Source organism: Methylobacterium jeotgali (assembly GCF_022179345.1).
In the GTDB taxonomy this organism is placed as follows: domain Bacteria; phylum Pseudomonadota; class Alphaproteobacteria; order Rhizobiales; family Beijerinckiaceae; genus Methylobacterium; species Methylobacterium jeotgali.
This window is the reverse complement of sequence record NZ_BPQR01000031.1, coordinates 1-55,193: the sequence shown is the minus strand read 5'-3', so window position 1 is coordinate 55,193 and position 55,193 is coordinate 1. Positions and strand designations below refer to the sequence as shown.

Annotated in this window: 55 protein-coding genes and 2 tRNA genes (1 of these 57 running past the window's edge); 46 read left to right on the top strand and 11 right to left on the bottom strand. The window is 70.8% G+C overall.

Annotation, left to right across the window (positions count from 1 at the left end; all coding sequences use genetic code 11):
• Both MFF04_RS09665 and epmA read right to left on the bottom strand, forming a co-directional pair.
• A protein-coding gene (locus MFF04_RS09665; protein WP_238275377.1) for a lysine-2,3-aminomutase-like protein crosses the window boundary here: on the bottom strand, positions 1 to 395 show its 5' end (the start). Its footprint begins 655 nt before the window's first position; 395 of the gene's 1,050 nt are visible here — the first part of the coding sequence; it begins with the start codon at positions 393 to 395; its stop codon lies beyond the left edge, outside the window.
• Positions 392 to 1,444, bottom strand: coding sequence for an EF-P lysine aminoacylase EpmA (gene epmA / locus MFF04_RS09660; RefSeq protein ID WP_238275376.1), 1,053 nt, complete (start codon positions 1,442 to 1,444; stop codon positions 392 to 394). Before epmA ends, MFF04_RS09665 begins: the two co-directional genes overlap by 4 nt.
• A gap of 189 nt (positions 1,445 to 1,633) precedes the next feature.
• Between epmA and efp the strand changes: the two genes are divergently transcribed.
• Positions 1,634 to 2,200 carry an elongation factor P gene (gene efp / locus MFF04_RS09655; RefSeq protein WP_238275374.1) on the top strand — a complete coding sequence of 189 codons (567 nt, stop codon included), beginning with the start codon at positions 1,634 to 1,636 and terminating at the stop codon, positions 2,198 to 2,200.
• A 6-nt stretch (positions 2,201 to 2,206) separates the two neighbouring features.
• On the opposite strand, the gene MFF04_RS09650 is transcribed toward efp, so the two are convergent.
• Positions 2,207 to 3,232: a heparan-alpha-glucosaminide N-acetyltransferase gene (locus MFF04_RS09650; RefSeq protein ID WP_238275372.1), complete on the bottom strand. Its 1,026-nt coding sequence runs from the start codon at positions 3,230 to 3,232 to the stop codon at positions 2,207 to 2,209.
• 243 nt (positions 3,233 to 3,475) lie between these two features.
• On the opposite strand from MFF04_RS09650, the gene MFF04_RS09645 reads away from it, so the two are divergent.
• From MFF04_RS09645 to MFF04_RS09620, 6 genes are all read left to right on the top strand, one after another.
• A complete protein-coding gene (locus tag MFF04_RS09645; protein ID WP_238275370.1) occupies positions 3,476 to 4,084 on the top strand; it encodes a cold-shock protein in 609 nt (202 codons plus the stop codon).
• Positions 4,084 to 4,569, top strand: coding sequence for a DUF192 domain-containing protein (locus tag MFF04_RS09640; RefSeq protein ID WP_373319998.1), 486 nt, complete (start codon positions 4,084 to 4,086; stop codon positions 4,567 to 4,569). Before MFF04_RS09645 ends, MFF04_RS09640 begins: the two co-directional genes overlap by 1 nt.
• Positions 4,570 to 4,698: 129 nt before the next feature.
• Positions 4,699 to 5,127: a hypothetical protein gene (locus MFF04_RS09635; RefSeq protein ID WP_238275365.1), complete on the top strand. Its 429-nt coding sequence runs from the start codon at positions 4,699 to 4,701 to the stop codon at positions 5,125 to 5,127.
• Positions 5,128 to 5,418: 291 nt separating this feature from the next.
• Positions 5,419 to 5,850, top strand: coding sequence for a response regulator (locus MFF04_RS09630; RefSeq protein WP_238275364.1), 432 nt, complete (start codon positions 5,419 to 5,421; stop codon positions 5,848 to 5,850).
• 98 nt (positions 5,851 to 5,948) lie between these two features.
• A complete protein-coding gene (locus MFF04_RS09625; protein WP_238275362.1) occupies positions 5,949 to 7,142 on the top strand; it encodes an alpha/beta hydrolase fold domain-containing protein in 1,194 nt (397 codons plus the stop codon).
• A gap of 89 nt (positions 7,143 to 7,231) precedes the next feature.
• Positions 7,232 to 7,432: a hypothetical protein gene (locus MFF04_RS09620; RefSeq protein ID WP_238275361.1), complete on the top strand. Its 201-nt coding sequence runs from the start codon at positions 7,232 to 7,234 to the stop codon at positions 7,430 to 7,432.
• A 44-nt stretch (positions 7,433 to 7,476) separates the two neighbouring features.
• On the opposite strand, the gene MFF04_RS09615 is transcribed toward MFF04_RS09620, so the two are convergent.
• The gene (locus MFF04_RS09615) at positions 7,477 to 8,430 is read right to left on the bottom strand and encodes a DUF1775 domain-containing protein (RefSeq protein ID WP_238275360.1); all 954 of its coding nucleotides are present in this window, start codon (positions 8,428 to 8,430) and stop codon (positions 7,477 to 7,479) included.
• A 73-nt stretch (positions 8,431 to 8,503) separates the two neighbouring features.
• Entirely contained in the window at positions 8,504 to 8,866 is a 363-nt protein-coding gene (locus MFF04_RS09610) for a hypothetical protein (RefSeq protein WP_238275359.1), read from the bottom strand.
• Between the two features lie 231 nt (positions 8,867 to 9,097).
• Between MFF04_RS09610 and MFF04_RS09605 the strand changes: the two genes are divergently transcribed.
• The 19 genes from MFF04_RS09605 (at position 9,098) to MFF04_RS09515 (ending at position 29,787) form a co-directional block, all read left to right on the top strand.
• Entirely contained in the window at positions 9,098 to 10,408 is a 1,311-nt protein-coding gene (locus tag MFF04_RS09605; protein WP_238275358.1) for a L,D-transpeptidase family protein, read from the top strand.
• 264 nt (positions 10,409 to 10,672) lie between these two features.
• Entirely contained in the window at positions 10,673 to 11,977 is a 1,305-nt protein-coding gene (gene glyA, locus MFF04_RS09600; RefSeq protein ID WP_238275357.1) for a serine hydroxymethyltransferase, read from the top strand.
• 127 nt (positions 11,978 to 12,104) lie between these two features.
• Positions 12,105 to 12,620, top strand: coding sequence for a transcriptional regulator NrdR (gene nrdR, locus MFF04_RS09595; RefSeq protein ID WP_306308047.1), 516 nt, complete (start codon positions 12,105 to 12,107; stop codon positions 12,618 to 12,620).
• A gap of 20 nt (positions 12,621 to 12,640) precedes the next feature.
• Entirely contained in the window at positions 12,641 to 13,723 is a 1,083-nt protein-coding gene (gene ribD, locus MFF04_RS09590; RefSeq protein WP_238275507.1) for a bifunctional diaminohydroxyphosphoribosylaminopyrimidine deaminase/5-amino-6-(5-phosphoribosylamino)uracil reductase RibD, read from the top strand.
• The gene (locus MFF04_RS09585) at positions 13,723 to 14,355 is read left to right on the top strand and encodes a riboflavin synthase (RefSeq protein WP_238275356.1); all 633 of its coding nucleotides are present in this window, start codon (positions 13,723 to 13,725) and stop codon (positions 14,353 to 14,355) included. Before ribD ends, MFF04_RS09585 begins: the two co-directional genes overlap by 1 nt.
• Positions 14,356 to 14,426: 71 nt before the next feature.
• Positions 14,427 to 14,975 carry a 6,7-dimethyl-8-ribityllumazine synthase gene (gene ribH / locus MFF04_RS09580; RefSeq protein ID WP_238275354.1) on the top strand — a complete coding sequence of 183 codons (549 nt, stop codon included), beginning with the start codon at positions 14,427 to 14,429 and terminating at the stop codon, positions 14,973 to 14,975.
• A 5-nt stretch (positions 14,976 to 14,980) separates the two neighbouring features.
• Positions 14,981 to 15,460 (top strand): transcription antitermination factor NusB, encoded by a 480-nt coding sequence (gene nusB / locus MFF04_RS09575; RefSeq protein ID WP_238275352.1) that lies wholly within the window; start codon positions 14,981 to 14,983, stop codon positions 15,458 to 15,460.
• Positions 15,457 to 16,452: a thiamine-phosphate kinase gene (thiL, locus tag MFF04_RS09570; RefSeq protein ID WP_238275350.1), complete on the top strand. Its 996-nt coding sequence runs from the start codon at positions 15,457 to 15,459 to the stop codon at positions 16,450 to 16,452. The genes nusB and thiL overlap by 4 nt, the downstream gene beginning before the upstream one ends.
• A 177-nt stretch (positions 16,453 to 16,629) precedes the next feature.
• Positions 16,630 to 16,953, top strand: a complete 324-nt coding sequence (locus MFF04_RS09565) for a PilZ domain-containing protein (RefSeq protein WP_238275349.1) — start codon at positions 16,630 to 16,632, stop codon at positions 16,951 to 16,953.
• A 216-nt stretch (positions 16,954 to 17,169) separates the two neighbouring features.
• On the top strand, positions 17,170 to 19,317 hold the full coding sequence (locus tag MFF04_RS09560; RefSeq protein WP_238275348.1) for a sodium-translocating pyrophosphatase: 2,148 nt from the start codon (positions 17,170 to 17,172) through the stop codon (positions 19,315 to 19,317).
• A 335-nt stretch (positions 19,318 to 19,652) separates the two neighbouring features.
• Positions 19,653 to 19,742, top strand: coding sequence for a K(+)-transporting ATPase subunit F (locus MFF04_RS09555; protein WP_238275347.1), 90 nt, complete (start codon positions 19,653 to 19,655; stop codon positions 19,740 to 19,742).
• A 24-nt stretch (positions 19,743 to 19,766) separates the two neighbouring features.
• Positions 19,767 to 21,482, top strand: a complete 1,716-nt coding sequence (gene kdpA, locus MFF04_RS09550; RefSeq protein WP_238275346.1) for a potassium-transporting ATPase subunit KdpA — start codon at positions 19,767 to 19,769, stop codon at positions 21,480 to 21,482.
• Position 21,483: 1 nt separating this feature from the next.
• Positions 21,484 to 21,669, top strand: a complete 186-nt coding sequence (locus tag MFF04_RS09545; protein WP_238275345.1) for a hypothetical protein — start codon at positions 21,484 to 21,486, stop codon at positions 21,667 to 21,669.
• Between the two features lie 60 nt (positions 21,670 to 21,729).
• Positions 21,730 to 23,820, top strand: a complete 2,091-nt coding sequence (gene kdpB / locus MFF04_RS09540; protein WP_238275344.1) for a potassium-transporting ATPase subunit KdpB — start codon at positions 21,730 to 21,732, stop codon at positions 23,818 to 23,820.
• Between the two features lie 24 nt (positions 23,821 to 23,844).
• The gene (locus tag MFF04_RS09535) at positions 23,845 to 24,450 is read left to right on the top strand and encodes a K(+)-transporting ATPase subunit C (RefSeq protein WP_238275342.1); all 606 of its coding nucleotides are present in this window, start codon (positions 23,845 to 23,847) and stop codon (positions 24,448 to 24,450) included.
• A 16-nt stretch (positions 24,451 to 24,466) separates the two neighbouring features.
• Positions 24,467 to 27,184: an ATP-binding protein gene (locus tag MFF04_RS09530; RefSeq protein ID WP_238275340.1), complete on the top strand. Its 2,718-nt coding sequence runs from the start codon at positions 24,467 to 24,469 to the stop codon at positions 27,182 to 27,184.
• Positions 27,181 to 27,900: a response regulator gene (locus MFF04_RS09525; RefSeq protein ID WP_238275339.1), complete on the top strand. Its 720-nt coding sequence runs from the start codon at positions 27,181 to 27,183 to the stop codon at positions 27,898 to 27,900. The genes MFF04_RS09530 and MFF04_RS09525 overlap by 4 nt, the downstream gene beginning before the upstream one ends.
• A 139-nt stretch (positions 27,901 to 28,039) precedes the next feature.
• Complete coding sequence (locus MFF04_RS09520) at positions 28,040 to 29,128, top strand: alkene reductase (protein ID WP_238275338.1); 1,089 nt, start codon at positions 28,040 to 28,042, stop codon at positions 29,126 to 29,128.
• Positions 29,065 to 29,787: an HAD hydrolase-like protein gene (locus MFF04_RS09515; RefSeq protein WP_373319996.1), complete on the top strand. Its 723-nt coding sequence runs from the start codon at positions 29,065 to 29,067 to the stop codon at positions 29,785 to 29,787. Before MFF04_RS09520 ends, MFF04_RS09515 begins: the two co-directional genes overlap by 64 nt.
• A 77-nt stretch (positions 29,788 to 29,864) precedes the next feature.
• Here MFF04_RS09515 and MFF04_RS09510 read toward each other — a convergent pair whose 3' ends face one another.
• Entirely contained in the window at positions 29,865 to 30,362 is a 498-nt protein-coding gene (locus MFF04_RS09510; RefSeq protein WP_238275337.1) for an outer membrane protein assembly factor BamE, read from the bottom strand.
• A 157-nt stretch (positions 30,363 to 30,519) separates the two neighbouring features.
• On the opposite strand from MFF04_RS09510, the gene MFF04_RS09505 reads away from it, so the two are divergent.
• The 7 genes from MFF04_RS09505 (at position 30,520) to MFF04_RS09475 (ending at position 35,190) form a co-directional block, all read left to right on the top strand.
• Positions 30,520 to 31,065: a ubiquinol-cytochrome C chaperone family protein gene (locus MFF04_RS09505; RefSeq protein WP_238275336.1), complete on the top strand. Its 546-nt coding sequence runs from the start codon at positions 30,520 to 30,522 to the stop codon at positions 31,063 to 31,065.
• Positions 31,062 to 31,580, top strand: coding sequence for a YceD family protein (locus MFF04_RS09500; RefSeq protein WP_238275335.1), 519 nt, complete (start codon positions 31,062 to 31,064; stop codon positions 31,578 to 31,580). Before MFF04_RS09505 ends, MFF04_RS09500 begins: the two co-directional genes overlap by 4 nt.
• Positions 31,581 to 31,701: 121 nt before the next feature.
• Positions 31,702 to 32,736 (top strand): phosphate acyltransferase PlsX, encoded by a 1,035-nt coding sequence (gene plsX, locus MFF04_RS09495; protein WP_238275334.1) that lies wholly within the window; start codon positions 31,702 to 31,704, stop codon positions 32,734 to 32,736.
• Between the two features lie 22 nt (positions 32,737 to 32,758).
• Positions 32,759 to 33,736 (top strand): beta-ketoacyl-ACP synthase III, encoded by a 978-nt coding sequence (locus tag MFF04_RS09490; RefSeq protein ID WP_238275332.1) that lies wholly within the window; start codon positions 32,759 to 32,761, stop codon positions 33,734 to 33,736.
• A gap of 105 nt (positions 33,737 to 33,841) precedes the next feature.
• On the top strand, positions 33,842 to 34,162 hold the full coding sequence (locus tag MFF04_RS09485; protein WP_238275331.1) for an integration host factor subunit alpha: 321 nt from the start codon (positions 33,842 to 33,844) through the stop codon (positions 34,160 to 34,162).
• A gap of 43 nt (positions 34,163 to 34,205) precedes the next feature.
• Entirely contained in the window at positions 34,206 to 34,694 is a 489-nt protein-coding gene (locus tag MFF04_RS09480) for a MerR family transcriptional regulator (protein WP_238275330.1), read from the top strand.
• Between the two features lie 76 nt (positions 34,695 to 34,770).
• The gene (locus tag MFF04_RS09475; protein WP_238275329.1) at positions 34,771 to 35,190 is read left to right on the top strand and encodes a hypothetical protein; all 420 of its coding nucleotides are present in this window, start codon (positions 34,771 to 34,773) and stop codon (positions 35,188 to 35,190) included.
• Positions 35,191 to 35,202: 12 nt separating this feature from the next.
• On the opposite strand, the gene MFF04_RS09470 is transcribed toward MFF04_RS09475, so the two are convergent.
• A complete protein-coding gene (locus tag MFF04_RS09470) occupies positions 35,203 to 36,372 on the bottom strand; it encodes an HPP family protein (protein WP_238275328.1) in 1,170 nt (389 codons plus the stop codon).
• Positions 36,373 to 36,627: 255 nt separating this feature from the next.
• Between MFF04_RS09470 and MFF04_RS09465 the strand changes: the two genes are divergently transcribed.
• The 4 genes from MFF04_RS09465 to MFF04_RS09450 all read left to right on the top strand — a co-directional run bounded on the left by MFF04_RS09465 (position 36,628) and on the right by MFF04_RS09450 (position 42,372).
• On the top strand, positions 36,628 to 37,074 hold the full coding sequence (locus tag MFF04_RS09465; protein WP_238275327.1) for a 4-aminobutyrate aminotransferase: 447 nt from the start codon (positions 36,628 to 36,630) through the stop codon (positions 37,072 to 37,074).
• Between the two features lie 154 nt (positions 37,075 to 37,228).
• The gene (locus MFF04_RS09460; protein ID WP_238275326.1) at positions 37,229 to 39,181 is read left to right on the top strand and encodes a PrkA family serine protein kinase; all 1,953 of its coding nucleotides are present in this window, start codon (positions 37,229 to 37,231) and stop codon (positions 39,179 to 39,181) included.
• 130 nt (positions 39,182 to 39,311) lie between these two features.
• Entirely contained in the window at positions 39,312 to 40,610 is a 1,299-nt protein-coding gene (locus tag MFF04_RS09455; RefSeq protein WP_238275325.1) for a YeaH/YhbH family protein, read from the top strand.
• A 202-nt stretch (positions 40,611 to 40,812) separates the two neighbouring features.
• Entirely contained in the window at positions 40,813 to 42,372 is a 1,560-nt protein-coding gene (locus MFF04_RS09450) for a SpoVR family protein (protein WP_238275324.1), read from the top strand.
• 1 nt (position 42,373) lies between these two features.
• Here the strand turns inward: MFF04_RS09450 and MFF04_RS09445 are convergent, their stop codons facing one another.
• Positions 42,374 to 42,820, bottom strand: a complete 447-nt coding sequence (locus tag MFF04_RS09445; protein ID WP_238275323.1) for a DMT family transporter — start codon at positions 42,818 to 42,820, stop codon at positions 42,374 to 42,376.
• A gap of 259 nt (positions 42,821 to 43,079) precedes the next feature.
• On the opposite strand from MFF04_RS09445, the gene MFF04_RS09440 reads away from it, so the two are divergent.
• Positions 43,080 to 44,252 carry a zinc-dependent alcohol dehydrogenase gene (locus tag MFF04_RS09440; protein ID WP_238275321.1) on the top strand — a complete coding sequence of 391 codons (1,173 nt, stop codon included), beginning with the start codon at positions 43,080 to 43,082 and terminating at the stop codon, positions 44,250 to 44,252.
• A gap of 200 nt (positions 44,253 to 44,452) precedes the next feature.
• On the opposite strand, the gene MFF04_RS09435 is transcribed toward MFF04_RS09440, so the two are convergent.
• Positions 44,453 to 44,530 (bottom strand) — tRNA-Pro (locus MFF04_RS09435).
• A gap of 153 nt (positions 44,531 to 44,683) precedes the next feature.
• On the opposite strand from MFF04_RS09435, the gene MFF04_RS09430 reads away from it, so the two are divergent.
• The 6 genes from MFF04_RS09430 (at position 44,684) to MFF04_RS09405 (ending at position 53,106) form a co-directional block, all read left to right on the top strand.
• On the top strand, positions 44,684 to 45,967 hold the full coding sequence (locus MFF04_RS09430) for a glycosyltransferase family 4 protein (RefSeq protein WP_238275319.1): 1,284 nt from the start codon (positions 44,684 to 44,686) through the stop codon (positions 45,965 to 45,967).
• A gap of 150 nt (positions 45,968 to 46,117) precedes the next feature.
• Positions 46,118 to 46,441, top strand: a complete 324-nt coding sequence (locus MFF04_RS09425; RefSeq protein WP_238275317.1) for a rhodanese-like domain-containing protein — start codon at positions 46,118 to 46,120, stop codon at positions 46,439 to 46,441.
• 119 nt (positions 46,442 to 46,560) lie between these two features.
• A complete protein-coding gene (locus MFF04_RS09420) occupies positions 46,561 to 47,697 on the top strand; it encodes an efflux RND transporter periplasmic adaptor subunit (protein ID WP_238275315.1) in 1,137 nt (378 codons plus the stop codon).
• Positions 47,698 to 47,857: 160 nt separating this feature from the next.
• Entirely contained in the window at positions 47,858 to 51,064 is a 3,207-nt protein-coding gene (locus MFF04_RS09415) for an efflux RND transporter permease subunit (protein ID WP_238275314.1), read from the top strand.
• A gap of 83 nt (positions 51,065 to 51,147) precedes the next feature.
• Positions 51,148 to 52,158, top strand: coding sequence for an SDR family oxidoreductase (locus MFF04_RS09410; protein ID WP_238275312.1), 1,011 nt, complete (start codon positions 51,148 to 51,150; stop codon positions 52,156 to 52,158).
• An 81-nt stretch (positions 52,159 to 52,239) separates the two neighbouring features.
• Positions 52,240 to 53,106: an MBL fold metallo-hydrolase gene (locus tag MFF04_RS09405; RefSeq protein WP_238275310.1), complete on the top strand. Its 867-nt coding sequence runs from the start codon at positions 52,240 to 52,242 to the stop codon at positions 53,104 to 53,106.
• Positions 53,107 to 53,110: 4 nt separating this feature from the next.
• Here the strand turns inward: MFF04_RS09405 and MFF04_RS09400 are convergent, their stop codons facing one another.
• Complete coding sequence (locus tag MFF04_RS09400) at positions 53,111 to 53,818, bottom strand: glutathione binding-like protein (protein ID WP_238275308.1); 708 nt, start codon at positions 53,816 to 53,818, stop codon at positions 53,111 to 53,113.
• 134 nt (positions 53,819 to 53,952) lie between these two features.
• Between MFF04_RS09400 and MFF04_RS09395 the strand changes: the two genes are divergently transcribed.
• Positions 53,953 to 54,029 (top strand) — tRNA-Pro (locus MFF04_RS09395).
• 49 nt (positions 54,030 to 54,078) lie between these two features.
• A complete protein-coding gene (locus MFF04_RS09390; RefSeq protein WP_238275306.1) occupies positions 54,079 to 54,390 on the top strand; it encodes an ETC complex I subunit in 312 nt (103 codons plus the stop codon).
• A 2-nt stretch (positions 54,391 to 54,392) separates the two neighbouring features.
• On the opposite strand, the gene MFF04_RS09385 is transcribed toward MFF04_RS09390, so the two are convergent.
• Positions 54,393 to 55,154, bottom strand: a complete 762-nt coding sequence (locus MFF04_RS09385; protein ID WP_238275304.1) for a hypothetical protein — start codon at positions 55,152 to 55,154, stop codon at positions 54,393 to 54,395.
• Positions 55,155 to 55,193 lie beyond the last annotated feature (39 nt).

Genomic DNA, 55,193 nt, shown 5'->3' with positions numbered 1-55,193 from the left:
AGCGCCGCTTCCATCTCGGTGTCGCTCAGCGTGCCGAGTCCGGAGGGTCCCACGACCTCCCGCCGGAAGCAGAAGCGGCAGTAGACCGGGCAGACGTGGAGCGGCTTCAGCAGCACCCGGTCGGGATAGCGGTGGACGATGCCGGGAAGCGGCGCGTGCGCGTCGTCGCCGATCGGGTCGGCGCGCTCGACGGGCGCGGTCTCCAGCTCCTCGGCCCGGGGAAGGAACTGGCGGCCCATCGGGTCGGCGGGGTCGGCCGCATCGATCAGCTCGGCGAGGTCCTGCGTCAGCGACAGCGCGTAGCGGGCGCTCACCGCCTCCAGCATCGGCAGATCGTCCGCCGAGGCGAGGCCCGCCGCCACGAGGTCCCGCGCCGTGCGCAGCGGCCGGCTCACGCGACGGTCTCCGCGACCGGGGTCCAGAGCACGTCCTCGATGTGGCGGGCGCCGGTCGCGAGCATCACCAGCCGGTCGAGCCCCAGCGCGACGCCGCTCGCCTCCGGCATGATCGCCAGCGCGGCCAGAAAATCCTCGTCGATCGGGTAGGTCTCGCCGTAGACCCGCAGCTTCTCGGCCATCTCCGCCTCGAAGCGGCGGCGCTGCTCTTCCGGGTCGGTCAGCTCGCCGAAGCCGTTGGCGAGCTCGACCCCGCAGGCGTAGAGCTCGAAGCGCTCGGAGACGCGCCGGTCGCCGTCCTTGCGCCGGGCGAGCGCGGCCTCGCAGGCCGGGTACTCGCACAGGATCGTCGGGCGGCCGAGGCCGAGCTGCGGCTCGACCCGCGCCACGAGCACGCGGCTGAACAGGTCCGCCCAGGTGTCGTCGTCGGCAACGCGCAGGCCCGCCGTCGAGACCTGCTCCGCCAGAGCCTCGCGGTCGGGCTCGCCATCGGCTCCGAGCGTCGCGAGGAGATCGATGCCGGCGTGGCGCGAAAAAGCCTCCGCGACGGTGATCCGCTCCGGCGCGGCGAAGGGGTCGGCCTCGCGACCCCGCCAAGTCAGGCGGTCTGTACCGGCCGTCTCGGCGGCGAGCGCCAGCATCGCGGCGCAGTCGGCCATGATGCGCGCGTAGGGCTCCCCCGCGCGGTACCATTCGAGCATCGTGAACTCGGGATGATGCAGCGGTCCGCGCTCGCGGTCGCGGAACACCCGCGAGAGGCTGAACAGGCGCTCCTCGCCCGCCGCGAGCAGCTTCTTGCAGGCGAACTCCGGCGAGGTGTGCAGGTACAGCGGATGCCGGCTGCCGTCCGGCGCCGTCGCCGCGGTGGCGAAGGCCGAGAGATGCGCCTCGTTGCCCGGCGAGACCTGGAGCGCAGCCGCCTCGACCTCGACGAAGCCCTGGCCGCCGAGATGCGCCCGCAGCGCCGCGGTGATCCGGTTGCGGGTCAGCAGCCGGCCGCGGCGGTCCGCGTGGCGCGCCGGAGTCCACCAGGGCGAGGGGGCGCTCATCCGGCGGACCGGCTCGGCGAACGGGGGCGAATCGGCGGCACGGCGGGTTCCAAAGTCGGCTCGATGGTCGGCTCTCTGCGGCTGGCAACCGCCTCGCGGATAGGATAGTGGCGGAACAACACGCCCTCGGCCCGCGGATCGCCGCGCTGCCGAGCGCCTCCGGATTCCATCAAAGCAGGACCTGACCCCGTGAAGGTGATCGCCTCAACGCTCCGCAAGGGCAACGTCGTCGAGAAGGACGGCAAGCTCTACGTGATCCTGTTCGCCGAGAACATCCATCCCGGCAAGGGCACTCCGGTGACGCAGCTCGACATGCGCCGCATCACCGACGGCGTGAAGGTCTCCGAGCGCTACCGCACCACCGAGCAGGTCGAGCGCGCCTTCGTCGAGGACCGGGAGCACACCTTCCTCTACAGCGACGCCGAGGGTTTCCACTTCATGAACCCCGAGAGCTACGAGCAGGTCGCCGTGCCGGAGGACGTGGTCGGCGATGCCGCCCCCTACCTCCAGGAGGGCATGGCCGTGATGCTCTCGATCCACAACGACACGCCGCTCACCATCGAGCTGCCGCAGCGCGTCACCCTCGAGGTGGTCGAGACCGAGCCGGTGCTCAAGGGCCAGACCGCTTCCTCCTCCTATAAGCCGGCGGTGCTCTCGAACGGCGTGCGCACCTCCGTGCCTCCGCATATCGGCACCGGCACCCGCGTCGTGATCATGACGGCGGACGGCGCCTACGTGGAGCGCGCCAAGGACTGATCGGCGTCACGGCGGCGGGGCCGAGCCCTCCGCCGCCGCGTAGCAGTCGCCCGAGAGGCGCTGCGCCCGCAGCCGCTCCGGCGTCGTGAAGCTGCGCTCGCCCCGCGACCACAACCCCTCCGCCCGCAGCGCCTCGGCCGTGCAGCGGGCCGCGATGCGGCAGGCCTCGGCCGAGCCGCCGGTGCGGGTGCAGATCGCCACGTAGTCCCGCCGGAACTCGGGCCAGCCGGCCCGGGGATGCGGGCCGGTCAGCGCCGCGAGCCCAGAGAGCAGAGCCAGCAGCACCGGCTGGTGGATCAGGTAGACGATCAGGCTGTGCCGGCCGGCGAAGGCGGCGGCCCGTCCGGGCCAGCCGCGCGGCTGCCAGGAGCCGGCGCGCGAGGCGGCGAGGATCGGCAGCCCCAGCTTCGCCAGCGCCATCCCGAGCAGCACCGGACCGAACCAGGGAAACAGCGGCACGAAGTCGTTGGTGCGCGGCACCGCCTGCCCGAGCCCGAGGAAGGCCAGCGCCGGAGCATCGAGGAGCGGATGCGCGACGACGAACGGCGCCGCGATCACCGCGAGCCCGGCCGGCGCCAGCATCCAGGCCGGCCAGCGTAGGAAGGCCAGCGCCATCAGGCTCGATACGGCGATACAGTGCAGGATGCCGAAGAAGACGTAGGTCTCGGGGAAGGCGAGATAGGTGCCGGCGGTGACGAGGAGCGCGCCCGTGCCGATGCGGAGCAGGCGCTGCAGGGTCGCGCGCCAGTGGATGCCGGCCCCGTTCATCAGTACCACGCCGACGCCGACGAGCAGGAGGAAGCTGCCGGCGATGGCATGGGCCGCCGCCCGGCCGCCCCCGGTGAGGGCGTAGTTCTCCGGCGTCAGCCGCAGGAAGCCGAGATCCCAGAGCGTGTGATAGGCGGCCATCGCCGCGAGGCAGAGGCCGCGCGCGGCGTCGACGACCGGCAGGCGCCGCTGCGTGACGACGGCCTCGTGCGCGGCCGCGCGGTCGGTCGGGTGCGGCGCGTCGGTCGGATCCGGATCGGACATGCTCCGCCCCTAGCATTCCCGCACCGGGCGGTCGAAGCGCTCACGGGATCGTGAGTGAGGGCGGAGGGCGTCCGAAATGCAGCGCGGCGCGCCCCTGAGGGCGCTCTGTGGCGGCGGGGACGATTGCCGGAAAAATACGCAGATGCTGCCGAGCCGCGCCGGTGGAACGGGCTTCCGCCGAGTCTAGACTTTGTTAATCTCGTTTCTGACGCCGCAGCGTGTGATTCGGGTTGGGTTGCTTACATGTCCGACGAAGCGGGATCGGGGGTCGCCGAGAAGGCGCCAGGGACCACGACCCTGGCCGGGGGCGGCCTCGACGAGGAGTCGCGGGCCGATCTGCGGCTCGAGGAGGTTGCCGGCCGGATCAAGTGGTTCGACGTCTCGAAGGGCTTCGGCTTCATCGTGCCCGACGACGGCCGCCCGGACATCCTCCTGCACATCACCTGCCTGCGGCGGGACGGGCATCAGGCCGCCAGCGAGGGCGCGCGCATCGTCGTGGAGGCGGTGGAGCGGGCGCGCGGCTGGCAGACCTTCCGGGTCGTCTCCCTCGACCAGTCGGCGGCCCTGCATCCGGCGGAGCTGCCGGTGGCGCGCACCCATGTCAGCGTGACGCCGACGAGCGGGCTCGAGACGGCGGTGGTGAAGTGGTTCAACCGCCTGCGCGGCTTCGGCTTCCTCAGCCGGGGGGAGGGCACGCCGGACATCTTCGTCCACATGGAGACCCTGCGCCGCTACGGTATCGCCGAGCTGAAGCCTGGCGACACTGTCCTCGTCCGTTACGGCGACGGCTCCAAGGGCGTGATGGCCGCCGAGGTCCGCCTCGTCGACGGGGCGCTCCCGGCCTCGCACTGATGAGACCCATGCCCAGGCTCCCGCTCCTCGCCCTGGCGCTCGGCCTCGGCTGCGCGCTGCCCTCCGCCGCCGTGAACGCCGCCCCGCCCGGCGCCGAGACCACCCTCGGCGAGGCGCTGGCGATCGTCACGCGCTCGGGCACCCACGTCTTCAACGTCGAGGTGATGCGCGACGACGCTTCCCGCGCCCGCGGGCTGATGTTCCGACGCAGCATGGCGCCCGATCAGGGCATGCTGTTCGACTTCGAGCGGGTGCAGCCCGTCGCGATGTGGATGAAGAACACCTACCTGCCCCTCGACATGCTCTTCATCCGGCAGGACGGCACCATCGCACGCATCGCCGCCGACGCCGAGCCGCTCTCGACCCAGGTCATCCCCTCGAACGAGCCGGTGCTGTCGGTGCTGGAGCTCAACGCCGGCACCGCCGCGCGGCTCGGCATCAGACCCGGCGACCGCATCGATCACCCGCTGTTCCGCACGCGCTGACGATCGCTGCCTTCGTCGGAAAAACGAACGCATCGTGAACGGTGCTGTTGACGCCCGCATCGATTCGGCACAGTGTTCCTCAAACGTTCTATCCGGCGCGTCGGCGCCGCGATCGACCGGGAGGAGCCAGTGCTCGACGTTCTCGACCTCGACTTCGATCTCGCCGCCGCGATCCTCTTCCGCAACGCGGAGTGGGTGGTGACCGCGGACGGTCTGGAGCATCGCGACACCGGCTACGACATCCCGAGGGAGGCCATCGACCGCCGCCGGGGGCCGGAGCTCTGGGACTGGCCGCTCCACATGGCTGAGAAGGGCTGGTGCACGCCGAGCCTGTTCCGCGAAGCCTTCCTCGTCGCCCTCGAGCGCTACGGCATCGCGCGGGACGCGGCTCTGGCCGAGAGCTTCGCCCTCGGCTTCGGCATCCGCGCGAGCCGCAGCGAGGGCGAGGCCGCCTTCGCCCGCCTCGGCGAGATCCTACGGCCGCGCACCCGGGCTCGCGAACGGGTCGCGGTTGCGCCGACGCGGCGTCTCGCCGCACAGGTCGCCGCGCGCGTCTGATCCGAAGGTCCGGTGGGCCGCCGGGCCGCCGGGCCCCCTGCCGTCGACGTCCGCGCGAAGCCTCGCGTGACCCCTGCTCGCGGACGCCTGAAGGCGGCTGCGGGCGCAGCGGTCACGAGGTCGTGTCTCTCGCTGCGCCGCACGCTCCGTTCTTGGCTGTGCTCTCGAGGACACGGCTGTTCTCGCCCTCCTGTGCCACTGTGCCTGCTGGCCCCGCGTTTCCCGGCGCGGGCGGAGCACACAGAACCTCGCGACGGGTCCGCCGTTACGCCGAGAGCGAGTACGCCGACCATGAGCGACGCGAACGCCCCGGACCGGAAGCCCGTCATCCTCGTCGTCGAGGACGAGCCGGACGAGCGCTTTCTCGCGGCCTCGCTGCTGGAGGAGACGGGCTTCGCCGTGATCGAGGCCGAGACCGCCGACCACGCCCTGGCGATCCTCAACGACCGCGCCGACGAGGTCAGCGTCGTGTTCTCGGACGTGCGCACGCCGGGGCCGATCGGCGGCTTCGAGCTCGCCCGGATCATCGGCGTCACCTGGCCGCGCGTGCGCGTCCTCCTCACCTCGGGCGACGCGGGCGATCAGCCGAGCGACCTGCGGGTCTCCGCGACCTTCATCCCCAAGCCCTGGCGGGCGCAAGACATCCTGGCCTGGGTCCAGGAGGCGGCGGGCCTGCCCCCCGGCGGCGGCCCCTCCGTGATCGGCGAGCGCCGCGGCGACTGAGCCTGCCGGCCCGGCGTTCCTCCGTTGCGCGGATGCCATCGCCACGGGGGCGCGATCTGGTATTGACGCTGATACGTTCCGAGAGCGCCGAGCCGACCATGCGTCCCACCCGTTCCCTCGTTCGCGCCGCCGCGGTGCTGGCCTGCCTCGGGACGCCGGCGGGGTCCGCCTACGCGGCCGCACCGCCGCCCCAGCCCGTCGAGGGGCCCGGCGGCATGGGCGACAAGGCTGCCACGATCGCCAAGAAGGCGGTCGGTCCGGCGAGCGCCTCGACCTACGTCTTCCACAAGGCCGGTGCGGCGCCTGCCGAGGGACGGCCCGTCGTCGTGTTTCTGCACGCCTGGGGCGCCACGAACCCGCAGGCCTACGGGACCTGGATCGACCACCTCGCCCGGCAGGGCCATCTCGTGCTGTTCCCGCGCTTCCAGGAGGTGAACCGCTCCAAGCCTTCCGATGCCACGGCCAAGGCCGAGGACCTCGTGAAGGCGGCCCTCTCCGAGCTGTCCGGCGACGCGGAGGCCAAGCCCGACCCGAAGCGTCTCGCCGTCATCGGACACCTCGCCGGGGCCCCCATCGCTGCGAACATCGCCGCGGAAGCCGCGGGCAAAGGCCTACCGGCTCCGAAACTCGTCTACGCGATCATGCCCGGCGGCATCGCCAGCACCCCGAAGTCGCGGGGCGTGCCGCTCGCCGATCTCTCGACCATCCCCGCCGGCACCATGATCGTCGCCGTGATCGGCGACCGGGACGCCCGCGCCGCCGACATCGCCGCGCGCCGCATCCTGCGGGAGGCGAGCGCCGTGCCGAGCGAGCGCAAGCTTCTCGTGCGGGCGCTCTCCGACGATCACGGCTTCCCGGCGCTCACGGCGACCCTCGCGGCGCCGGCCGGCACCGATTCGGCCTATGACGGCGGTGCCATCAAGCTGGCGCCCGAGCCCAAGGACGGCCCGAAGCCGCCGCCGTTCAAGTGGTCAGCGGAGATGGCGCTCAGCGGCGAGCAGCAGACCCTCGTGGCGCAGATCAACAACGCCCGCACGGACACGCTCGACTATCTGGCCTTCTGGAAGACCTTCGACATGGCGGCGACCGCCGCCTTCGCCAGCTCCGAGGCCACCGTGCTCAAGAACGATCCTCGCTTCGGGGACATGCAGCGCTGGGCGGATGGCTGGCCCGTGAAGCGCCTCGCCGTCGAGACGCCGAAGCCGCCGGCTCCGCACGCGACGCCGGTCGCCGCGCCTGCGACACAGCCCGCGAAGGGCCCGGCGCAGAAGCAGCCCGTCCGCCGTCCCTGATCCCGTCTGCCGCCCCTGATCCCTTCGGCGGCTACGCTCTGGCGCGGCCCTTGCTAAGCTTGTTCCGTCGATTGGACGGGATTCGCGCCATGCCCGATTTCGTTGCCGCTCTCTTCGCCGCCGCCGCCTTCTGCATGGGCGTCATCGCCTTCAACGCGCTGACCCGCGCCGTCGTCCAGATGCAGATCGCCCCGAGCGATCTCGGCGAGAACGGGCTGGCGCAGTTCGGCGGCGCGCTGCTCCTGGCCCGGGTCGCCTATCGCTATCCGCGGGCGCGCCGGGACGCCTGAGCGTCGGGACGTCCTCCCCGCGAACTTGGAGGACGTCCGCGTCCTCAGTGCTGGTGGCCGCCGGACGCGGCGGCCGGCGCCGTGCCGCGCACCTCGAACACTACCGGCACCGTGCCGGCGCGCTCGAAGGTGACGCTGCCCTTCACGCTCTCGCCGGCCTTGGGCGGACGCTTCAGGTCCTCGAGCATCAGGTGATACCCGCCGGGCTTCAGCTCCGCGGCCTCGCCGCTCTTGATGGCCAAGCCGTTCTCGACGGGCGCCATGCGCATCACCCCGTTCTCGATGCTCATGGAATGGATCGAGACGCGGCCGGCGATCTCGGCTGTGGCCGAGAGGAGCTTGTCCGGCTCCCGTCCGCTGTTCGACGCGGTGAAGTATCCGCCGGCGACCTTGGCGCCGGCCGGCGTTGCCCGGATCCAGGGCGCCGTCACGGTAACGGTGCCGGCCTTCGCGGGCGCCTGAGCGGTCTTTCCCTCGGCGGCGACCACGCGGACGGCGGGAGCGGGCGATTTCAATTCCCGCGGGTCCTGGCCCGCCGCCGGAACCTCCGTCCAGCGATAGCTGCCCTTCTCGCAATCCTGCTCGATGGGGAAATGAATCGTGGCACCCGGCGCGAAGGCGTCGCTGACGCGGGCGAAGAAGGTGAACTCGTCGATCTGATCGTCCGGGAGGCTGCCGCCGCTCCAGATAATGGTCTTCACGCCCTCCGACACCGTGCCGTGGAAGCTCTGATAGGGCCGGGCGTAGGCGCCCCTCGTGACGGCGACCTGCCAGCCCGGCTTCGGCATCGGCTTGGCGCCGACCACGCCCTCGGGAATCGTGACGGTGACGCGGGTCGTCGGCGTGCCCTCGCAGCCATGCATGATCTGGACGACGCCGCGATAGGCGCTGTCGGGGTTCGCCTCCTTGCGTTCGAGGTTGGCGTGGGCCCGGGCGAGGCCAGGGGCGGCGGCGAGGGCGAGCGCCGCGAGGAGGGCGGCCGGGGATCGGGTGGGCATGGAACGGTCCTGAAGCTGAGCGAGCGGACGAGGCCGCCGGGCCGAGGGCCCGTCGTGCCGGCTGTCGAATCGGTCAGGCGAGGGGCGGTCCCCGAGGGCGGCCGGTCGGACCGGCGGGCTCGCGACCGGCCTCTCGCGGCGGGGAGATCGAGACCGTTCGGTCCGCCGCTCGCGGGACGCGGAGGGCGGCCGCCGCCGGAGCCGGCAGGTCGCACGCGTGACCGGCGTGATGCAGGAGGCAGCAGGCGGGATGCGGCTCCGGCCGGTCCGGACCACCCCGATCCTGTGCCGCCACGCCCGGAGCGCAGATCGCCGCCGTCTCGGTGGCGGGCGCAGGCGACAGGCTCCCGGCCAGGGCCTGGAGCACGAGCGCGTAGAGCGCGATCACCGAGATGATCGCGCGCAGGCGCAGCCGTGCCGTCGCGGCGTGAAGCATGGCCGCCAGCCATAGGGGATCGCCGCCGGCCGCGCCAGACGGGGGCCGATCCGGCGGACGGATCGCGTCGCCGCGGCGGCCAATCGAGCCGCCATGTGCGCCGCCGCACGAGGGCGCCATATTCTGGCCCGGAGGACATGGGTTCTTAACGCTACCGCGACACCCTCGGGCCGTCCGGTTCTGCGTGAGGTCTCGCGGTTCCGGCGTCCCGACATCTGACAGAGCCCGTAGATGCTGACCCTGGCACCGACCCTTCGCGCGAACCTTGGCGCCCTCGGCCTTGCGCTGCTCGCCTCGGCCGCCTTCGCCGTCCCCGCCGGCGCCCGCGAGGCCGGCTTCGCGCAGGCGGAGTGGGCCCAGGACTACGCCGCCCCCACCGGCATGCAGGTGCAGCGCTCGCTGACGCCGATCCTGTCGCCGCAGACCGTGGCGGCCACCGAGCAGATGGCCGAGCGCTACAAGGACATCGTCGCCCGCGGCGGCTGGCGGCAGGTCTCTGGCGCCGACCGCCTGCGCGTCGGCTCCCGCGGCCCGGCGGTCGACGCCGTGCGCCAGCGCCTGATCGTGACCGGCGATCTCGACCCTGTGGCCGGTTCCTCCGGCGTCTACGATTCCTACGTCGCCGCCGCGGTGAAGCGCTTCCAGGCCCGCCACGGCCTCGGCCAGACCGGCGCCATGAGCGCCGCCACCCAGCAGGCCATGAATGTGCCCGCCGACGTGCGGCTGCGCCAGCTCGAGATCAACGTGGTGCGCCTGCGCTCCTACTCGGGCAACCTCGGCAACCGCTTCGTCATCACCAACATCCCCGCGGCCCTGGTCCAGACCGTCGAGAACGGTCAGGTCGTGACCCTGCACGCGGCCGGCGTTGGCAAGATCGACCGCCAGTCGCCGATCATGAATACCAAGGCGACGCAGATCAACTTCAACCCGACCTGGACGGTCCCCGCTTCCATCGTGAAGAAGGACCTCATCCCCAAGATGCAGAAGGACCCGAACTACCTCACCGACAACAAGATCCGCATCCTCTCGGGTGCCGGCGAGGTCTCGCCGAAGTCGGTGAACTGGTTCTCGGACGAGGGCACCCGCTACACCTACCGGCAGGACTCGGGCGCCGACTTCAACTCCATGGGCATCGTGCGCATCAACATCCCCAACCCGCACGGGGTGTTCATGCACGACACCAACACCAAGGGCGTGTTCGGCGACGACTTCCGCTTCATCTCCTCGGGCTGCGTCCGCGTGCAGAACGTGCGCGAGTACATCACCTGGCTGCTCAAGGACACGCCCGGCTGGGGCCGTCAGCAGGTCGAGGAGGCGATCGAGAGCGGCAAGCGCGTCGACGCCAACATCAGCACCCCGGTGCCGGTCTACTGGACCTACATCACCGCCTGGTCGACCCCGGACGGCCTCGTGCAGTTCCGCGACGACATCTACAAGCGCGACGGCGTGAACGTGCCCTCGACCATCTCGGCGCCGACTCCCGTCGCCAGCGCCCAGTCCACGATGCCCGAGGTCTACGAGCCCGGCGACGAGGGCAACTGAGCCTTCCTCACCGCGTCCCGGCGATACGAGGCCGCCGTCCCGCCCGGGACGGCGGCCTTCGTCGTTTCGCAGGGCGCTCGCGGCCTGCCGGCAAGGTGACGCGAAACGTCGGAAAGCACCGCGCTGCCGAATTTTTTTCAACGGGACGGCAAATTCTGCAACGCTTGGCCTCGCAGGCGGCCGCGTGTAGTAATCCCGGCTTCAACGCCCACCCGTGAACGCCAACGGACGACGGGCCGAGCCCGTACCAGAATAGAGGCCACCATGAGCGCCGGTACCGCTGCCGACCATTCCGTGCAGGACACCTTCTTCAAGGCGTCCGTCGCGCAGACCGATCCTGAACTCGCCCGCGCCATCGAGCAGGAGCTCGGCCGGCAGCAGCACGAGATCGAGCTGATCGCCTCCGAGAACATCGTCTCCCGCGCGGTGCTCGAGGCCCAGGGCTCGGTGCTGACCAACAAGTACGCCGAGGGCTATCCGGGCCGGCGCTACTACGGCGGCTGCCAGTTCGTGGACGTGGCCGAGAACCTCGCCATCGAGCGCGCCAAGCGCCTGTTCAACTGCGGCTTCGCCAACGTCCAGCCGAACTCCGGCTCGCAGGCGAACCAGGGCGTGTTCATGGCCCTGATGCAGCCCGGCGACACCTTCATGGGTCTCGACCTCGCTGCCGGCGGCCACCTCACCCACGGCGCGCCCCCGAACGTCTCGGGCAAGTGGTTCAAGCCCGTCTCCTACACCGTGCGCCGGGACGATCAGCGCATCGACATGGAGCAGGTCGAGCGCCTGGCCCACGAGCACAAGCCCAAGGTCATCATCGCCGGCGGCTCGGGCTACCCGCGCCACTGGGACTTCGCGAAGTTCCGTGAGATCGCCGATGCGGTCGGCGCCTACTTCTTCGTCGACATGGCCCACTTCGCCGGCCTCGTTGCGGCGGGCGTGCATCCCTCGCCGTTCCCGCACGCGCACGTCGCCACCACGACGACCCACAAGACGCTCCGCGGCCCCCGCGGCGGCATGATCCTCACGAACGACGAGGCGCTCGCCAAGAAGTTCAACTCCGCGATCTTCCCCGGCCTTCAGGGCGGCCCGCTCATGCATGTCATCGCCGGCAAGGCGGTGGCCTTCGGCGAGGCCCTGAAGCCCGAGTTCAAGATCTACGCCAAGCAGGTCATCGAGAACGCCAAGGCGCTCGCCGACACCCTGATCTCCGGCGGCTACGACATCACCTCCGGCGGCACCGACAACCACCTGATGCTGGTCGACCTTCAGAAGAAGGGCCTCACCGGCAAGGCGGCCGAGGCGGCCCTCTCGCGGGCGGACATCACCTGCAACAAGAACGGCGTGCCCTTCGACCCGCAGAAGCCGACCGTCACCTCGGGCATCCGCCTCGGCACCCCGGCCGGCACCACCCGCGGCTTCGGCGTCGCCGAGTTCAAGCAGATCGGCGGCTTCATCGTCGAGGTGCTGGACGGCGTCGCCGCCAAGGGTGAGGAGGGTGACTCCGCCGTCGAGGCGAGCGTCAAGCAGCGCGTCCACGCGCTGACCGAGCGCTTCCCGATCTACGGCTGACATCCCGGCGAGGGTGTGGGGGAGGCGGCTTCCGCTGGCCTCCCCGAGACGCTACAGAACGGCCGCGGGCAACCTGCTCCGCGGCCGTTCTCTTTTCAGCGGTACGAATCAGGAGCGCGTCCGCCCCATGCGGTGCCCCTTCTGCGGCGGCTCGGACACGCAGGTGAAGGATTCCCGTCCGAGCGAGGACGGAAGCTCGATCCGCCGCCGCCGCGTCTGCCCGGACTGCGCGGGACGCTTCACGACCTTCGAGCGGGTGCAGCTGCGCGAGCTCGCGGTGCTCAAGCGCTCCGGCAAGCGCGTGCCCTTCGACCGCGACAAGCTCCAACGCTCCATCGACGTGGCCCTGCGCAAGCGCCCGGTCGACCCGGAGCGGGTGGAGCGGCTCGTGAGCGGCATCACCCGGCAGCTCGAGAGCAGCGGCGAGGCCGAGATCGCCTCGGAGGCGATCGGCGAGCTGGTGATGGAAGGGCTCAAGGCCGTCGACGACGTGGCCTATGTCCGCTTCGCCTCCGTCTACAAGAACTTCCGCGAGGCCAAGGACTTCGAGACGCTGCTCGGCACCCTCGGCGAGACTCAGCGCGCTGCCCCCGAAGAGGGCGGCCCCGCGGAACTCGCGCGCGCGGCCAAGGGCTCCCGGTGAGCGTCCTAGACCGCCGCTTCATGCGCCTCGCGCTGGCGGCAGGGCGGCGCAACCTCGGCCGCACCTGGCCGAACCCCTCCGTCGGCGCGGTCGTGGTCGCGGGCGGGCCCGGTGCCGAGCGGATCGTCGGGCTCGCCGCGACCGAGATCGGCGGCCGGCCGCATGCGGAGACGCTGGCGCTTGCCATGGCCGGCGAGGCGGCGCGCGGCGCCACCCTCTACGTCACCCTCGAGCCCTGCTCGCACCAGGGCCGCACGCCGCCCTGCACGGACGCCATCGTCCGCGCCGGCATTGCGCGCGTGGTGAGCGCGGTGGGCGATCCCGATCCGCGGGTCTCCGGCCGCGGCCACGCCCTGCTCGAAGCGGCGGGAATCGCCGTCGAGACGGGGCTGCTGGCGCAGGAGGCTGCCCGCGACCATCTCGGCCACATCACCCGCGTCACTAAGGGGCGCCCGGCGCTCTGGCTGAAGCTCGCGCGGACGCGGGACGGGTTTGCCGCCGGCGCGCCCGGCGAGCGGCTGCGCATCACCGGCCCCCTCGCGGACGGGCGCGTGCATCTCTGGCGCGCCCATGCCGACGCGATCCTGATCGGCGTCGGCACGGCGCGGGCCGACAATCCGGCCCTGACCGTTCGGCTGCCGGGACTGGAGCCGCGCTCGCCCCTGCGGATCGTGCTGGATTCCGAGCTGCGGCTCAGCCCGGCGAGCACCCTGGCGCGCACCGCGCACGATGTCCCGACCCTCGTTCTGACGACGCGCCGCGCCCCCGTCCATGCCCGCCGGGCGCTCGCGGCCCTCGGCGTCGAGGTCGAGATCGTGGCCACCGCTCCGGATGGCCGCGTCGACCTGCCGGCCGCGCTCGCCCATCTCGGAGAACGGGGGCTGACGCGCCTCTGCAGCGAAGGCGGGCCCTGCCTCGCCGAGGCTCTGGCCGGGGCCGATCTCGTCGACCGCTGCACGCTGATCACCGGGCCCGGCACGCTGGCCGAGCCCGGCCTTCCGGCGGTAGGGCCGGCCCTGGCGGCGCGGCTCGCGGGCTTCCATGTCTGCGACGACGAGACCCTCGGCCCCGACCGGGCCGCCACCTACGAGAGAGCGTCCTGATGTTCACCGGCCTCGTCTCCGATGTCGGCACCGTGCTGTCCGTGGAGGGCGACGCGCGTCTGCGGCGCATCGCCATCCGCTGCGGCTACGATCCCGCCGGCATCCTGCTCGGCGCCTCCATCGCCTGCTCCGGGCCCTGCCTCACCGCCGTCTCCGTCGAGCCCGCCGAGGGGGGCTGCGTCTTCGCGGTCGATGCGGCCGCCGAGACGCTGGCGCGCACCAACGTCGGGGCCTGGCAGGCGGGGCGGCGGGTCAACCTGGAGCGCTCGCTGCGCATCGGCGACGAACTCGGCGGCCATCTCGTCACCGGCCATGTCGACGGGCTCGCCGAGATCGTCGCCCGCGAGCCCGTCACCGAGCGGGAGAACGACTGGGGCCCGAGCGAGCGCTTCGTGCTGCGCGCCCCCCGCGACCTCGCCGCCTTCATCGCCGAGAAGGGCTCGGTCTGCCTCGACGGCACCTCGCTCACGGTGAACGGCGTTGAGGACGACCTCTTCAGCGTGCTCCTCATCCCTCACACGCTCGCCGTCACCACTTGGGGCGAGCGCCGGACGGGCGACCGGCTCAACATCGAGGTCGATCTCATCGCCCGCTACGCGGCCCGGCTGACCGACGCGCGGGCGGGTGCTTGAGGTAGGCTCCGCTTCGGTCTAGTGCTCGCCGCCCACCGCGCCGCAGCATCGGCGGAGGCTGAAGGCAGGCCATGGTCTCGACCGCACCCACCCCCCGCCGCGACAAGGCTGTCGGGCCCTCCCTGAAGGGCGCCCGCGTGCTCGTCGTCGAGGCCCGCTTCTACGACGACCTCGCCGACGAGCTGCTCGCCGGCGCGCAGGGCGCCATCGACGCCGCCGGAGCGAAGGCCTTCACGGTCTCGGTGCCCGGTGCCCTCGAGATCCCGGCGACCATCGCCATCCTGGTCGAGGCCGCCGAGCGGGCCGGCGAGCCCTACGACGCCGCCGTGGCGCTGGGCTGCGTCATCCGCGGCGAGACCGGGCATTACGACATCGTGGCCGGGGAGAGCTCGCGGGCGCTGATGGACCTGTCGGTGGCCCTGCGCCTGCCGCTCGGCAACGGCATCCTCACCGTGGAGAACGAGGCGCAGGCACATGCCCGCGCCCGCGTGGCGGAGATGAACAAGGGCGGCGGTGCGGCTGAGGCGGCGCTCTCCGTGCTCGCGCTGAAGCGCGCGGCGGAAGCCGCGGTCGCGGCCGTCGCCTCGAGCCGCGACGGCAGCCAGAGCGTCGAGGTCTGAAGGCGATGACGAAGCTCGACGAACGCGCCGGAGCCCGCCTCGCGGTGGTCCAGGCGCTCTACGAGATGGAGATCTCCGGCAAGGGCGTCCTCGACGCGCTGGCCGAGTTCGAGGCCTTCTGGATCGGCCAGGAGGTCGAGGGCATCCTCCATCCGCCGGCCGAGGGGGCCTTCTTCCGCGACCTGCTCCGGGGCGTGGTCGAGGAGCAGCGGGCGATCGACGTGACGGTCGACGGCGCGCTCGCCCAGGGCTGGCCCCTGCGGCGTATCGAGTCGGTGCTGCGCGCGATTATGCGGGCGGGCACCTACGAGCTGATGTTCCGCCGCGACGTGCCGGCGCGCTCGGCGATCTCCGCCTATGTCGACGTCGCCCATTCCTTCTACGATGGCGATGAGCCGGGCCTTATCAACGCGGTTCTCGACAAGGTCGCCCGCGGCACCCGCGCCGCCGAGCTCGCCCTTCCGGAACGGTCGAAGCAGGGGTGAGCGGGCCGGGGCGTCCGGGCGAGGAAGCGCTCATCGCCCGCTACTTCGCGCCGCTCGCGGGGGAGGGCGCCGAGGGCCTGCGCGACGACGCCGCCAGCCTGGCGCCGACGCCGGGCCACGACCTCGTGGTGACGACGGACGCGATCGTCGCCGGCATGCACTTCTTTCCCGATGATCCCCCGGCCTCCATCGCCCGCAAGGCGCTCGGCGTGAACCTCTCGGACATCGCCGCCAAGGGTGCCGACCCGCGCGGCTTCCTGCTGACCCTCGCACTGCCCTCCGATTGGACCGAGGCCTGGCTGGCCGGTTTCGCCGAGGGGCTCGGAGAGGCGAGCCGCGCGCTCGGTTGCCCGCTTCTCGGCGGCGACACCGTGCGCACGGACGGCCCGTTGCTCATCGGCGTCACCGCCTTCGGTGAGGTGCCGTCGGGCGGCATCGTGCGCCGCCAGACCGCGCGGCCGGGCGACCTGATCTGCGTGAGCGGCACCATCGGCGACGCGGCCCTGGGGCTCGCCCTGCGCCTCGATCCCGGCGCCGCCTGGGCAACCGCGCTGTCCGACGGCGAGCGGGCGCATCTCGCCGACCGCTACCTGCATCCGCGCCCGCGCACGGCGCTGGCCGGGCTCCTGCGCCGCCACGCCACCGCCGCGATGGACGTCTCGGACGGGCTCGTCGGCGATCTCGGCAAGATGCTGGGTGGCGGGACGACGGCGCGCGTGGACGCGCGTCGCATCCCGCATTCTTCCGCAGCGCGACATGCGGTCATGGTTAATGAAGGGTTGATCGAGACGATTCTCTGCGGCGGCGACGATTACGAGCTGATTTTCTGTATCCCGGAGGCGGATTGGCCGGCCATCGAAGCCGAGGCCTGTGTCCTCGGCGTCGATATCACAATGATCGGACAGGTTGCAGACGGACAGGTGGCCCCCGAATTCATCGATCTATCCGGAAACGCGCGCGGCTTCGCCCGCAGGGCCTTCGAACACTTCTGATTGTTCGTAAGGCTCGGCCTCCGGAAATCCCGAGCCGCCGCTGGGCGCAAGGGGTGCAGCATCCGCGAAAGCCGTCGCCCTGCGGCCGCAGCGTCATCGGATCGCATTTTATGGATTTCGCTGGTGCAGCCGCAAGGTCCGGGCTGCAACTCTCCGCGGGGGCGAAGAGCGGCCGCGATGATCGAGAAACGCAAGAGTCAACGCTACCGGATCATCCTCCCGGCCCTGTGCTGGGGCCGGGACCGCAGCGACTTCTACGCTGTGACCGAGGACATCTCCGTAGACGGCATCCGGCTGCGTTCGGCCACCACTCCGGAACTCGGCGAGGAGCTCGTGGTCAGCATCCCCCAGATCGGCAGTGTCGAGGCTCTGGTGATCCGCTCCACGCCTCAGGACTTCGTCGTCACCGTGCTCGGCCGCAGCCGTCCCACGCAATGGGTCGCGCAGGAACTGATCCGCCTGTCGCTTCGGCAGGAGGGGCCGGCGCTGGCCGCCGGCTGAGCGGGATCGTTCGCGCTCGACGATGCCCGATCGTCATCGGAAGAGATACGAACCGTATTATTTCCATCCTGCTTTTGGCTGTTTGCTTAAGGCGGTGAAGTTTGGCACCAAAGGCAGGCATATCCAGGGAGGAATGCTGAATCGGGGACAACGCCATAAGACCGGCCCGACCGGCCCCCGATCCATGCCCCAAGCCACACAGCCAAGGACGGTAGAATGACCGCATTGCTGCTGATCATCCTGGGCGGGCTCTGCGCCGTCGCCTACGGAATCGTCACGATCAACGACGTGATGAGACGCGACGCCGGGACACAGCGCATGCAGGAGATCGCCGGGGCGATCGCCGAGGGCGCGCAGGCCTATCTCCGCCGGCAATACGCCACCATCGCCGTCGTCGGCGTGATCCTGTTCGTGGCGCTGGCCTACTTCCTCGGTCTCAAGGTCGCGGTCGGCTTCCTGATCGGCGCGGTGCTCTCGGGCGTCGCGGGCTTCATCGGCATGAACGTCTCGGTGCGCGCCAACGTCCGCACGGCGCAGGCCGCGGCGAGCTCGCTCGGCGGCGGCCTCGACGTGGCCTTCAAGTCCGGCGCCGTCACCGGCATGCTGGTCGCCGGCCTCGCGCTCCTCGGGGTCGCGATCTACTACGCCTACCTCACCCGCTTCGCCGGCCTCTCGCCCGCGAGCCGCGAGGTCATCGACGCCCTGGTGGCGCTGGGCTTCGGCGCCTCGCTGATCTCGATCTTCGCCCGCCTCGGCGGCGGCATCTTCACCAAGGGCGCCGATGTCGGCGGCGACCTCGTCGGCAAGGTCGAGGCCGGCATCCCGGAGGACGATCCGCGCAACCCCGCCACCATCGCCGACAACGTGGGCGACAACGTCGGCGACTGCGCCGGCATGGCCGCCGACCTCTTCGAGACCTACGCCGTCACCGTCGTCGCCACCATGGTGCTCGCGGCGATCTTCTTCGCCGGGCAGACCGACGTCGGCGGCCGCAACGTCCTCGAGTCGCTGATGCTCTACCCCCTCGCCATCGGCGCGGCCTGCATCCTCACCTCGATCGCCGGCACCTTCGCGGTGCGGCTCGGGGAGAACCAGTCGATCATGGGCGCGCTCTACAAGGGGCTGATCGCGGCCGGCGTCCTCTCGGTCGCGGCCATCGCCGTCATCAACCTGACGCTGCTCGGCGGCTTCTCGACCACCTTCCAGACCAGCACCGGAGCGAGCTTCACCTCCGGCGGCCTGTTCGGCTGCGCGGTGATCGGGCTCGCCATCACCGCGCTCATCGTCGTCATCACCGAGTACTACACCGGCACCAACTTCCGCCCGGTGAAGTCGATCGCCACGGCCTCGGTGACGGGCCACGGCACCAACGTCATCCAGGGTCTGGCGATCTCGCTGGAATCCACGGCGCTGCCGGCGATCGTCATCGTCGGCGGCATCATCGCGACCTACGCGCTCGCCGGCCTGTTCGGCATCGCGGTGGCGGTGACCGCCATGCTGGCGCTGGCGGGCTTCATCGTGGCGCTCGACGCCTTCGGCCCCGTCACCGACAATGCCGGCGGCATCGCCGAGATGTCCGGCCTGCCCTCCGACGTGCGCAAGTCGACGGACGCGCTCGACGCCGTCGGCAACACCACCAAGGCGGTGACGAAGGGCTACGCGATCGGCTCCGCCGGCCTCGGCGCCCTGGTGCTGTTCGCCGCCTACACCTCGGACCTGAACTACTTCATCGCCAATGCCAGCCCGACGCAGTACCGCTTCTTCCAGGGCGTCAGCGTCGATTTCTCGCTCTCGAACCCCTACGTCGTCGTCGGCCTCCTGCTCGGCGGCCTGATCCCGTTCCTGTTCGCGGGCATCGCCATGACGGCGGTCGGCCGCGCGGCGGGCGCGGTGGTCGAGGAGGTCCGCCGGCAGTTCCGCGAGAAGCCCGGCATCATGCAGGGCACCGACCGGCCGGATTACGGCCGGGCCGTCGACATGCTGACCCGGGCGGCGATCAAGGAGATGATCGTTCCCTCGCTCCTGCCGGTGCTGTCGCCGATCGTGCTGTTCTTCGTGATCCAGGCGATCGCGGGCAAGAGCCAGGCCTTCGCGACGGTCGGCGCCAGCCTTCTCGGCGTCATCCTCACCGGCCTCTACGTCGCGATCTCGATGACCTCCGGCGGCGGCGCCTGGGACAACGCCAAGAAGTACATCGAGGACGGTCACCACGGCGGCAAGGGCTCGGACGCCCACAAGGCGGCCGTCACCGGCGACACCGTCGGCGACCCCTACAAAGACACCGCCGGCCCCGCCGTGAACCCGGCGATCAAGATCACCAACATCATCGCCCTGCTGCTGCTGGCGGTGCTGGCGCACCTCTGAGCGCGCAGCGCTTCCCGCATCCTCGCGCCTGAACGGGGCCGTCGCTTTCGAGCGGCGGCCCCGTCGCCGTTTCGGGGCCCGCCCGCTGGCCGCCCCTTCCGGCTCGATCCTCATGCGATCCTTATGGGATCGCCGTCCTCTCCCTCTCGAACCCTAACGCGGTTCGGGCCCAGATTCCGGGCTGGCCGAGGCCGGTCGCGGAGCGTCCGCGTCCGGCCGGCCGAACGGATACGGACGACCATGCTCGACATCGTGTTCCTCGCCGGAGGGCTCGCCTTCTTCGCTCTCGCCGCCGGCTACGGGCCGCTCTGCGAGCGTCTCTGAGGGAGGCCGTCATGACCTTCGACCTCGTTCTCGGCGCCCTCGTGACTGCCGGCCTCCTCGTCTACCTCACCTACGCCCTCGTCCGCCCCGAGCGGTTCTGAGCGGCCCTGACGGACCCTCCTCCCATGACTCCCAACGGCTGGATCCAGATCGCGCTCTACTGCGCGGTCGTGCTGGCGCTCGTGAAGCCCCTCGGGGCCTACATGACCCGCGTCTTCGAGGGCGAGCGCACCCTCCTCACGCCCGTGCTCGGCCCCTTCGAGCGCGGCCTCTACCGCATCGCCGGCATCGACGCCCGCCAGGAGCAGACCTGGCTCGGCTACGCCGGAGCGATGGTGCTGTTCAACGCGGCGGGCTTCGTCCTGCTCTACGCGATCCTGCGCCTGCAGGCGGGGCTGCCACTGAACCCGGCCGAGCAGGCCGCGGTGGCGCCAGACCTTGCCTTCAACACCTCCACGAGCTTCGTCACCAACACGAACTGGCAGTCCTACGGCGGCGAGACCACGCTCTCCTACCTCTCGCAGATGCTCGGGCTGACCCACCAGAACTTCGTGTCGGCGGCCTCCGGCATAGCGGTCGCCGTGGCGCTGATCCGGGGCTTTTCCCGCGCCTCGACGCGGACGCTCGGCTCGTTCTGGGTCGATACGACCCGCGCCACCCTCTACGTGCTGCTGCCGCTCTGCGTCGTCCTCGCCCTGTTCTACGTCTCGCAAGGCATGCCGCAGACGCTCGCGCCCTCCATCGAGGCGACGACGCTGGAGGGGGGCAAGCAGACCATCGCGGTCGGGCCCGTGGCGAGCCAGGTCGCCATCAAGATGCTCGGCACCAACGGCGGCGGCTTCTTCAACGCCAACGCCGCCCATCCCTTCGAGAACCCCACGGCGCTGGCGAACTTCGTGCAGATGGTCACGATCTTCGCGATCGGAGCGGCCTTCACCAACGTCTTCGGCCGCATGGTCGGCGACGAGCGTCAGGGATGGGCGATCCTCGCCGCGATGGGCGTGCTGTTCCTGGTCGGCGTCGCCGTCACCTACTGGGCCGAGGCCAGCGCCGGCGGCGTGCTCTCGAATCTCGGCCTCTCCGGCGGCAACATGGAGGGCAAGGAGACCCGCTTCGGCATCGCGGCGTCCGCGCTCTTCGCCGTCGTCACCACCGCCGCCTCCTGCGGCGCGGTGAACGCCATGCACGACTCCTTCACGGCGCTGGGCGGGCTGGTGCCGCTCGTCAACATGCAGCTCGGCGAGGTCATCGTCGGCGGCGTCGGCGCCGGCCTCTACGGGATGCTGATCTTCGTCATCGTGGCGATCTTCGTGGCCGGCCTGATGGTCGGGCGCACGCCCGAGTATCTCGGCAAGAAGATCGAGGCGAAGGAGGTGAAGATGGCCATGCTCGGCATCCTCTGCCTGCCGCTGGCGATGCTGGGCTTCACGGCGCTCGCCACCGTGCTGCCCGCGGGGCTCGCCGGCCCCGCCAATGCCGGACCGCACGGCTTCTCGGAGATCCTCTACGCCTACACCTCGGCGGCGGCCAACAACGGCTCGGCCTTCGGCGGGCTGACGGCCAACACGCTCTTCTACAACACGACGCTCGCGGTCGCGATGCTGGTGGGGCGCTTCTTCATCAAGATCCCGGCGCTGGCCATCGCCGGCTCGCTCGCCGCCAAGAAGACGGTCCCCGCCTCCTCGGGCACCTTCCCGACCCATGGCGGCCTGTTCGTCGGCCTCCTCGTCGGCGTGGTGCTGATCATCGGCGGCCTGACCTTCTTCCCCTCGCTGGCGCTGGGCCCGATCGTCGAGCACTTCGCCGCGGTGGCGGGCCAGACCTTCGCGACCGGAGGCTGAGATGGCCCGGGCGAACCTCTACCGGCGCGTGCCGCGCCACCACCTCGCCTTCCATCGGCCGCCGCAGCGGCGGGACCGGGCCGAGCCGCCGCCGCCGCGGGGCTCCGACCTCGTGCTGGCGATCCTTGCCGTCGCCCTGCTCGGCGGCCTCGCCCTCGCGGCGGCCGTCGCGACGGTCGCCCCCTGAACCGGACCGGCCCGGCGCACGGCGCCGGGCTTCCCCGCCTCCCTTCGGACGCAACCACCCATGTCCCGTCAGAACCAGTCCCTGTTCAGCGCGGCCCTCGTCGGCCCCGCCTTCCTCGGCGCCTTCAGGAAGCTCGATCCCCGCGCGATGATCCGGAACCCGGTCATGTTCGTGGTCGAGGTCGTGGCGGTGCTGACCACCATCCTCTTCGCCCGCGACGCGCTCGCCGGCGGCACCGACCTGCTCTTCTCCGGCCAGATCATCCTCTGGCTCTGGTTCACCCTCCTCTTCGCGAACTTCGCCGAGGCGCTCGCCGAAGGGCGCGGCAAGGCCCAGGCCGAGAGCCTGCGCCGCACCCGCACCGAGATGACGGCCAAGCGCCTCACCGGTCCCGGACGGGACTACGAGACGGTGCCGGGCACGAGCCTCAAGGTCGGCGACCTCGTGCTGGTCGAGGCCGGCGACCTCATCCCCTCCGACGGCGAGGTCGTCGAGGGGGTCGCCTCGGTCAACGAGGCCGCCATCACCGGCGAGTCGGCGCCCGTCATCCGCGAGTCCGGCGGCGACCGCTCGGCGGTCACGGGCGGCACGCAGGTCCTCTCGGACGCGATCAAGGTCCGCATCACCGCGGCGGCCGGCTCGACCTTCGTCGACCGCATGATCGCCCTCGTGGAGGGCGCCGCGCGCCAGAAGACGCCCAACGAGATCGCGCTGAACATCCTGCTCGCCGGGCTGACCCTCGTGTTCGTGTTCGCCGTGGCCTCGATCCCGAGCTTCGCGAGCTATGCTGGCGGCGCGATCCCGGTGATCGTGCTGGTGGCGCTGTTCGTGACGCTGATCCCCACGACCATCGGCGCGCTGCTCTCCGCCATCGGCATCGCCGGCATGGACCGTCTGGTGCGCTTCAACGTGCTCGCCATGTCCGGACGCGCCGTCGAGGCGGCGGGCGACGTCGACACGCTGCTCCTCGACAAGACCGGCACCATCACGCTGGGCAACCGCCAGGCGACCGAGTTCCGGCCGGTGCGCGGCGTCTCCGAGCAGGAGCTCGCCGATGCCGCGCAGCTCGCCTCCCTCGCCGACGAGACCCCGGAAGGCCGCTCCATCGTGGTGCTGGCCAAGGAGCGCTACGGGATCCGCGCCCGCGACATGGCCGGGCTCGACGCCACCTTCGTGCCCTTCACCGCGCAGTCGCGGATGTCGGGCGTCGATCTCGACGGCGCCTCCATCCGCAAGGGCGCCGTGGAGGCGGTGATCGCCGCCGTGTCCGCGCAGCCGATGGCGCAGCGCGGATCGAGCGCCGCTCTGGCCTATCACCCGGCCGCGGAGACCGAGGTCGTGGACCAGGTCCGCGCGATCGCGGAGGAGACCGCCAAGGCCGGCGGCACCCCGCTGGCGGTGGCCCGCGACGGGCGCCTCCTCGGCGTCGTGCATCTCAAGGACATCGTGAAGGGCGGTATCCGCGAGCGCTTCGCGGAGCTGCGCCGCATGGGCATTCGCACGGTGATGATCACCGGCGACAACCCCGTCACCGCGGCCGCCATCGCGGCGGAGGCCGGCGTCGACGACTTCCTCGCCCAGGCCACCCCCGAGGACAAGCTCGCCCTGATCCGCAGGGAGCAGGCGGAGGGCAAGCTCGTCGCCATGTGCGGCGACGGCACCAACGACGCGCCGGCCCTGGCTCAGGCCGACGTGGGCGTGGCCATGAACACCGGCACGGTCGCCGCCCGCGAGGCCGGCAACATGGTCGACCTCGATTCCGACCCGACCAAGCTCATCGAGATCGTCGGCATCGGCAAGCAGCTTCTGATGACGCGCGGGGCGCTGACCACCTTCTCCATCGCCAACGACGTGGCGAAGTACTTCGCGATTCTTCCGGCGATGTTCCTGACGCTCTACCCGCAGCTTCAGGCGCTCAACGTCATGGGGCTGGCCTCGCCGCAGAGCGCGATCCTCTCGGCGATCATCTTCAACGCCCTGATCATCGTGGCGCTGATCCCGCTGGCGCTGCGCGGCGTGACCTACCGGGCGGTCGGCGCCGCCGCGCTGCTGCGCCGGAACCTGCTCGTCTACGGCCTCGGCGGCGTCCTGGTGCCCTTCGTGGGCATCAAGGCGATCGACATGGCCGTCAGCGCGCTCCACCTCGCCTGAACGAAGGTCCGAAGGAGACCTCTCATGCTCAACCAGCTTCGTCCCGCCCTGGTCCTGCTCGTCGCCCTGACGGCGATCACCGGGCTCGCCTATCCCCTGGCCGTCACCGGCCTCGCCGGGGCGATCTTTCCGGGGAAGGCCGCCGGGAGCCCCGTCGAGCGCGACGGCAGGATCGTCGGCTCGGCCCTGATCGGGCAGTCCTTCACTGGCGAGGGCAGCTTTCACGGCCGCCCCTCGGCGACGACGGCGGCCGACCCGGCGGACGCCTCGAAGACTGTGCCGTCCCCCTACAACGCCTCGAACTCCGCCGGCTCCAACCTCGGCCCGACCAGCGCGGCCTTGGCCGAGCGGGTGAAGGGCGACCTCGATGCCCTCAAGGCTGAGCGGCCCGGCGTGCCGGTGCCGGTCGACCTCGTCACGGCGAGCGGCTCGGGCCTTGACCCCGACATCTCGCCGGAGGCTGCCCTGTTCCAGGTGCCGCGAGTTGCCAAGGCGCGGAATCTGCCGGAGGACAGGGTGCGCGCGCTGGTGACGTCCCGGATCGAAGGGCGCACCCTGGGCCTGATCGGCGAGCCCCGCGTCAACGTCCTGGCGCTCAACCTCGCCCTGGACGAGATCGCCCGCCGCTGAGCGTCGAGGAGCGCCATTGCCCGAGACCGGCCGCGACCCCAGCCGACCGTCGCCCGAGGCGCTGCTGGATGCGGCGCGCCGGGAGGAGCGGAGGCGCGGCCGTCTCAAGGTTTTCCTCGGCGCCGCGCCGGGGGTCGGCAAGACCTACGAGATGCTCACCATCGGCCGCGCCCGGCTGAAGGCCGGCACCGACGCGGTGGTCGGCGTGGTCGAGACGCACGGTCGCGCCGAGACCGAGGCGCTGCTCGACGGCTTCGAGGTGATCCCGCGCCGGCCGGTGGCCTACGGGGGGACTGTCCTCCAGGAGATGGATCTCGACGCGCTGCTCGCCCGCCGCCCCGCCCTGGCGCTGGTGGACGAGCTCGCCCACACCAACGCCCCGGGCTCGCGCCACGCGAAGCGCTACCAGGACGTCGAGGAACTGCTCGACGCCGGCATCGACGTCCTGACGACGCTGAACATCCAGCACGTCGAGAGCCTCAACGACGTCGTCGCCTCCATCACCCGCATCCGCGTGCGCGAGACGGTGCCGGACGGGGTGCTCGACCGGGCCGACGACATCGAGGTGGTCGATCTCAACCCGGACGACCTGATCGAGCGCCTGAAGGCCGGCAAGGTCTACGTTCCGGAGAACGCCGAGCGGGCGCTGCGCCACTACTTCTCCCGCGGCAACCTCACGGCCCTGCGCGAGCTCGCCCTGCGGCGGACCGCCGACCGGGTCGACGACGAGCTGCTCAGCCACATGCGGGCGAACGCCATTGCCGGCCCCTGGGCGGCCGGCGAGCGGGTGCTGGTCTGCGTGGACGAGAATCCGCGCTCGGCTGGTCTCGTCCGCTACGCCAAGCGCCTCGCGGACCGCCTGCACGCGCCCTGGACGGCGCTGACCATCGAGGGCCCGCGCAGCGCTGCGCTGAGCGAGGCGCAGCGGGACCGCATCGCGGAGGCCCTGCGCCTCGCCGACCGGCTCGGCGGCGACGCCGTCACCCATCCCGGCGGGCGGCACATCGCCGACGACGTCCTGGCCTATGCCCGCTCGGCCAACGTGAACCACATCGTCGTTGGCAAGGCGACGCGCTCCTGGGCCTTCGAGCTCGTCAACGGCTCGGTGGTGCACGATCTCGTCCGGCGCAGCGGCAACATCGGCGTCCACGTGGTGCCGGGCGAGGCGGAGCCCGCCGCAGCGAGCGCGCGGCGGTCGGTCGTCACGGCGCCGCCCCGCGCCTCCATCGGCCTGCGCCCATACGGGCTCGCGGGGCTGGCGACGGCGGCGGCCCTGGGGCTCGCCCTGCTGCTCGAACCCCATGCCGGCGTCGAGAACGCCGACCTCGTCCTGCTCACCGCGGTGGTGGCGGTGGCGGTCCGCTACGGGCTCGGGCCGTCGCTCCTCGCGGTGGTGCTGGCCTCGCTCGCCTACAACTTCTTCTTCCTGCCGCCGATCTATACCTTCACCATCGCCGACCCGACCAACGTCGCGGCCTTCCTGCTCTTCACCCTCGTCGCCGTGCTGGTCTCGAACCTCGCCGCCCGGTCGCGGGCGGTGGCCGTCGTCGCCCAGGACCGCGCCCGGTCCACGGAGCGGCTCTACGGGTTCTCGCGGAAGCTCGCCGCCTGCGCCACGCTCGACGACGTGCTCTGGGCGACCTCCGCGCAGGTCGCGGCGATGCTGAAGGTCCGCGTCGTCGTCCTTCTGCCGGGGGAGGGGGGCATCGTCGTCCGCGCGGGCTATCCGCCCGAGGACAGGCTCGACCAGGCCGACCTAGCCGCCGCCCAATGGGCCTTCGACAACGACCGCCCGGCCGGGCGAGGGGCCGACACCCTGCCCGGCGCCCCGCGCCTGTTCCTGCCGATGCGCACCGGCCGGGGGACGATCGGGGTGATCGGGCTCGACGCGGACGGGACCGGCCCGATCCTGACGCCGGAAGGCCGGCGCCTCCTCGACGCGCTCGCCGACATGGGCGCGCTCGCCGTCGAGCGGTTCCGCCTCGTCGAGGATCTCGACAGGGCCGAACGGGCGGCCGAGACCGACCGCCTGCGGCAGGCGCTCCTCACCTCGATCAGCCACGACCTGCGCACTCCGCTCGCCGCCGTGCTCGGGGCGGCGAGCACCCTGCGCGACCTCGACGCCATGCTCCCGCCCGACGCGAAGGCGGACCTGCTGGCGACGATCATCGAGGAATCGGAGCGGCTGAACCGCTTCATCGCCAACCTCCTCGACATGACCCGCCTGGAGGCGGGCGCCGTCGCGCCGAACCTCGCCGGCCAGGACGTCTCCGAGATCGTCGACACGGCGCTGCGCCGGGTCGACAAGGTGCTCGCCGGCCACCGCGCCCGGGTCGAGGTCGAGCCGGACCTGCCGGTGCTGCGGCTCGATCCGGTCCTGTTCGAGCAGGTGCTCGTCAACCTCCTCGACAACGCCGCCAAGTACGCTCCCGAAGGCTCGACCGTGACCGTGCGGGCGCGTCGCGACGGGCGGCAGGTGCGCCTCGAGGTCCTGGACGAGGGCGACGGCATCGCGGAGGAGGATGCCGAGCGGCTGTTCGACAAGTTCTACCGAGCCCGTAAAGGGGACCGGGTCCGCGCCGGCACCGGCCTCGGCCTCGCCATCGCCCGCGGCTTCGTCGAGGCGATGGGGGGCACCGTCACCGCCGGCAACCGGACCGACCGGCAAGGGGCGCGCTTCGTGATCACCCTGCCGGTTCCCGCCGGAAGCCCGCCGCGAGACATCGCCGCATGAGCCCGACCGTCCTGATCATCGATGACGAGCCGCCGATCCGCAGGCTCCTGCGGACGGGGCTCTCCACGCAGGGCTACGCGATCCTCGAGGCACCCGACGGCCGAACGGCCGTCCAGCTCCTCGGGCGCCAGAAGGCCGATCTCGTCATCCTCGATCTCGGCCTGCCCGACATGCGCGGCCACGACCTGCTCCGGGCGATCCGCGCGCGCCATCCCGCCCTGCCGGTGGTGGTGCTGTCGAGCCGGGACGACGAGTCCGGCAAGGTCGAGGCGCTCGATCTCGGGGCGGACGACTACGTCACCAAGCCGTTCGGCATGGCCGAGCTTCTCGCCAGGCTGCGCGCCGCGCTCCGGCATCAGCTCGCGGTGAAGGGCGAGCGGCCGGTCTTCCGCGTCGACGGGCTCAGCGTCGATCTCGTCCGCCGGATCGTGCGGGTCGACGGAACGGACGTGAAGCTGACGCCGCGGGAGTACGACTTCCTGAAGGCTCTGGTGCTCCACGCCGGCAAGGTGCTGACCCACGCACAGCTCATGCACGAGGTCTCGACCTCGTCCGACCCGCAATACCTGCGCGTCTACATGCGCCAGCTCCGGCAGAAGCTGGAGGTCGATCCCGAGCGGCCGCGCATCCTGCTCACGGAGACCGGGGTCGGCTACCGCCTGCGGGCGCCCGACGACGAGCCGGCCCCGCCGCCCCGGCCCGCCGGTTCGCCCTAGGTCCGATGCCGGCGTGTGCGTCCGCGCACATGCGCGAGCCGGGCGGGTTCTAAACCTCTGGCGACGGCGCGGCGCCGGCCCACCTGAAGGCCACTCCCGGCGGCCCCGGCGCCGCCTCTCATCAGACACGAGACCGACGATGCCGTCACTCTTCGACCCGATCCGCCTCGGTGCCATCGAGGCGCCGAACCGCATCCTCATGGCCCCCCTGACCCGCGGCCGCGCCACAAGCGAGCACGTGCCGGCGCCGATCATGGCCGAGTACTACGCGCAGCGCGCCGGGGCCGGCCTGATCCTCAGCGAGGCCACCGGCATCACGCAGGAGGGCCTCGGCTGGCCCTACGCGCCGGGTCTGTGGTCGGACCGGCAGGTCGATGCGTGGCGGCCCGTGGTGAAGGCGGTGCACGACGCGGGAGGACGCATCTTCGCGCAGCTCTGGCACATGGGCCGGGTGGTCCATCCGGACTTCCTCGGCGGCGCCAAGCCCGTCTCCTCCTCGGCCACCACGGCCCCGGACGCCGCGCACACCTACAAGGGCAAGCAGCCCTACGCCGAGGCGCGTGCCCTGGAGCTCGACGAGATCCCGCGGCTTCTCGCCGATTACGAGCGCGCCGCCGGCAACGCCCGCGCGGCCGGCTTCGACGGCGTCCAGATCCACGCCGCGAACGGCTACCTGATCGACCAGTTCCTGCGTGACGGCGTCAACCACCGCACCGACCGCTACGGCGGCTCCATCGAGAACCGGGTGCGGCTGCTCGACGAGGTGACGCGGGCGGTGGCGGGCGTGGTCGGCAAGGACCGTACGGCGGTGCGGCTCTCGCCGAACGGCGCGATCCAGGGCGTCGATGATTCCGATCCCGACGCGCTGTTCGGCGCCGCCGCCGCGAAGCTCTCCGAGATCGGCATCGCCTTCCTCGAGATGCGCGAGCCCGGCCCTGACGGCACCTTCGGCAAGCCGAACCATCCGCCGGTGGCGCCCGTGGTGAAGCGTGCCTTCGCCGGCCCGCTGGTGCTGAACTCCGACTACGACGGCGCCAGCGCCCAGGCGGTGCTCGACGAGGGCAAGGCCGACGCCGTCGCCTTCGGCCGCACCTTCATCGCCAACCCGGACCTGCCGCAGCGTCTGCGCGAGGGCGCGCCGCTCAACAAGGACGTGCAGGCGACGTGGTACAGCCAGGGCCCCGAAGGCTACGTCGACTATCCGGCCCTGACGGACAGGGCCGCCTGACCCGGGCGAACGCCGAGGACGGCTCGGGCATCCGCCTCGTCGTCCTCGACTTCGACGGCACGCTGGCCGATTCCTATCCGTGGTTCCGCGGCGTCCTCAACGGCGTCGCGGACCGCTACGGCTTCCGCCGGGTCGAGGCCGGCGAGGAGGACGGGCTCCGGCGGCTGTCCGCCCGCGAGATCGTCGCGCATCTCGGCATCCCGACCTGGAAGCTGCCCCTCGTTGCCCGGCACATGCGCTGGCTCGCCGCCCGCGACGCGGCTTCGATCCCGCTCTTTTCGGGCGTCGGCGCGATGCTGAAGGCGCTGGACGAGCGCGGCATCCGCCTGTTCGTCCTCAGCTCGAACGCCGAGGCGACGGTGCGCGCGGTTCTCGGCCCCAACGCCGCCCGCATCGAGCGCTTCGCCTGCGGCACGTCGCTGTCCGGGAAGGCGGGCCGGCTCCGCCGGTTGATCCGCGCGAGCGGACTGCCCGCGGATCGTGTCCTCGCGGTCGGCGACGAGACGCGCGATCATGACGCGGCGCGACGGGCCGGCTGCGCGTTCGGGGCGGCGGTGTGGGGCTACACGCGCCGGGAGGCGCTCGCCGCCTTGGCGCCCGACCACCTGTTCGAGCGCCCGGACGACATCGCCGGGGCGCTCGTTCCGGTGCCGGGCTAGAGCATTGGCCCGACCACGTCGGGCCAATGCTCTGCTTTCCTGCGACGGAACCGGTGTCCGCTTCGTCGGAAAGCGCTCTAGAGGCCGCGCTGGGCGCCGGGCACCACGCTGGTGCCGCTGCCGCTGCCGAAGGGCTCGTAGCGGGTGAGACCCCGGAAGAGCTGGCTGAGGAAGGCGCGATCCTGGCCGCTCGTCGGGGTGGTGCGCTCGATGAAGTCGAACACGCGCCCGTCCTGCAGCCCATAGAGGGCCACGCGCTCCACCTTGAAGCCGGGGGTGAAGTAGACGGCGACGACCTTCTGGTCCTCGACGCTCTCGCCCATGAACATCACCGTGCGGCGGGTGTTCTGCGAGATGTAGTACCAGCTCTTGTTGCCGACCGTGGAGACGGTGGAGGGCGTGCCGAGCGTCTGGAGCACCTGCTCCGGGCTCATGCCCGGCTTCACGGCGGCGAGCGCCGCCTGATCGATCTGGTAGCCGTGGCGGAGATCCTCGCCGATGCAGCCGGAGACGGCGCCGCCGAGAAGGCCGATGATGGCCGCGCGAGCGAGCGACGAGACGAGACGGCGCGACATCGGCCCCCCTTGATCTTGTTGCGAAATCAGCCGCGTGTGCACTGCCGGCCGGGACGACCGGAAGCCACTTGCACCTTGACCGTTGGGTGCCGTACCGCGGGGTTATGGCTTTGACAAGGCAAGCGCGGCCACACCTCCAGCGCAACCGGTGGACGGGATGCTAGGCGCCTTCTTCCGACGCAACGGCGATCGCCGCCGGGTGATCGAGGCGCTGCACCTGCGCCTCAGCGAGGCCTCCCGCCAGCCCGGCCTCTACACGGCGCTCGGGGTGCCGGACACCGTGGAGGGCCGCTTCGAGTCGCTGACGCTCCACGCGATCCTGCTGCTGCGGCGGCTCAACACCCTGCCGTCGCCTGGGCCGGACATCGCCCAGGACCTCGTGAACTCGGTCTTCCTCCAGTTCGACGCCTCGCTGCGGGAGCTCGGCGTCGGCGACGTCGGCGTGCCCAAGCGCATGAAGAAGCTCGGCGCCGCCTTCTACGGGCGCGCCTCCGGCTATCAGGGAGCGATCGAGGCCGGCGACACGCCCGCCCTGGCGCTCGCCCTCGCGCGCAACGTGCTCGGCCGCGAGGAGGACGGTGCGGAGGCGCTCGCGGCCTACGTCCTCGCCGCCGCCGCCGGCCTTGCCCGGATCGATCTCGACGGCATCCTCGGCGGCGCCGCCCTCTTTCCCGATCCGGCCCAGTACGGGAGACCCGCATGAGCGCCGACAGAACCTTTCCTCCCGGCTCCTCCCCGCTGTCCCGCAGCGTGCCCGTCGACCGCCTCCGCCAGGGGCCGGACGGCTACACCGTCGAGGCGACGCCGGAGGAATGCGCCGCCCTCGCCGCCGATTTCGGCCTGCCTGCGATCCACGCGCTCAGCGGCCATTTCCGGGCGGACGGCCCCACCACGCGCCTCGTCGTGACGGGGACGGTCGAGGCCCGGATCACGCAGACCTGCTCGGTGACGCTCGAGCCCTTCGAGACGGAGGTCTCCGAGCCGGTCGAGGTCGCCTTCACCGATACCGACCGGCTCGCTGGAACGGACGCCGAGGACGAGGACGTGCCGGACCCGATCGTTGGCGGCCGCATCGACCTCGGCGCGCTCACCGCCGAGTTCCTGGCGCTCGGCCTCGACCCCTATCCCCGCAAGCCCGGCGTCGCCTTCGAGCCGCACGAGGAGGCGGCGGAGAAGCCCCTCGCAGCGCTGCACCGGCTGAAGGGCCGGGAAGGCTGAATCCCGAATTCGTTTGCCCGGCGGGCGCGGATCGCTATTTTCCGCCCCGCCGGCAGGGCCGGACCCTCCGGGCCGCTCCGTCAGGCCCTTCCTCCGCCTTAGGCTTTCGGCTCGGTCTCTCATGTCCCAACGGGTGCGCATCTCGCTCGACGCCATGGGCGGCGACCACGGTCCGTCCGTGGTCGTGCCGGGGGCGGCCATCGCCCGCGAGCGGCATCCGGACCTGACCTTCCTGATGTTCGGCGACGAGGCGGTGATCGCGCCGCTCGTGGCGGCCGAGCCCCGCCTCAAGGACGCCGTCGAGATCCGCCACACCACGGTGGCCGTCGCCATGGACGACAAGCCGAGCCAGGCGGTGCGCCAGGGGCGCGGCAAGTCCTCGATGTGGCAGGCGATCCAGGCGGTGCGCGACGGCCAGGCGGAGGCCGCGGTCTCGGCCGGCAACACCGGCGCGCTGATGGCGATGTCGAAGATCTGCCTCAAGACCATGACCGGCATCGAGCGCCCGGCCATCGCCTGCCTGTGGCCGACGGTGCGTGGCGAGAGCGTGGTGCTCGACGTCGGCGCGACCATCGGCACCGACGCGGAGCATCTCGTGGAGATGGCGGTGATGGGCGCGGCCATGGCCCGCATCGTCTTCGACATCGAGCGCCCGACCGTGGGGCTCCTCAATGTCGGCACCGAGGAGATGAAGGGCAACGAGGCCGTGAAGGAGGCTGCGCGCCTGCTGCGCGAGAGCGAGCCCGGCAACCTCGCCTATCACGGCTTCGTCGAGGGCAACGACCTCGGCCGGGGCACGGTGGACGTCGTGGTGACCGAGGGCTTCACCGGCAACATCGCCCTGAAGACCGCCGAGGGGACCGCCAAGCAGATCGGGAGCTACCTGCGCTCGGCGATGAGCCGCACGCTGATGGCCAAGATCGGCTACCTCTTCGCCCGGCAGGCCTTCCAGGCGCTGCGGGACAAGATGAACCCCAGCCGGGCCAATGGCGGCGTTTTCCTCGGGCTCGAGGGCATCGTCATCAAGAGCCACGGCTCCGAGAATGCGCAGGGCTTCGCGGCCGCCGTCGACCTTGCCTACGACATGGCCCGGCACGACCTGATGCGCACGATCCGCGACATGCTGGACCAGTCGCCCACGTCGGTCACGGCCTGAGCGGCAGCGGGAGGAGGCACCCATGGCAGCCCTGCGTTCCGTCGTCGTCGGCTGCGGCTCGGCTCTCCCGGCCAAGGTCGTCACCAACGCCGAGTTGGCCGAGCGGGTCGACACGTCCGACGAGTGGATCGTCCAGCGCACCGGCATCACCCGCCGCCATATCGCCGCCCCCGACGAGACCACCTCGACGCTCGGCGCTAAGGCGGCGCGGGCGGCGCTCGACGACGCCGGCTTGTCGGGTGCCGACATCGACCTCGTGATCTGCGCGACCTCGACGCCGGACCACACCTTCCCCTCGACGGCGACGCAGATCCAGGCGGCGCTCGGCATCGAGCAGGGCGCGGCCTTCGACCTCCAGGCGGTTTGCGCCGGCTTCGTCTTCGCGGTCTCGACCGCCGACCGATTCCTGACCACGGGCGGCGCCCGCCGGGCCCTCGTGATCGGCGCCGAGACCTTCTCGCGCATCCTCGACTGGGAGGACCGCACCACCTGCGTGCTGTTCGGCGACGGGGCCGGCGCCATCGTGCTCGAGGCCCGCGAGGGCACGGGCACGAGCGACGACCGGGGCGTGCTCTCGGCGAGCCTGCGCTCGGACGGGCGCCACCGCGACAAGCTCTACGTCGACGGCGGTCCCGGCTCGACGGGCACCACCGGCCACCTGCGCATGCAGGGCAAGGAGGTCTTCCGCTTCGCCGTCGGCTCCGTGACCGACGTGATCCGGGACGCCTTCGAGAAGGCGGGCTTCGAGGCGGCCGATCTCGACTGGTTCGTGCCCCACCAGGCGAACCGGCGGATCATCGAGGCCTCCGCCGACAAGCTCGGCATCCCCCGCGACCGGGTGGTGCTCACCGTCGACCGGCACGGCAACACCTCTGCCGCCTCGATCCCGCTGGCGCTGGACACCGCCCGCAAGGACGGGCGCATCGAGGACGGCGACCTCGTGATGATCGAGGCCATCGGCGGCGGCTTCTCCTGGGGCGCCGCGCTGATCCGCTGGTAGGCGTCGCGCGGATCGCTTCACGGCGGTTGACCCGTCGTTGCGGGCCGATTAGCGTGCTGAATCATAGAGATACGCGGTCGAGCGTCGAATCGGACGAGGGGAAGCATGGCAGGGCGGACGGTCACACGCGCCGATTTGAGCGAGGCCGTCTATCAGCAGGTCGGGCTGTCCCGCACGGAGTCCGCCGCCCTCGTGGAGACGGTCCTGTCGGAGATCTGCACTTGCCTCGCCCAGGGCGAGACGGTGAAGCTCTCCTCGTTCGGCTCTTTCGTGGTGCGCAGCAAGGGCCAGCGCGTCGGCCGCAACCCGAAGACCGGCGTCGAGGTGACGATCGAGCCCCGGCAGGTCATGGTGTTCAAGCCATCCAACGTCCTCAAGGCGCGGATCAACGGGCTCAGCGCCGCCCACGACGCCGACGACGAGTGAGCGCGGGCCCCCTTCCGGCGGCTTCTGATCGAGAGTGGGACGCATGGCGCTCGCAGTGGTGACGGCCGAGACGGCCGAGAAGAGCGCCGGTGCCTTCCGCACCATCAGCGAGGTCTCGGCAGCCATCGAGGTGCCGCAGCACGTCCTGCGCTTCTGGGAGACCAAGTTCGCGCAGATCCGCCCGATCAAGCGGGCCGGCGGCCGGCGCTACTACCGCCCCGAGGACGTCGACCTCATCAAGGGCATCCGCCAGCTCCTGCACGGGCAGGGCTACACGATCCGCGGCGCGCAGCGCGTGGTCCGCACGCAAGGACTGCGCTTCGTCCAGGCGGTCGGCCGGGGCGAGGCGGTCGCGGGGGCGCCGAGCCCCCAGGACAGCGTATCGGACGGTGCGGCGGAGGCCGGCGCCGAGGGCGCGGCCGAGGCGGGGGGCGAGCCGCCCGTCGACCGCGAGGCCATCGAGGCGGTCCTCTCCGAGCTTCACGCCTGCAAGGCGGCGCTGGCCGCGCTGAGGGCCGTGCCGGAGGCGTGAGATCCCGTCGCGAAGGCCCGCTCTGACCGTCGTACCGTTCGCCTGAACTTTGCCTTGAGCGCCGCGTTAGGCGCGCATGACCGAGGCTCGGCGCCGCTTGTCTCCCGCCCAGGAACTGATGGCCCGCATGCTGCGGATCGTCCGGACATGTCCGGAGGCCGCCGGCGAGGTCCTGGAGCTGACCTTCCTCGTCAGCCAGATCGAGGCCCTGACGGCGGTCGACCGCGACTACCGCGACGCGCGCCGGGTCATCAGCCGCCTGCGCAACCCGCTCTGGGAGATGGGACCGGCGGCCCGCGAGGACCTTCTTCGCGCCGCGGAGACGATCCGCAAGGCCTGCCGACTCAAGGAGCAGGACATCCCTCAGACGCCGTTCGACGACATCGGCGAGCGGGATCGCATCGAGGCCGGGCTTCGCGCGGCGCTCGCCAACGAGTTCGACGCCGCGCAGATCGCCCGCGTGACCGGCGCCGTGGCGGCGGTGCTCCAGCGCTGAGGCGCGGGAGCCTCAGGCGGGGACCGGCTCCGCCTTGGCCCCGCGCTCGGCGGCGTCGGCGAGCAGCGCGACGACGAGATCGCTCTGCGAGATGATGCCGACGAGCCGGTCGTCCTCGCCGACGACGGGCATGTGGTGGAGCCCGGATTCGGAGAGCCTGGCGACGACCTCGGCGATGCGGGTCTCCGGCCGTGCTGTGACGACGGGCGCGGTCATGATGTCCTCGACCCGGCCCGCCGGAGCGCGTCCCCGCCGGGCGGCGAGGCTGAGGCGCCGGGCCCAGCCGAGGCGCGGCCCGGCGCTGTCCCAGACTGCGTTGTCGAGAAGGTCCGTCTGCGTGACGATGCCGAGGACGCGGGCGCTCTCGTCCGTCACCGGCAGCACCTTGATGTGATGTCCCCGCAGGAGGTCGAGGGCCTCCGAGAGCGGCGCGTCCGGCGCGATCCCAACGACCTGCCGGGACATGATGTCGGCGCAGACCGTCTCGCCCGCCCGCCGGGCGTAGCCGTGCATCTGGACCCGCCGCAGGATCGTCTCCAGGTCGCTCCGATCGACCTCGAGGAGCTGGTCGTAGCCCTTGAGCGCTTCGTCCAGATCGGCGGAGGTGAAGCCGACGCGGTTCGCGGCGGGCGGCTCCCCGGGCGCCCCGGCCGGCCGGCTCGGCACGTGCGGGTAGGAGCGGCCGACCAGGTTGTTGAAGACGAGCGCCACGGTGAGGATCGCGAGCGTGTTCGCGCCGACCGGCCAGAGCACGAAGCCGAAGCCGAGATCGTGGATCCCCGGGCCCCCAAGCACGGCGGTGAGCGCCACGGCGCCGCTCGGGGGATGCACGCAGCGCAGCGACATCATCAGCGCGATCGCCACGCAGATCGCGACGGAGGCGGCGACGAACGGATTCGGGATCAGCATCGCCGCCGCGACCCCGACGAGCGCCGAGACGCCGTTGCCGCCGACGATCGACCAGGGCTGCGCCAGGGGACTCGCCGGCACCGCGAAGAGCAGCACGGCGGAGGCGCCCATCGGCGCGATCAGCGCTGGCAGGGCCGCGTCCGGGCCGATGGCCGCCCGGCAGATCAGGCCCGTGCAGAGGATTCCGAGGAGGGCGCCCGCCGCCGAGCGCGCACGCTCGCGCAGGCTGACCGACGGCGTGTTGGGAATGAAATGGCGCAGGGCCAGGGACATTCCGGCGTCCTCCCCTTCTTCTCGGCGCGGTTCGTCTCGCCGGGCTTCCGCTTGCAGCCCTGGTACACCAGCGCCCCGGCTCCCGCCTACGAGCGTCGCGCAGGGAGCGGCTGCGGCGCGGGAATGCCGGTCTCGGATGCGGCGCGCGACACGAGGCCCTCGTTCTCGACGGTCGCGCTCCCCACATCCGGCCGGCGCATCGCATCGGAGCGGCCGTGCTCCGTCTTCCGCGAGCGCAGGAGGAGACTTCAGACCATGCAGACGTTCCGCCCGCTCGCCGCCCTGGCCCTCGGCTTGACGATGGCCTCGGCAGGGACGGCCGCCCTGGCCGAGACGACGGTGACGCGCTCCGAGACCGCCGCGAGCGGAAAGTCGGTCCGGCTGGTCCTGGCGCCGAATCTTAAGAAGGACTGCGCCGTCGGCCCGATGCCGGAGTTCCGCATCGTCACGGCGCCCAAGAACGGCTCGATCGTCACCAAGACCGGCAAGACCAAGACGCCGGCGAGCTACCGCTGCCCGAACAAGGAGGCCGCCGTTCAGGCCCTGTTCTACCAGAGCAAGGCTGGATTCACCGGCTCCGACGAGGTCACCGTCGAGGTGAAAAACGCGGACGGCGCGGTGCAGACCCAGAACATCCGTCTCACCGTCGAGGCGGGCTCGGGCAAGAAGGACGACGCGAAGAAGGATTCGACGGACCTGTGAGCCTCCGGCGGGCCGTCGTTGCACAATCCGCACAGTGTTGCGGGAAGCACACGGCGGCCCCCGGTCTCTGCCGCACTGCGACAAAAGCGGGCCTGTGAGTTGCATCCGATCCGAGACAGGATGAAGCTGTCTGATGTCCTGAGAGGTTTATCGCATGGCTCTGCAAGCGACGAACGACCTTTTTCAGAGCTTCGCCCGCGGGTACGAAGCGCGCCGGGACACGGAGATGAGCCTCTCCGAATATCTGGAGGCCTGCCGCGACGAGCCGCTGATGTATGCGAGCGCGGCCGAGCGGATCCTCGACGCCATCGGCAAGCCTGAGTTCGTCGATACCGCCAAGGACGCGCGTCTCGGGCGGATCTTCATGAACCGCACCATCCGCGTCTATCCGGCCTTCACCGAGTTCTACGGCATGGAGGAGACGATCGAGCGGATCGTCTCGTTCTTCCGGCACGCGGCGCAGGGGCTCGAGGAGCGCAAGCAGATCCTCTACCTGCTCGGCCCCGTCGGCGGCGGCAAGTCGTCGCTGGCCGAGCGCCTCAAGCTCCTCATGGAGGTGCATCCGATCTACGCGCTGAAGGCCGGCGACGAGGTCTCCCCGGTCTTCGAGAGCCCGCTGGGCCTGTTCGATCCCGAGACGATGGGCCCGGAGATCGAGCGCCGCTACGGCATCCCGCGCCGGCGCCTCACCGGGCTGATGAGCCCCTGGGCCTTGAAGCGCCTCGACGAGTTCGAGGGCGACATCTCCCGCTTCAAGGTCATCAAGGTGCGGCCTTCGCGGCTGCGCCAGATCGCCATCGCCAAGACCGAGCCCGGCGACGAGAACAACCAGGACATCTCCTCCCTCGTCGGCAAGGTCGACATCCGGCGCCTGGAGACGCTCTCGCAGGCGGACCCGGATGCGTACTCCTACTCCGGTGGCCTCAACCGGGCGAACCAGGGCGTTCTCGAGTTCGTCGAGATGTTCAAGGCGCCGATCAAGATGCTGCATCCGCTGCTCACGGCGACGCAGGAGGGCAACTACGTCGGCACCGAGAACATCGGCGCGATCCCCTTCACCGGCGTGATCCTCGCGCACTCGAACGAGGCGGAGTGGCAGAGCTTCAAGACCAACAAGAACAACGAAGCCTTCATCGACCGCATCTACGTCATCAAGGTGCCGTACTGCCTGCGCGTCCACGAGGAGCAGCGCATCTACGAGAAGCTGATCTCGGGCTCCGAACTGTCGGACGCCGCCTGCGCGCCGGGCACGCTTGAGATGCTCGCCCGCTTCTCGGTGCTGTCGCGCCTGCGCGAGCACGCCAACTCCAACCCCTTCTCCAAGATGCGGGTCTACGACGGCGAGTCCTTGCGCGAGGTCGATCCGCGCGCCCGCTCCATGCAGGAGTACAAGGACACGGCCGGGGTCGACGAGGGCATGGACGGGGTCTCGACCCGCTTCGCCTTCAAGGTGCTGGCCGCGACCTTCAACCACGACACCAACGAGGTCTCCGCCGACCCGGTGCACCTCATGTACGTGCTGGAGCAGGCGCTGCGCCGGGAGCAGCTGCCGCCGGAAACCGAGAAGCGCTACCTGGAGTTCATCAAGGGCGAGCTGGCGCCGCGCTACGCGGAGTTCATCGGCCACGAGATCCAGAAGGCCTACCTCGAATCCTACCACGACTACGGGCAGAACCTGTTCGACCGCTACATCGACTACGCGGATGCTTGGATCGAGGATCAGGACTTCAAGGACGCCGAGACCGGGCAGCTCCTCAACCGCGAGCTCCTGAACCAGGAGCTGACCAAGATTGAGAAGCCGGCGGGCATCGCCAACCCCAAGGACTTCCGCAACGAGGTCGTGAAGTTCTCGCTCCGCTCGCGGGCGCAGAACGGCGGCCGCAACCCGAACTGGACGAGCTACGAGAAGCTGCGCGAGGTCATCGAGCGGCGGATGTTCTCCCAGGTCGAGGAGCTGCTGCCGGTCATCTCCTTCGGCTCGAAGAAGGACGGCGACACCGAGAAGAAGCACGGCGAGTTCGTCGAGCGCATGGTGGCGCGGGGCTATACCGAACGGCAGGTCCGGCGCCTCGTCGAGTGGTACATGCGCGTGAAGCAGGCGGGCTGACGACAAGCCCGCCCGCCGATCACCCGGGTATCGAGGCGCGTCCCTGCCGCCGCCACTTTCGGGGACGAGCCTCGACGCTCCACCTTCCCGCTCCGGCCAAGAGGCCCAAGGCGAGGGACGTAGACACCGGATGCACATCGTCGACCGTCGGCTCAATCCAGGCGGCAAGAGCCTCGCCAACCGGCAGCGTTTTCTCCGTCGCATCAAGGACGTGGCGCAGCGCGCCGTGCGCGAGTCCGCCCGCGAGAAGGACATCAAGGATCTCGGCAAGGACGGGCGCGTCTCGGTGCCGGCCGACGGCGTGCGCGAGCCCCGCTTCGCCCGCCAGCCCGGAACGGGTCGTCAGGACTACATCCTGCCCGGCAACAAGACCTACGTGGAGGGCGACCTCATCGAGCGCCCACCGGGCCAGGGCGGCGGCGGGGGCGGCGCGGGGGAGGGCGGCGACGGCGGCGAGAACTCCGAGGACGCCTTCCGCTTCGTCCTGACCCGCGACGAGTTCCTGGAGCTGTTCCTCGAAGACCTCGAACTTCCGGATCTCGCCAAGCGGCGCCTGTCCGTGGTCGAGACGGAGGGGTTGCGCCGTGCCGGCTACACGGTCTCGGGCTCGCCGGCGAACCTCGCCCTGTCGCGGACGTTGCGCAACTCGATGTCGCGGCGCATCGCGCTCAAGCGCCCGAAGCCGGAGGAGATCGCGGAGCTCGAAGCCCGCATCGCGGAGGCCGGGGAGGGCGCCTCGGCCGACCTGCGCGAGCGCCTGGAGGCCCTGCGCGAGCGCGCGAAGCGCATCCCCTACGTCGACCCGATCGACCTGCGCTTCCGGCGCTTCGAGCCCTATCCGCGCCCCATCGCCCAGGCGGTGATGTTCTGCCTGATGGACGTGTCCGGCTCCATGACCGAGCACATGAAGGACCTCGCCAAGCGCTTCTACATCCTGTTGCACATCTTCCTGACGCGGCGCTATCGCCACGTCGAGATCGTCTTCATCCGCCACACCGACCGGGCGACGGAGGTCGACGAGGAGACGTTCTTCGGCTCGCGCGAGACCGGCGGCACACTCGTCTCCTCCGCGCTGGTCGAGATGAAGCGCATCGTCGCCGAGCGCTACGACCCGAACGACTGGAACATCTACGCCGCCCAGGCCTCCGACGGCGACAACGTGTCGAGCGACGGGCCGACCGCGACGGAGCTGCTGCGCTCCCACATCCTGCCCGCCTGCCAGCACTTCGCCTATCTGGAAGTGGGCGACGAGAACGGGCCGCGGGCCGGCTTCGTCGAGCACCGCACGACCCTGTGGCGCACCTACGAGGCCATCGCCAAGGCCGGCGGCCCCGTCGCCATGCGCAAGGTCAACCACCGGCGCGACATCTACCCGGTGTTCCGGGAGCTGTTCGGCCGGAAGGACGCGCGAGCGGAGGCCGAGGCATGAGCGTTTCTCGTGCCATTACACGCGCGTTTCCCGCCCCCCTTTGCGGGGAAGGGGGGCTCTCGCGTCAGCGAGGGTCGGGAGAGGGGAGCGCCCTCTCCGGAGACGGCGCTCCCCTCTCCCGATCCGCTTCGCGGGCCACCCTCTCCCGCATGGGGGAGAGGGAGAGCTGTACGTCGGCCGAAGCGCTCAACCGGGAGACGGCATGACACGCCCCGCACCGCAGAAGGCCGTTGCCGGAGAACCCCTCTTCACCGGCAACGACTGGGACTTCGACACCATCCGGCGCATCCACGACGCCTGCGAGGCCGTGGCGGGGCCGGAGCTCGGCCTGTCCTGGTACCCGAACCAGATCGAGATCATCACCGCCGAGCAGATGCTCGACGCCTACGCGTCGATCGGCATGCCGCTGTTCTACAAGCACTGGTCCTTCGGCAAGCACTTCGCGCAGCACGAGGCCGGCTATCGCCGCGGCCTGATGGGCCTCGCCTACGAGATCGTCATCAACTCGGACCCGTGCATCTCCTACGTGATGGAGGAGAACACGGCGACGATGCAGACGCTCGTCATCGCGCATGCCGCCTTCGGCCACAACCACTTCTTCAAGAACAACTATCTCTTCAAGCAGTGGACCGACGCCGAGGGCATCCTCGACTATCTCGACTTCGCCAAGAGCTACATCACTCGCTGCGAGGAGCGCTACGGCCATCAGGCCGTCGAGCAGGTGCTCGACGCCGCCCATGCGCTGATGAGCCAGGGCGTCCACCGCTATCCGCGCAAGAAGCGGCCCGACCTCGCCTCCGAGCAGCGCCGGGAGCGCGAGCGCGTCGAGCACGGCGAGCAGATCTACAACGATCTCTGGCGGACCCTGCCGCAGAAGGCGGGCGCGGCCGGCACCGACCACGCGGCCGAGCGCCGCCGGGCGCTCCTCGAGCTGCCGCAGGAGAACATCCTCTACTTCCTGGAGAAGGTGGCGCCGCGCCTCCAGCGCTGGCAGCGGGAGATCTTGAGGATCGTGCGCCTCGTGGCGCAGTACTTCTACCCGCAGCGCCAGACCAAGGTCATGAACGAGGGCTGCGCGACCTACGTCCACTACCGCATCATGAACGCTCTCTCGCGGGACGGCCGCATCGGCGAGGCGGCCTATCTCGAGTTCCTGCAGTCGCACACCAACGTCGTGCGCCAGCCGAACTTCGACGAGCGCGGCTACGGCGGCCACAACCCCTACGCCATCGGCTTCGCCATGATGCAGGACATCGCCCGCATCGCCGAGAATCCCACCGCCGAGGACCGGCAGTGGTTTCCCGACATCGCCGGGGTCGGCGACGGGATGGAGGTGCTGCGCGACGTCTGGTCGAACTACCGGGACGAGAGCTTCATCGCCCAGTTCCTGTCGCCGAAGCTGATGCGCGACATGCGCCTGTTCCACGTCATCGACGATCCCGACGAGCCGGAGATGCGGGTCGAGGCGATCCATGACGAGCGCGGCTACCGGAAGATGCGCCGCTCCTTCGCCAAGGCCTACGACGTGGCTTGGCTCGACCCCGACATCGAGGTGGTCGACGTCGATCTTGACGGCGACCGCCGGCTGATCCTCCACCACCGGGCGCTCAACCGCATCACCCTCCAGGCCGAGGACGCCCGGCGCGTCCTCCAGCATCTCGCCGACCTCTGGGGCTACGACGTGGTCATGAAGGAGATCGACCCGGCGACCGGCGACATCCTCGCCGAGCACGCCATGAGCGCCCGGCCGATCTTCTTCTGACTCAGCGGCGGATCAGCACGACGCCCGCCACGAGGAAGGCCATGCCGAGGAGCCTCGGCAGGTCGACGCCGTGCCGGGGCAGCCCGAGCACGCCGTAATGGTCGAGGGCGAGCGAGGCCATCATCTGCCCCGTCACCAGCAGCGCGATGAAGGTCGCGGCGCCGAGCTGCGGCACGAGGAAGATCGCCAGCCCGATGAAGAGCGCGCCGAGCGCGCCGCCGCTCCAGGCCCACCAGGGCACCCGCGCCGCCACGGCGGCGGAGGGAAGCGGGTCCCGCAGCGCCACGGCGAGCCCGAGCATGCAGACGAGCCCGATCGCGTAGCTCGCGAAGCCCGACCACGCTGCCGAGCCGATCAGGCCCCGCAGGTTGGCGTTCATCACCTGCTGCGTGACGACGCTCGCGCCGGCGACGAGCGCCAGCAGGATCGGAAGAACGAGAGCGAGCATGGGCGGGTCCCTGGACCGTTCCGGCGCACGTGCCGGTCGCGCAAGCATGGCATGCGCGATGAGCGGCGGGACATCCCGTTCTCGTGGGCCGCGCTCGCGAGAGGAAGCGTGAGGCCGCAACCGGTGTTTGCATGCCGGATCGGGGAACATGCCGAGTCGTCGTGGACTTGCCTGGACAGGCGCGCTGCTCGAGCAGGCGCCCTCCCGACGCAACGATCATTCGAGGCGGTCCCTCCGGGCCGTCCGCAGGAGTTCGCACATGAAGGCGCTCTGCTGGCACGGCAAGAATGACATCCGCTGCGATACGGTGCCCGATCCGACGATCGAGGACGCGCGCGACGTGATCATCAAGGTGACGAGCTGCGCGATCTGCGGCTCGGACCTGCACCTCATGGACGGGCTGATGCCGACCATGGAGAGCGGCGACGTGCTCGGGCACGAGTTCATGGGCGAGGTGGTCGAGGTCGGATCCGGGCACGCGAAGTTCCGGAAGGGGGACCGTATCGTCGTCCCCTTCAACATCAACTGCGGCGCGTGCCGGCAGTGCAGGCTCGGCAACTTCTCCGTCTGCGAGCGCTCCAACCGCAACGCCGCCATGGCGGCCGCGCAGTTCGGCTACACGACGGCCGGCCTTTTCGGCTACTCGCACCTGACCGGGGGCTACGCGGGGGGCCAAGCCGAGTACGTGCGCGTCCCGATGGCGGACGTGGCGCCGATGAAGGTCCCCGAGGGCATGGACGACGAATCCGTCCTGTTCCTGACGGACATCCTGCCGACCGGCTGGCAGGGCGCCGAGCATTGCGAGATCAAGGGCGGCGAGACCATCGCGATATGGGGCGCCGGCCCGGTCGGCTACTTCGCGATCCAGTCCGCCAAGATCATGGGCGCCGAGCGGATCATCGTCATCGAGACGGTTCCCGAGCGGATCGCCCTCGCGATCAAGGCGGGCGCGACTGACATCATCGACTTCGAATCGGAGGACGTGTTCGAGCGCATCAAGGCGATCACCGGCGGTCGCGGCGCCGACGCCGTCATCGACTGCGTCGGGATGGAGGCGAGCGGCGGCCACGGCCTCGCGGGCGTCGTCACGGCGATCCAGGAGAAGCTGACCTCCACGGAGCGCCCCATCGCGCTGGCCGAGGCGATCAAGGCCGTGCGGCCCTGCGGGATCGTCTCGGTGCCCGGCGTCTACGGTGGTCCGATCCCGGTCAACATGGGCTCGATCGTGCAGAAGGGCCTGACCCTGAAGAGCGGCCAGACCCATGTGAAGCGCTACCTGGAGCCGCTGACGAAGCTCATCCAGGAAGGCCGGATCGACACGACCTCGCTCATCACCCACCGCTCGGCCGACCTCGCCGACGGTCCGGCCCTCTACGACGCCTTCAAGAAGAAGGAGGACGGTTGCGTGAAGGTGGTGTTTCACCCGGGCTGATCGGGCGGACCGGCCTCACCGATCGGGGGTCCGTCTCCGAGACCGTCGATGGACTGCGGCGAGCTGCGATCCATCGGCATGCAAGCTCGTCCTCGCCCCGCGAGTTTGCGAAGGCGGATCATGCACAAAGCCTTCGCCGGCCTGTGCGAGGGCATCACTAAGAGGGGCTGGCGAGGAAAAACATCGACCCGGCGATGTTATGGTCGGAGCGAGAGGATTCGAACCTCCGACCCCTAGTCCCCCAGACTAGTGCGCTAACCGGGCTGCGCTACGCTCCGACGCCCCAAAGGGCCCGCGGGTGATAGCGTTCGGTCCTCGAGGGCGCAACCCCGATTTCGCGGCCCCCTCGGATGGCGGGGAGGACAGCGCGGGGTTACGGCTCCGGAAGCCGCCGCCCCAGATCCGCCTGCCTTGTCCTGCTTCCGGAGCCCATGCGCACCCGTCCCGTCGCGATCGATCTCACCCGTCTCGTCACGCGGCTCGGTCACGCGAGCCCGAGCGGCATCGACCGCGTGGACCTCGCCTATGCGCGGCACGTTCTCGGGGGCGCGTCCGAGAGCTTCGGCCTCGTGTCCACGGCGCTGGGCCCGCGCGTGCTCGACCGTGCCGAGGCACTGCGGATCGTCGATGCCGTCGCGGCCGGCTGGGTCGAGGATGTCGCCGCCGCGGACGATCCGGTCTACCGGCGGCTCGCGGCGCGGCTCGGAGACTCCGATGCCGGTCCGGTTGGCACCGGCCCTTCGAGGGCGCGCGGCACGGCGCTGCGCCGCCGCCGGGCGCAAGCCGAGAGTACCCTGCGCATGCTGCGCGGACAGGGCGTCGAGGCCCTGCCGGAGGGAGCGGTCTACCTCCACACCTCGCATCTTCGCCTCGACCTGCCGCAGCGGTTCGACTGGCTCTACACCCGGCGCGACGTGCGGCCGGTGTTCTTCGTCCACGACATCATCCCCATCACCCACCCCGAATACGGACGGCCGGGTGAGGACGCGCGGCACGCGGAGCGGATGCGCACCATCGGCCGGCACGCCGCGGCCGTCATCGCCAACTCGGCCGATGTCGGCGAGCGCACCGCGCGCCGCATCGCGCAGGACGGCTTTCCCGCGCGGCCGGTCACCGTCGCCCATCTCGGCGTCGAGGCCTGCTTTCGCCCCGACGGCCCGCGCATCGTTCCGGACCGGCCGACCTTCGTCGCCTGCGGCACCATCGAGCCGCGCAAGAACCACCTGCTCCTGCTCCATCTCTGGCGCGCGCTCGCCGAGCGCCTCGGCGCGGCGACGCCGCGGCTCGTCCTGGTCGGGCGCCGGGGCTGGGAGGCGGAGAACATCGTCGACATGCTCGAGCGCTGCCCCGCGATCCGGGAGCACGTCGTCGAGGTCTCCGGCCTGTCCACGCACGGGCTAGCGGCGCTGATGCGCGGCGCCACGGCCCTGCTGATGCCCTCCTTCATCGAGGGCTACGGCCTGCCGGTGGTCGAGGCCGCCGCCTGCGGCCTGCCCGTGGTGGCCTCCGACATCGCCGTCCACCGCGAGATCGGCGAGCGCTTCGCCGAGTTCCTCGATCCGCTCGACGGGCCCGGCTGGGCCCGCGCCGTCGAGGCCCTGTCGGAACCCGGATCGCCCTTCAGGACGGCGTGCGCCGCCCGGCTCGACGGCTACGCGCCCCCGACCTGGGAGCGGCATTTCGAGCGGGCCGATGCCGCCGTCGCCGCGCTCTGAGGGGATGGTGCGCCCGGTGCGGTTGCAGCCGGCCGGGATTCGCGAATAAGACAGCGCCTCCCGGCGCCGGCTCGATCGCTGCGAGCCCGCCTCCTCCGAACCCGGCCCTCGCGGCGCCCCGGCGCCCGGCGACGGCCGAGGGAGAGTTCTATGAAGGTGGTCGATCTCGACCGCGACACGGTCAAGCAGGGCCTCGCGGACGGCTCGCTCCTCGTCATCGACGTGCGCGAGCCCCACGAGTACGAGGCCGGCCATATCCCCGGCGCCGTGACCCATCCCCTGTCCGAGTTCGATCCGCAGGCTATCGCCGCCCTGATCCGGGACGATTCCCGCCGGCCGATCTTCTCCTGCGGGTCGGGCGTCCGCTCCGTCCATGCCCTGCGGGCCTCACAGGAGGCGGGGTTGCCGATCGAGGCCCACTACAAGGGTGGCTTCAAGGATTGGTACGCGGCCGGCGAACCCATCGAGAACTGACGCGGCCTTTGGGGGCTCAGGCCGCGATCGACCGGTGCGCCGCAGCACGAGCGTGTGCGCTGGCGCACGACGCGAACGGCGCCGACCTTCTACGGCGCAAGTGTCAGGACCCTCGGACCATGCATGCATTCCGGCTCTTCGCGCCGCTCCTCGCGCTCTCGCTGGCGGCCGTCTCATCCCCCGCGGCCGCACAGGCCCCCGGCGGGCCTCCACCGAAAGTCACCGTCTCGAAGCCCGTCGTGAAGGAGATCGTCGAGCGCGATTTCTACACTGGCCGCTTCGATGCCGTTGAGTTCGTCGAGGTCCGCGCCCGCGTGACCGGCTACCTCGAGAAGATCGCCTTCCAGGACGGCGCCACGGTGAAGAAGGGCGACGTGCTCTTCGTCATCGACCGCCGGCCCTACAAGGCGACGCTCGAGCAGGCCCAGGCCGCGCTCGTCTCGGCCAAGGCGAGGCTCTCCTTCACCCAGACCGATCTCGAGCGCGCGCAGGTGCTCTCGAAGGGTGGCAACATCTCCGAGCAGGTCACCGACCAGCGGCGCCAGGCCTCGCAGACCGCACAGGCCGACGTCGACAGCGCCGAGGCGGCCCTGCGGCAGGCCCAGCTCAACTACGACTTCACCGAGGTGAAGGCGCCGATCAACGGCCGCATCAGCCGCCGCCTCGTGACCGAGGGCAACATCGTCATCACCGACCAGACGATGCTGACGACGATCGTCTCCCTCGATCCGATCTATTTCAGCTTCACGGTCGATGAGCGCTCCTTCCTCAAGTACCAGTCGACGCTCGGAATCGGCATGGGCGTGACCCAGAAGGACAAGGGCGTGCCGATCCTGGTGGCGCTGACCGGCGAGGCGAAGCCTACCCGCAAGGGCATCGTCGACTTCGTCGACAACCGCGTCGACAACGCCACCGGCACCGTGCTCCTGCGCGCCACCGTCGAGAATACGGACAACTTCATCAAGCCGGGCCTGTTCGGAATCGTCTCGCTGCCGGCGACGCGGCCGTTCCAGGGCATCCTGCTGCCCGACGACGCCGTCTCGGCAAACCAGGACAAGCGCATCGTCTACGTCGTCGCGGAGGACGGCACCGTCAGCGCCCGCGACGTGAAGCTCGGGCCGCTCGTCGACGGCTACCGCGTGATCCGCGAGGGGCTGAAGGGCGACGAGAGCGTCGTCATCAACGGGCTGATGCGCGTGCGCCCCGGCGTGAAGGTCACGCCGGAGACCAAGCAGCTTCCGCCCAACCGGGCCTGACGACGGCCCGGCGGCAGGGGGCGGGACTCTCGGACGAGCCCGGTCCGGTCGGATCGGGCAGGCTTCGGAACAAGACGGGGTTTCGCGCCCTCTCGCGCGGCACCGGGAAATGATGGGCCGTCAGGCGCCCCGCGGCGCGGACGGCCGAGAGGTGTGACCGATGCGCTTTGCCCATTTCTTCGTGGATCGGCCGATCTTCGCCTCGGTCACGTCGATCGTCTTCCTGCTGCTCGGCTTCGTCGCCTACGAGAACCTGCCGGTCTCGCAGTATCCCGAGATCGTGCCGCCGACCGTCGTGGTGCGCGCCTCCTATCCGGGAGCCAACGCGGAGACGGTGGCCGCCACGATCGCGACGCCGATCGAGCAGGAGGTCAACGGCGTCGACAACATGCTCTATATGACGTCGCTGTCGACCAACGACGGCAACATGCAGCTGACCGTCACCTTCAAGGTCGGCACCAACCTCGATATCGCCAACGTCCTCGTGCAGAACCGGCTCTCGGTGGCCCAGCCCCGTCTGCCGCCGGACGTGCGTAACCTCGGCGTCACGGTGCGCAAGGCCTCGCCCGACCTGATGCTGGTCGTGCACCTGCTCTCGCCGAACAACACCTACGACCAGAACTACCTCTCGAACTACATCTACCTGAACATCCGCGACGAGCTGCTGCGCCTCGACGGCGTCGGCGACATCACCGTGTTCGGCGGCTCGGAATACGCCGAGCGCATCTGGCTCGATCCGAACAAGCTCGCCGCCTACGGGCTCTCGACCACGGACGTGATCTCCTCGCTGCAGGAGCAGAACGTGCAGGTCGCGGCCGGTGCGCTCGGCGCCCCGCCGGCGCCGATGTCGAACGCGTTCCAGCTCATCGTGCAGTCCCAGGGGCGCTTCCAGACACCCGAGGAGTTCGCCGAGGTCATCGTCAAGGCGTCCGACGGGCGCCTCGTGCGCGTGAAGGACATCGCCCGCATCGAGATGGGCCAGAAGGACTACGTCACGAAGTCCTTCCTCAACGACAAGGCGGCGATCGGCGTCGGCGTCTTCCAGCGTCCGGGCACCAACGCGCTCCAGGCGGCGGCGGACGTGCGGGCGCGCATGGACGAGATCAAGAAGACCTTCCCGCCCGACGTCGAGTACCGAATCGCTTACAACCCGACCGAGTTCATCGAGGAGTCGATCCACGAGGTCTACAAGACGCTGTTCGAGGCGGTCGGGCTCGTGGTGATCGTGGTTCTGGTCTTCCTCCAGAGCTGGCGCACGGCGCTGATACCGGTTCTCGCCATCCCCGTGTCGCTCGTGGGCACCTTCGCAGCGATGGCGGCTTTCGGCTTCTCGCTCAACAACCTCACCCTGTTCGGGCTCGTGCTCGCCATCGGCATCGTCGTCGACGACGCCATCGTCGTGGTGGAGAACGTCGAGCGCAACATGGCCGACGGGCTCTCGGCCGGAGAGGCGGCTCATAAGACCATGGACGAGGTCGGCGGCGCGGTGGTCGCGATCGCGCTGGTGCTCTCGGCGGTGTTCATTCCAACCGCCTTCATCCCCGGCATCTCGGGCCAGTTCTACAAGCAGTTCGCGCTCACGATCGCCGCCTCGACGCTGATCTCGGCCTTCAACTCGCTGACGCTCTCGCCGGCGCTGTGCAAGCTGCTGCTGAAGCCCCACCACGAGCACAAGAAGCCCACGTTCTTCCTCGCCCGCTTCGCCGCCTGGGCCGCCGACCGCTTCAATCGCGGCTTCGACGCGCTCTCGCGGGGCTACGGGCGCGTGATCTCCTGGCTCACCGGCCACGTGGTGGCGCTTCTCGCCATGCTTCTCGTCTATGCCGGCCTGATCGCCGGAACGGTATGGCTGGCCCACGTCACGCCTGCCGGCTTCATCCCGGAGCAGGACCAGGGCTACCTGATCGGCGTCGTGCAGCTTCCCTCCGGCGCCTCGCTGGAGCGGACGACCGAGGTCATCACCCGCGCCGCCGCCGAGGCCCGCAAGGTCGACGGCGTCACCAACACGGTCATCATCTCGGGCTTCGACGGCGCCACCTTCACCAACACCACGAACAGCGCCGTGATGTTCCTGACGATGAAGAACGCGAAGGAGAGGGCCGCTGCCGGCCGCACCGCCGCCGTCATCACCGGCGACGTGATCAAGGCGACGTCCGGCATCGAGGAGGCGCGGGTCATCGTGATCGCGCCGCCGCCCGTGCGCGGCCTCGGCACCGGCGGCGGCTTCAAGATGCAGATCGAGAGCCGGCAGTCCTCGGCGATCGGACCGCTGCTCGCCTCGGTCAACGAGATCCTCGGCCAGGCGAATCAGAGCAAGGACGTGCAGCGGGTCTTCACGACCTTCGGCAACGACACGCCGCAGCTCTACCTCGACATCGACCGCACGGTGGCGCGGATGCTCAAGGTGCCGCTCGCCAACGTCTTCTCGACGGTGCAGGCCAACCTCGGTGGCGCCTACGTGAACGACTTCAACACGCTCGGCCGCATCTATCAGGTCCGCGTGCAGGCGGACGCGCCCTTCCGCCTCTCGAAGACCGACATCGAGCAGCTCAAGGTCCGCTCCTCCACCGGCGCCCTGGTGCCGATGGGGACGCTGGCCTCGATCCGCGAGATCACCGGTCCGCAGATCGTGCAGCGCTTCAACCTGTTCTACTCGGTGCCGATCCAGGGCGCGGCCAAGCCCGGCATCTCGACGGGTCAGGCGCTGGACGCCATGGAGCAGATCGCCTCCAAGAACCTGCCGGAGGGCTTCGCCTACGACTGGACGGAGATCGCCTTCCAGCAGAAGGCGGCCGGCGGCACGGCGATCTACGTGTTCGCGCTCGGCGTGCTGCTCGTGTTCCTGGTGCTCGCGGCGCAGTACGAATCCTGGGCGCTGCCGCTGGCCATCATCCTCGTGGTGCCCACAGGCGTGCTCTCGGCGCTGTTCGGGGTGCAGCTGAGGGGGCAGGACAACAATATCCTCACGCAGATCGGCCTCATCGTGCTGATCGGCCTGGCGGCGAAGAACGCGATCCTGATCGTGGAGTTCGCCCACCAGATCGAGGAATCCGAGCGCAAGGGGCCGGTCGCCGCCGCGGTCGAGGCCTGCCGCCTGCGGCTGCGGCCGATCCTGATGACGGCCTTCGCCTTCATCCTCGGCGTGCTGCCGCTCGTCATCGCCACCGGCCCCGGCGCCGAGATGCGTCAGGCCCTCGGCACGGCGGTGTTCTTCGGGATGATCGGCGCGACCCTGTTCGGCCTGTTCCTGACCCCGGTCTTCTACGTGGCGATCCGGCGCGTGCTGATCTGGATCGAGCGCAAGCGCGGCAAGCGCCCGGCGGACGGCCACGGGAACGACCCGCACGCGGCACCTGCCCACGGCTGAGGCGGCGCGACGCAAGGGCGCGGCGCCTGATGTGAAACCTTCGCGGTCGGCATCGCTTGTCGACCGATCGCGGAGGACGTGAGATGGCCGGCGTCGCAGTCGTCACGGGGGGCAGCGCCGGCATCGGTCTGGCGACGGCGCGGCGTCTTGCGGAGCGGGGCTGGTCGGTCGCCCTGATCGCCCGCGAGCCCGCCCGGCTCGAAGAGGCGGCGGCCTCCATCACTGCCCGCGGCGCGCGCGTGCTCGCGATCCCGGCGGACGCCTCGGACGCGGCTGCCATCGATGCCGCCGCGGAGCGCATCGAGGCGACGCTCGGCCCGATCCGGGCCTGGATCAACAACGCCATGTCGACGATCGTCGGCCCGGCCGACAAGATCGGGCCCGACGAGTACCGGCGCGTCACCGAGACCACCTATCTCAGCGCCGTCCACGGCACGCTGGCGGCGCTCCGCCACATGAAGCCGCGCGGGCGGGGCGCCATCGTGCAGGTCTCCTCCGGCCTCGCGATCCGCGCCGCGCCCCTCCAGGCGCCCTACTGCGCGGCGAAGGCGGCGGTCGGCGGCTTCACGGACGCGCTGCGCGCCGAGCTGATCCACGAGCGCGTCGGCGTCAGCCTCAGCGTCGTCTACCTGCCGGCGGTGAACACGCCGCAGTTCGACTGGTCGCGCACCCGCACCGGCCGCAATCAGGTCGCGCCGGACCCGGTGTTCAGCCCTGCACTCTGCGCGGAGGCGATCGTCGGCGCCGTGGAGAGCCCCCAGCGGGAGATCTGGGTCGGCCGCTCGACGCTGATGATGGCCGCGGCGCAGGCCATCGCGCCGGGCTTCGCCGACCGCAAGGCCGCCGAGGCCTGGGACAGCCAGCTCTCCGACGGCGCCATGCCCGACCGGAAAGGCAACCTCTTCGAGCCGGTGCCGGGCCCGGCCGCCACCGAAGGCCGCTTCGGCGACCGGGAGAAGCCGACGCGCACCGAGTTCTGGACGAGCCGCGAGCGGGACCTGCTGATGCTCGGCGTCGCGGGCAGCGTCTTCCTCGGGAGCGCCGCCGTCGCCGGCCTCCTCAGCGCGCCCCGGCGCCTGCTTCGCGGCCGCTGAGCCCCTGTCGCGCCGCTTCTCCGCCGGACGGCGGCCTTGTATGGAGGGGCCCGGCCGGTCCGGCCGTCAGGGGAAACGCCCGTGCCCGGTTACCTGCCCTTCGCGGGCGCCCTCAAGCTGCCCGCCTATGTCTGCGACAATTGCGGGTTCTGGCAGCGGCATTTCGAGGCGCCGCCCTCCTGTCCGCTCTGCCTCGACGCCCGCCACGTCGTCCCGCAGGACGGCTGGCGCTTCTGGACCGAGCGGGAGGCTCAGGAGCGCTTCCCCTGCCACTGGGAGGAGCTGGAGCCCGGCGTCTGGCGCTTCTGGAACGAGCCTGTCTCCGGCATCGGCCCGAGCGCCTACCTGATCCGGACCGAGGCCGGGAACATGGGCTTCGAGGCCTGCCCGGTCTTCAGCGAGGCGGCCCTCGACCAGATCGCGCGGCTCGGCGGGATGCAGGTGCTCTCGGCCTCGCATCCGCACTCCTACGCGGCGCTGGCGCAGCTGCAGGACCGCTTCGACCCGGAGCTCTGCCTGCCGGCCGCTGACTTCACCTGGAGCGCGGCGCTTCAGGTCTCCTGGCCCTACGACGACTTTCTCGAGCCGCTGCCCGGCCTGGAGCTGCACCGCACGGCCGGCCATTTCGACGGGCACGCCGTGCTCTACGACCGGCGGCGGCGCATCCTGCTCTGCGGCGATGCCCTGAAGTTCGAGCTCGACCCGCAGGACCGGCGCCGCGCCACCACGATCTCCGCGCACAAGGCCTTCGTGCGCGGCGTGCCGCTGACGACCGCCGAACTGCGCCGCTACCGCGACGTGTTCGAGCGCCTCGACTTCGTCCAGACCTGGACGCCCTTCGAGCCCGCCGCGAATTGCGGGCGCGCCGAGGTGCTGGTGCTCATCGATGGGATGCTCGCCAGCCGCCCGCACGCGGCGCCGGTGCCTCTCGACAGCCTGCGCCGCTGAGAGCCTACCGCGCGGTGCTCTGAGCGGTCTGGCCGAACAGCACCTTCTTGGCGTCCTCGCTCATCGACTTGCCGTGGTCCGGGTTCACCTCCGCCGCGCGGGCGTAGGCGGCCTTGGTCGCCGGGCGCTCGGCGATGGCCTCGAACCAGCGCTTCAGGTGCGGGAAGTCGTCGAGCCTCTGGCCCTGCTTCTCCCACGGCACGATCCACGGATAGGACGCCATGTCGGCGATGCCGTACGCGGCGCCCGCCACGAAGGCGCGGTCGGCCAGACGACGGTCGAGCACGCCGTAGAGCCGGCTGGTCTCGTCGACGTAGCGCTTGATGGCGTAGGGGATCTTCTCGGGCGCGTATTGCGAGAAGTGGTGGTTCTGCCCGAGCATCGGCCCGAGCCCGCCCATCTGCCAGAACAGCCATTGCAGGGTCTCGGCCCGGCCCCTCGGATCCTGCGGGATGAAGCGGCCGGTCTTCTCGGCGAGGTAGAGCAGGATGGCCCCCGACTCGAAGAGCGTGATCGGCCCGCCGCCGCCGACGGGATCGTGGTCGACGATCGCCGGCATGCGGTTGTTCGGGGCGATCTTGAGGAAGCCGGGCTCGAACTGCTCGCCCTTGCCGATGTTCACGGGCCGGATCGTGTAGGGCAGGCCCGCCTCCTCCAGGAACAGCGTCACCTTGTGGCCGTTCGGCGTCGGCCAGTAGTGGAGATCGATCATCGTGCGGGTCCCGTCGCGCGCGTAGCGCCCCATCGCCGCCGGAGGTGGGTTGTGCGGGGCGCCGTTCAAGGTGGCTGGGCCGTGTCGCGACGGCTCTTGCCGGCCCCTGGGCGAGTCCATAGAACCCAATCAGTCGGGGTGTAGCGCAGTCTGGTAGCGCACCTGGTTTGGGACCAGGGGGTCGTAGGTTCGAATCCTATCGCCCCGACCATCAGCTTGCGGATCGGCAAGGCGAAGCGAAGGACCTGGCGAGAGAGACGATGTCGAGCGCGCGCATCTACCAGCCCTCCAAGGACCCCTCCCAGTCCGGCATGGCGCGGACCAAGGCCTGGCTCCTCGAGTTCGACCAGTCGAGCCCGCGGCAGACCGACCCGCTGATGGGCTGGACCGGCTCGTCGGACATGCTCCAGCAGGTTCATCTCGAGTTCGACACCCGCGAGGAGGCCGTGGCCTACGCGACCCGCCAGGGCATCGCCTACCGGGTCGAGGAGCCCCAGCGGCCGATGCTGCGCAAGGGCCTGTCCTACTCCGACAACTTCAAGTTCAACCGCACCGCCCCCTGGACGCACTGACCCTACTCGATCGCGCAGAGGGTCTCGCAGCGCTCGTCGGCCAGCGCCGCGATGAAGCGGTTCGCCCCGGCGCGCGCCTCGGGCGTGAGGCTCGGCAGCGCCGTGCGCATCGCGGCACTGGCCGCCTCGCGGTCGGGTCTCGTCATCAGCGCGGCGAGCCCGTCGCCGTCGCGCGCCAGGGCATCGGCCAGGATCACGCGGTTCGGGTCCCGTAGGGCTGGGCTGCGCAGGGTGAGGGCCGCCCCCGAGATCATCTCGAGAAGCCCGAGCCGGGCCTGACGCAGGCCGTCGCGCCGGGTGGCGGTGAGGTCGGCCGGCTTCAGCTTGCGCACGAAGTCCGACATGGCCGGCGAGAGCGCTCCGATCACCCGCAGCATGGCGGCCTGCGCGCGCACGATCTCGTCCTGATAGACGGCGGTGTTGCGGGCCGTGTCCGGCACGGCGCCCGGCGGGGCGGCGAGGGCGTAGCTCTTGAACAGGCGCCCCTGCTTGCCGAACATGTCGAGGAGCGGCCCGACATCGGCGGCGCCGTAGGGCGGCCGCCCGAGATAGGCGTCGACGTCCCAGACCGCCTTCAGCGCCTCCGCCTCCCAGGGCTTGCCGAGCCGCGCCGGGCTTCCCTTCGCGCGCACCAGCGCGTCGAGACCCGCGAAGGCCCTGTCGAAGGCGGGCGGTCCGGAGGCCGGGACCTCCGCAGCCACGGGTCCGCAGCCGACGAGGAGGACGAGGATCGCGAGGCGGAGCGGCAGGTTCGGTCTCATCACGCGGCCTTTTCGCAACCGGGCGCTCCGGCGGCAAGCCGG

Bases quoted from the DNA above. Each gene is read 5' to 3' on its own strand.
- MFF04_RS09610 (WP_238275359.1), bottom strand. From the start codon at position 8,866: ATGCTTCACGCCGCGACGGCACGGCTGCGCCTGCGCGCGATCATCTCG.
- MFF04_RS09510 (WP_238275337.1), bottom strand. From the start codon at position 30,362: ATGTCGCGCCGTCTCGTCTCGTCGCTCGCTCGCGCGGCCATCATCGGC.
- MFF04_RS09455 (WP_238275325.1), top strand. From the start codon at position 39,312: ATGCACATCGTCGACCGTCGGCTCAATCCAGGCGGCAAGAGCCTCGCC.
- nrdR (WP_306308047.1), top strand. From the start codon at position 12,105: ATGCGGTGCCCCTTCTGCGGCGGCTCGGACACGCAGGTGAAGGATTCC.
- MFF04_RS09620 (WP_238275361.1), top strand. From the start codon at position 7,232: ATGCCCGATTTCGTTGCCGCTCTCTTCGCCGCCGCCGCCTTCTGCATG.
- epmA (WP_238275376.1), bottom strand. From the start codon at position 1,444: ATGAGCGCCCCCTCGCCCTGGTGGACTCCGGCGCGCCACGCGGACCGC.
- MFF04_RS09430 (WP_238275319.1), top strand. From the start codon at position 44,684: ATGCGCACCCGTCCCGTCGCGATCGATCTCACCCGTCTCGTCACGCGG.
- MFF04_RS09475 (WP_238275329.1), top strand. From the start codon at position 34,771: ATGACCGAGGCTCGGCGCCGCTTGTCTCCCGCCCAGGAACTGATGGCC.
- MFF04_RS09645 (WP_238275370.1), top strand. From the start codon at position 3,476: ATGTCCGACGAAGCGGGATCGGGGGTCGCCGAGAAGGCGCCAGGGACC.
- kdpA (WP_238275346.1), top strand. From the start codon at position 19,767: ATGACTCCCAACGGCTGGATCCAGATCGCGCTCTACTGCGCGGTCGTG.
- MFF04_RS09625 (WP_238275362.1), top strand. From the start codon at position 5,949: ATGCGTCCCACCCGTTCCCTCGTTCGCGCCGCCGCGGTGCTGGCCTGC.
- MFF04_RS09460 (WP_238275326.1), top strand. From the start codon at position 37,229: ATGGCTCTGCAAGCGACGAACGACCTTTTTCAGAGCTTCGCCCGCGGG.
- nusB (WP_238275352.1), top strand. From the start codon at position 14,981: ATGACGAAGCTCGACGAACGCGCCGGAGCCCGCCTCGCGGTGGTCCAG.
- MFF04_RS09410 (WP_238275312.1), top strand. From the start codon at position 51,148: ATGGCCGGCGTCGCAGTCGTCACGGGGGGCAGCGCCGGCATCGGTCTG.
- glyA (WP_238275357.1), top strand. From the start codon at position 10,673: ATGAGCGCCGGTACCGCTGCCGACCATTCCGTGCAGGACACCTTCTTC.
- MFF04_RS09535 (WP_238275342.1), top strand. From the start codon at position 23,845: ATGCTCAACCAGCTTCGTCCCGCCCTGGTCCTGCTCGTCGCCCTGACG.
- MFF04_RS09420 (WP_238275315.1), top strand. From the start codon at position 46,561: ATGCATGCATTCCGGCTCTTCGCGCCGCTCCTCGCGCTCTCGCTGGCG.
- MFF04_RS09605 (WP_238275358.1), top strand. From the start codon at position 9,098: ATGCTGACCCTGGCACCGACCCTTCGCGCGAACCTTGGCGCCCTCGGC.
- MFF04_RS09520 (WP_238275338.1), top strand. From the start codon at position 28,040: ATGCCGTCACTCTTCGACCCGATCCGCCTCGGTGCCATCGAGGCGCCG.
- MFF04_RS09525 (WP_238275339.1), top strand. From the start codon at position 27,181: ATGAGCCCGACCGTCCTGATCATCGATGACGAGCCGCCGATCCGCAGG.
- MFF04_RS09440 (WP_238275321.1), top strand. From the start codon at position 43,080: ATGAAGGCGCTCTGCTGGCACGGCAAGAATGACATCCGCTGCGATACG.
- MFF04_RS09565 (WP_238275349.1), top strand. From the start codon at position 16,630: ATGATCGAGAAACGCAAGAGTCAACGCTACCGGATCATCCTCCCGGCC.
- MFF04_RS09470 (WP_238275328.1), bottom strand. From the start codon at position 36,372: ATGTCCCTGGCCCTGCGCCATTTCATTCCCAACACGCCGTCGGTCAGC.
- MFF04_RS09400 (WP_238275308.1), bottom strand. From the start codon at position 53,818: ATGATCGATCTCCACTACTGGCCGACGCCGAACGGCCACAAGGTGACG.
- MFF04_RS09485 (WP_238275331.1), top strand. From the start codon at position 33,842: ATGGCAGGGCGGACGGTCACACGCGCCGATTTGAGCGAGGCCGTCTAT.
- MFF04_RS09615 (WP_238275360.1), bottom strand. From the start codon at position 8,430: ATGCCCACCCGATCCCCGGCCGCCCTCCTCGCGGCGCTCGCCCTCGCC.
- MFF04_RS09425 (WP_238275317.1), top strand. From the start codon at position 46,118: ATGAAGGTGGTCGATCTCGACCGCGACACGGTCAAGCAGGGCCTCGCG.
- MFF04_RS09545 (WP_238275345.1), top strand. From the start codon at position 21,484: ATGGCCCGGGCGAACCTCTACCGGCGCGTGCCGCGCCACCACCTCGCC.
- MFF04_RS09585 (WP_238275356.1), top strand. From the start codon at position 13,723: ATGTTCACCGGCCTCGTCTCCGATGTCGGCACCGTGCTGTCCGTGGAG.
- MFF04_RS09480 (WP_238275330.1), top strand. From the start codon at position 34,206: ATGGCGCTCGCAGTGGTGACGGCCGAGACGGCCGAGAAGAGCGCCGGT.
- MFF04_RS09450 (WP_238275324.1), top strand. From the start codon at position 40,813: ATGACACGCCCCGCACCGCAGAAGGCCGTTGCCGGAGAACCCCTCTTC.
- MFF04_RS09650 (WP_238275372.1), bottom strand. From the start codon at position 3,232: ATGTCCGATCCGGATCCGACCGACGCGCCGCACCCGACCGACCGCGCG.
- MFF04_RS09505 (WP_238275336.1), top strand. From the start codon at position 30,520: ATGCTAGGCGCCTTCTTCCGACGCAACGGCGATCGCCGCCGGGTGATC.
- plsX (WP_238275334.1), top strand. From the start codon at position 31,702: ATGTCCCAACGGGTGCGCATCTCGCTCGACGCCATGGGCGGCGACCAC.
- MFF04_RS09490 (WP_238275332.1), top strand. From the start codon at position 32,759: ATGGCAGCCCTGCGTTCCGTCGTCGTCGGCTGCGGCTCGGCTCTCCCG.
- MFF04_RS09630 (WP_238275364.1), top strand. From the start codon at position 5,419: ATGAGCGACGCGAACGCCCCGGACCGGAAGCCCGTCATCCTCGTCGTC.
- MFF04_RS09445 (WP_238275323.1), bottom strand. From the start codon at position 42,820: ATGCTCGCTCTCGTTCTTCCGATCCTGCTGGCGCTCGTCGCCGGCGCG.
- MFF04_RS09390 (WP_238275306.1), top strand. From the start codon at position 54,079: ATGTCGAGCGCGCGCATCTACCAGCCCTCCAAGGACCCCTCCCAGTCC.
- MFF04_RS09560 (WP_238275348.1), top strand. From the start codon at position 17,170: ATGACCGCATTGCTGCTGATCATCCTGGGCGGGCTCTGCGCCGTCGCC.
- MFF04_RS09415 (WP_238275314.1), top strand. From the start codon at position 47,858: ATGCGCTTTGCCCATTTCTTCGTGGATCGGCCGATCTTCGCCTCGGTC.
- kdpB (WP_238275344.1), top strand. From the start codon at position 21,730: ATGTCCCGTCAGAACCAGTCCCTGTTCAGCGCGGCCCTCGTCGGCCCC.
- ribH (WP_238275354.1), top strand. From the start codon at position 14,427: ATGGTCTCGACCGCACCCACCCCCCGCCGCGACAAGGCTGTCGGGCCC.
- MFF04_RS09500 (WP_238275335.1), top strand. From the start codon at position 31,062: ATGAGCGCCGACAGAACCTTTCCTCCCGGCTCCTCCCCGCTGTCCCGC.
- MFF04_RS09465 (WP_238275327.1), top strand. From the start codon at position 36,628: ATGCAGACGTTCCGCCCGCTCGCCGCCCTGGCCCTCGGCTTGACGATG.
- MFF04_RS09640 (WP_373319998.1), top strand. From the start codon at position 4,084: ATGAGACCCATGCCCAGGCTCCCGCTCCTCGCCCTGGCGCTCGGCCTC.
- ribD (WP_238275507.1), top strand. From the start codon at position 12,641: ATGCGCCTCGCGCTGGCGGCAGGGCGGCGCAACCTCGGCCGCACCTGG.
- MFF04_RS09555 (WP_238275347.1), top strand. From the start codon at position 19,653: ATGACCTTCGACCTCGTTCTCGGCGCCCTCGTGACTGCCGGCCTCCTC.